The organism is Massilibacteroides vaginae (genome assembly GCF_900178525.1).
GTDB lineage: Bacteria > Bacteroidota > Bacteroidia > Bacteroidales > Tannerellaceae > Massilibacteroides > Massilibacteroides vaginae.
Map to the genome: position 1 here is coordinate 173,015 of NZ_FXDJ01000007.1, position 57,671 is coordinate 230,685.

General features: G+C 40.3%; 43 protein-coding genes and 1 pseudogene (2 of these 44 running past the window's edge). 20 read left to right on the forward strand and 24 right to left on the reverse strand.

The window, feature by feature from the left end; genetic code table 11:
* A protein-coding gene (locus B9Y81_RS03730; protein WP_217809491.1) for a hypothetical protein crosses the window boundary here: on the reverse strand, positions 1-67 show its beginning. It extends 428 nt beyond the left edge of the window; the window shows 67 of its 495 coding nt (coding positions 1-67); it begins with the start codon at positions 65-67; the stop codon falls past the left edge of the window.
* Between the two features lie 272 nt (positions 68-339).
* Here B9Y81_RS03730 and B9Y81_RS03735 point away from each other — a divergent pair, with 272 nt between their 5' ends.
* Complete coding sequence (locus B9Y81_RS03735; RefSeq protein WP_085535668.1) at positions 340-957, forward strand: type IV toxin-antitoxin system AbiEi family antitoxin domain-containing protein; 618 nt, start codon at positions 340-342, stop codon at positions 955-957.
* Positions 954-1,742: a nucleotidyl transferase AbiEii/AbiGii toxin family protein gene (locus B9Y81_RS03740; RefSeq protein ID WP_085535669.1), complete on the forward strand. Its 789-nt coding sequence runs from the start codon at positions 954-956 to the stop codon at positions 1,740-1,742. Before B9Y81_RS03735 ends, B9Y81_RS03740 begins: the two co-directional genes overlap by 4 nt.
* A 468-nt stretch (positions 1,743-2,210) precedes the next feature.
* Here B9Y81_RS03740 and B9Y81_RS03745 read toward each other — a convergent pair whose 3' ends face one another.
* The 5 genes from B9Y81_RS03745 to B9Y81_RS03765 all read right to left on the reverse strand — a co-directional run bounded on the left by B9Y81_RS03745 (position 2,211) and on the right by B9Y81_RS03765 (position 5,892).
* Positions 2,211-2,570: an iron chaperone gene (locus B9Y81_RS03745; RefSeq protein WP_217809492.1), complete on the reverse strand. Its 360-nt coding sequence runs from the start codon at positions 2,568-2,570 to the stop codon at positions 2,211-2,213.
* Positions 2,571-2,613: 43 nt separating this feature from the next.
* Positions 2,614-3,042, reverse strand: coding sequence for an SRPBCC family protein (locus B9Y81_RS03750; protein ID WP_085535670.1), 429 nt, complete (start codon positions 3,040-3,042; stop codon positions 2,614-2,616).
* A gap of 81 nt (positions 3,043-3,123) precedes the next feature.
* Positions 3,124-4,020, reverse strand: coding sequence for an alpha/beta fold hydrolase (locus B9Y81_RS03755; RefSeq protein ID WP_217809493.1), 897 nt, complete (start codon positions 4,018-4,020; stop codon positions 3,124-3,126).
* A 166-nt stretch (positions 4,021-4,186) separates the two neighbouring features.
* Positions 4,187-5,587: a sulfatase-like hydrolase/transferase gene (locus B9Y81_RS03760; protein ID WP_085535671.1), complete on the reverse strand. Its 1,401-nt coding sequence runs from the start codon at positions 5,585-5,587 to the stop codon at positions 4,187-4,189.
* Positions 5,587-5,892, reverse strand: a complete 306-nt coding sequence (locus tag B9Y81_RS03765; protein WP_085535672.1) for a winged helix-turn-helix domain-containing protein — start codon at positions 5,890-5,892, stop codon at positions 5,587-5,589. The genes B9Y81_RS03760 and B9Y81_RS03765 overlap by 1 nt, the downstream gene beginning before the upstream one ends.
* 386 nt (positions 5,893-6,278) lie before the next feature.
* On the opposite strand from B9Y81_RS03765, the gene B9Y81_RS03770 reads away from it, so the two are divergent.
* On the forward strand, positions 6,279-7,820 hold the full coding sequence (locus tag B9Y81_RS03770) for an alpha-N-arabinofuranosidase (protein ID WP_085535673.1): 1,542 nt from the start codon (positions 6,279-6,281) through the stop codon (positions 7,818-7,820).
* A 76-nt stretch (positions 7,821-7,896) separates the two neighbouring features.
* On the opposite strand, the gene B9Y81_RS03775 is transcribed toward B9Y81_RS03770, so the two are convergent.
* Entirely contained in the window at positions 7,897-8,772 is an 876-nt protein-coding gene (locus tag B9Y81_RS03775) for a hypothetical protein (RefSeq protein WP_245832390.1), read from the reverse strand.
* A 226-nt stretch (positions 8,773-8,998) separates the two neighbouring features.
* Between B9Y81_RS03775 and lysS the strand changes: the two genes are divergently transcribed.
* From lysS to sucD, 5 genes are all read left to right on the forward strand, one after another.
* Positions 8,999-10,729, forward strand: coding sequence for a lysine--tRNA ligase (gene lysS / locus B9Y81_RS03780; RefSeq protein ID WP_085535674.1), 1,731 nt, complete (start codon positions 8,999-9,001; stop codon positions 10,727-10,729).
* A 10-nt stretch (positions 10,730-10,739) separates the two neighbouring features.
* Positions 10,740-11,735 (forward strand): NAD(P)H-dependent glycerol-3-phosphate dehydrogenase, encoded by a 996-nt coding sequence (locus B9Y81_RS03785; RefSeq protein ID WP_085535675.1) that lies wholly within the window; start codon positions 10,740-10,742, stop codon positions 11,733-11,735.
* Positions 11,736-11,752: 17 nt separating this feature from the next.
* Positions 11,753-13,096, forward strand: coding sequence for a glucose-6-phosphate isomerase (locus tag B9Y81_RS03790; RefSeq protein WP_085535676.1), 1,344 nt, complete (start codon positions 11,753-11,755; stop codon positions 13,094-13,096).
* Between the two features lie 886 nt (positions 13,097-13,982).
* Positions 13,983-15,131, forward strand: coding sequence for an ADP-forming succinate--CoA ligase subunit beta (gene sucC / locus B9Y81_RS03795; protein WP_085535991.1), 1,149 nt, complete (start codon positions 13,983-13,985; stop codon positions 15,129-15,131).
* A 4-nt stretch (positions 15,132-15,135) separates the two neighbouring features.
* Positions 15,136-15,993 carry a succinate--CoA ligase subunit alpha gene (sucD, locus tag B9Y81_RS03800; RefSeq protein ID WP_085535677.1) on the forward strand — a complete coding sequence of 286 codons (858 nt, stop codon included), beginning with the start codon at positions 15,136-15,138 and terminating at the stop codon, positions 15,991-15,993.
* 58 nt (positions 15,994-16,051) lie between these two features.
* Here the strand turns inward: sucD and B9Y81_RS03805 are convergent, their stop codons facing one another.
* Together B9Y81_RS03805 and B9Y81_RS15380 are read right to left on the reverse strand one after the other, a co-directional pair.
* Complete coding sequence (locus tag B9Y81_RS03805; protein WP_085535678.1) at positions 16,052-21,589, reverse strand: alpha-2-macroglobulin; 5,538 nt, start codon at positions 21,587-21,589, stop codon at positions 16,052-16,054.
* 660 nt (positions 21,590-22,249) lie between these two features.
* A pseudogene (locus B9Y81_RS15380) lies at positions 22,250-22,551 on the reverse strand (KilA-N domain-containing protein); the annotation flags it as partial.
* Between the two features lie 245 nt (positions 22,552-22,796).
* On the opposite strand from B9Y81_RS15380, the gene B9Y81_RS03815 reads away from it, so the two are divergent.
* Positions 22,797-23,147 (forward strand): hypothetical protein, encoded by a 351-nt coding sequence (locus B9Y81_RS03815; RefSeq protein WP_085535679.1) that lies wholly within the window; start codon positions 22,797-22,799, stop codon positions 23,145-23,147.
* Positions 23,148-23,234: 87 nt separating this feature from the next.
* Positions 23,235-24,260: a TQO small subunit DoxD gene (locus B9Y81_RS03820; RefSeq protein WP_085535680.1), complete on the forward strand. Its 1,026-nt coding sequence runs from the start codon at positions 23,235-23,237 to the stop codon at positions 24,258-24,260.
* A gap of 113 nt (positions 24,261-24,373) precedes the next feature.
* Here the strand turns inward: B9Y81_RS03820 and B9Y81_RS03825 are convergent, their stop codons facing one another.
* Positions 24,374-25,159 carry a RagB/SusD family nutrient uptake outer membrane protein gene (locus B9Y81_RS03825; protein WP_085535681.1) on the reverse strand — a complete coding sequence of 262 codons (786 nt, stop codon included), beginning with the start codon at positions 25,157-25,159 and terminating at the stop codon, positions 24,374-24,376.
* Between B9Y81_RS03825 and pbpC the strand changes: the two genes are divergently transcribed.
* Entirely contained in the window at positions 25,158-27,530 is a 2,373-nt protein-coding gene (gene pbpC, locus B9Y81_RS03830) for a penicillin-binding protein 1C (protein WP_085535682.1), read from the forward strand. The two genes, B9Y81_RS03825 and pbpC, sit on opposite strands and share 2 nt — an antisense overlap.
* A gap of 5 nt (positions 27,531-27,535) precedes the next feature.
* Here pbpC and B9Y81_RS03835 read toward each other — a convergent pair whose 3' ends face one another.
* The 5 genes from B9Y81_RS03835 to B9Y81_RS03855 form a co-directional block, all read right to left on the reverse strand.
* The gene (locus B9Y81_RS03835; protein WP_085535683.1) at positions 27,536-29,800 is read right to left on the reverse strand and encodes an alpha-L-rhamnosidase-related protein; all 2,265 of its coding nucleotides are present in this window, start codon (positions 29,798-29,800) and stop codon (positions 27,536-27,538) included.
* A gap of 79 nt (positions 29,801-29,879) precedes the next feature.
* Complete coding sequence (locus B9Y81_RS03840; RefSeq protein ID WP_095996243.1) at positions 29,880-31,589, reverse strand: RagB/SusD family nutrient uptake outer membrane protein; 1,710 nt, start codon at positions 31,587-31,589, stop codon at positions 29,880-29,882.
* Between the two features lie 19 nt (positions 31,590-31,608).
* The gene (locus tag B9Y81_RS03845) at positions 31,609-34,902 is read right to left on the reverse strand and encodes a TonB-dependent receptor (RefSeq protein ID WP_085535993.1); all 3,294 of its coding nucleotides are present in this window, start codon (positions 34,900-34,902) and stop codon (positions 31,609-31,611) included.
* Between the two features lie 202 nt (positions 34,903-35,104).
* Positions 35,105-36,115, reverse strand: a complete 1,011-nt coding sequence (locus B9Y81_RS03850; protein ID WP_085535684.1) for a FecR family protein — start codon at positions 36,113-36,115, stop codon at positions 35,105-35,107.
* Positions 36,116-36,223: 108 nt separating this feature from the next.
* Complete coding sequence (locus B9Y81_RS03855) at positions 36,224-36,793, reverse strand: RNA polymerase sigma factor (protein ID WP_085535685.1); 570 nt, start codon at positions 36,791-36,793, stop codon at positions 36,224-36,226.
* Positions 36,794-37,239: 446 nt separating this feature from the next.
* On the opposite strand from B9Y81_RS03855, the gene B9Y81_RS03860 reads away from it, so the two are divergent.
* The 7 genes from B9Y81_RS03860 to B9Y81_RS03890 all read left to right on the forward strand — a co-directional run bounded on the left by B9Y81_RS03860 (position 37,240) and on the right by B9Y81_RS03890 (position 45,687).
* Entirely contained in the window at positions 37,240-37,518 is a 279-nt protein-coding gene (locus tag B9Y81_RS03860) for a hypothetical protein (RefSeq protein WP_139822890.1), read from the forward strand.
* 137 nt (positions 37,519-37,655) lie between these two features.
* Positions 37,656-38,285 (forward strand): nitroreductase family protein, encoded by a 630-nt coding sequence (locus tag B9Y81_RS03865; protein WP_085535687.1) that lies wholly within the window; start codon positions 37,656-37,658, stop codon positions 38,283-38,285.
* Positions 38,286-38,400: 115 nt separating this feature from the next.
* Positions 38,401-39,351 carry a type I pantothenate kinase gene (gene coaA / locus B9Y81_RS03870; protein WP_085535688.1) on the forward strand — a complete coding sequence of 317 codons (951 nt, stop codon included), beginning with the start codon at positions 38,401-38,403 and terminating at the stop codon, positions 39,349-39,351.
* A 125-nt stretch (positions 39,352-39,476) separates the two neighbouring features.
* Complete coding sequence (locus B9Y81_RS03875) at positions 39,477-39,842, forward strand: hypothetical protein (protein WP_139822891.1); 366 nt, start codon at positions 39,477-39,479, stop codon at positions 39,840-39,842.
* 270 nt (positions 39,843-40,112) lie between these two features.
* Positions 40,113-41,378, forward strand: a complete 1,266-nt coding sequence (locus tag B9Y81_RS03880; RefSeq protein ID WP_085535690.1) for an efflux RND transporter periplasmic adaptor subunit — start codon at positions 40,113-40,115, stop codon at positions 41,376-41,378.
* 17 nt (positions 41,379-41,395) lie between these two features.
* Complete coding sequence (locus tag B9Y81_RS03885) at positions 41,396-44,503, forward strand: efflux RND transporter permease subunit (RefSeq protein WP_085535691.1); 3,108 nt, start codon at positions 41,396-41,398, stop codon at positions 44,501-44,503.
* Positions 44,504-44,508: 5 nt separating this feature from the next.
* Positions 44,509-45,687, forward strand: a complete 1,179-nt coding sequence (locus B9Y81_RS03890) for a TolC family protein (protein WP_085535994.1) — start codon at positions 44,509-44,511, stop codon at positions 45,685-45,687.
* Positions 45,688-45,741: 54 nt separating this feature from the next.
* On the opposite strand, the gene B9Y81_RS03895 is transcribed toward B9Y81_RS03890, so the two are convergent.
* Both B9Y81_RS03895 and B9Y81_RS03900 read right to left on the reverse strand, forming a co-directional pair.
* A complete protein-coding gene (locus B9Y81_RS03895; protein WP_085535692.1) occupies positions 45,742-45,936 on the reverse strand; it encodes a heavy-metal-associated domain-containing protein in 195 nt (64 codons plus the stop codon).
* Between the two features lie 12 nt (positions 45,937-45,948).
* Entirely contained in the window at positions 45,949-48,162 is a 2,214-nt protein-coding gene (locus B9Y81_RS03900) for a heavy metal translocating P-type ATPase (protein WP_085535995.1), read from the reverse strand.
* A 181-nt stretch (positions 48,163-48,343) separates the two neighbouring features.
* On the opposite strand from B9Y81_RS03900, the gene B9Y81_RS03905 reads away from it, so the two are divergent.
* Entirely contained in the window at positions 48,344-48,790 is a 447-nt protein-coding gene (locus B9Y81_RS03905; protein WP_085535693.1) for a NanQ anomerase/TabA/YiaL family protein, read from the forward strand.
* 8 nt (positions 48,791-48,798) lie between these two features.
* Here B9Y81_RS03905 and B9Y81_RS03910 read toward each other — a convergent pair whose 3' ends face one another.
* Together B9Y81_RS03910 and hypD are read right to left on the reverse strand one after the other, a co-directional pair.
* Complete coding sequence (locus B9Y81_RS03910; RefSeq protein ID WP_085535694.1) at positions 48,799-49,707, reverse strand: glycyl-radical enzyme activating protein; 909 nt, start codon at positions 49,705-49,707, stop codon at positions 48,799-48,801.
* A gap of 9 nt (positions 49,708-49,716) precedes the next feature.
* On the reverse strand, positions 49,717-52,077 hold the full coding sequence (gene hypD / locus B9Y81_RS03915) for a trans-4-hydroxy-L-proline dehydratase (protein WP_245832405.1): 2,361 nt from the start codon (positions 52,075-52,077) through the stop codon (positions 49,717-49,719).
* Positions 52,078-52,540: 463 nt separating this feature from the next.
* On the opposite strand from hypD, the gene B9Y81_RS03920 reads away from it, so the two are divergent.
* Positions 52,541-53,023, forward strand: coding sequence for a ferritin (locus tag B9Y81_RS03920; RefSeq protein WP_085535696.1), 483 nt, complete (start codon positions 52,541-52,543; stop codon positions 53,021-53,023).
* A 59-nt stretch (positions 53,024-53,082) separates the two neighbouring features.
* Here B9Y81_RS03920 and B9Y81_RS03925 read toward each other — a convergent pair whose 3' ends face one another.
* The 5 genes from B9Y81_RS03925 to thrS all read right to left on the reverse strand — a co-directional run.
* Entirely contained in the window at positions 53,083-54,732 is a 1,650-nt protein-coding gene (locus B9Y81_RS03925) for an IS1182 family transposase (protein WP_085535336.1), read from the reverse strand.
* 170 nt (positions 54,733-54,902) lie between these two features.
* On the reverse strand, positions 54,903-55,247 hold the full coding sequence (rplT, locus tag B9Y81_RS03930) for a 50S ribosomal protein L20 (protein WP_085535697.1): 345 nt from the start codon (positions 55,245-55,247) through the stop codon (positions 54,903-54,905).
* Positions 55,248-55,343: 96 nt separating this feature from the next.
* Positions 55,344-55,541 (reverse strand): 50S ribosomal protein L35, encoded by a 198-nt coding sequence (rpmI, locus tag B9Y81_RS03935; RefSeq protein ID WP_085535698.1) that lies wholly within the window; start codon positions 55,539-55,541, stop codon positions 55,344-55,346.
* A 55-nt stretch (positions 55,542-55,596) separates the two neighbouring features.
* A complete protein-coding gene (gene infC / locus B9Y81_RS03940; RefSeq protein WP_085535699.1) occupies positions 55,597-56,208 on the reverse strand; it encodes a translation initiation factor IF-3 in 612 nt (203 codons plus the stop codon).
* 28 nt (positions 56,209-56,236) lie between these two features.
* Positions 56,237-57,671, reverse strand: the 3' portion of a protein-coding gene (gene thrS, locus B9Y81_RS03945) for a threonine--tRNA ligase (RefSeq protein WP_085535700.1). Its footprint extends 521 nt past the window's final position; 1,435 of the gene's 1,956 nt are visible here — the last part of the coding sequence; the start codon falls outside the window, past its right edge; the stop codon is at positions 56,237-56,239.

Sequence of the window (57,671 nt, forward strand, 5' to 3'; positions counted from 1 at the left end):
GAATGCCTGGTAATAAGTTGTTGAACAAGTTGTAAGATGATATTTTCTCTGATAATGCTTTTATCATAATGTTTTTTACTCTAAATCAAACTGTTATAAAGTGCAAAGATAGTATTTTTTTAACTATTTGTCCTTTAGCTACATTAATAGTTTGCCATAAAATGACATTCTTCAAAATATGTCACTTCTTAAGCAAAGCCCTTTCCGTTTTATCGACAAAACAAAAACAGCCTATTTTTGTCCTATCGACAGAACAAGGGTATCTCAAAACAACCCTAATATTTTGTTTTATTTCTAAAATGCACTATATTTGCAGCATAATAGAAACAAAATAAAGAAATGACCTTTCTGGAATTTAAGAATCAGCTATTCGATTTGGCATGCTTCAATATCCATCAGGTATATGCATGGCAACCCGATTTTGACCGGAATAACCTCACCCGTTGGGTGAAGAAAGGGTATCTTATCCGGTTACGACAGGGCTATTTTGCTTTTTCGGAATATAAGAGCAAGCCGGATTATTCCCTTTATTTCGCCAACCGGATTTACCGTCCGTCCTATATCAGCCTGCACACGGCTTTGTCGTTCTACGGGATGATACCGGAAGCGGTGGTGCAGATTACCAGTGTGACTTCGCTAAAAACAGCATCATTCGCCAATGACTTTGGCGAATACTCTTATAAGAATGTCAAGGAGAACCTAATGTTCGGGTACGATTTGAAGCCAATGGCAGACAACCGCACCATACAGTTTGCCACACCCGAAAAGGCATTGCTTGATTTGCTGTATCTTTATCCGTTCTATGGTAGCGAGCAGGAATTGGAAGAGTTGCGTTTGGATGAAGATTACCTGCAAGATGATTTAAACAAGGATTTACTGATGGAGTACTGCGCCAAGTTTCAAAGCAAGGCTCTTGACCATCGGGTAAAGCTACTTCTTAAAACTTACGATTTATGATACAGATTGAACAGATAAGAAATTATTTTCCGGCTCAAATCCGTGGGAATTCGGGTTTCGATAAGCACATACTAAAAGAGTATTTGCAGTTGATGATTCTGGATTACCTTTCTTCTACGCCATGCATCCAAAAAATGGCTTTTATCGGCGGAACAAATCTGCGTTTGGTAAAAGGGATAGACCGGTTCTCCGAAGACTTGGATTTCGACTGCAAAAACCTGTTGAAAGACGAGTTTATTGAAATGACAAACGGCGTAATCCAGTTTTTGGAGCGTTCAGGGTTGAGGGTGGAAGCAAAAGATAAAGAAAATCCGAAGCTAACAGCCTTCCGGCGCAATATCCATTTCCCTGAACTGCTATTCGATTTGGGATTGAGTGGACATAAGGAGGAACGCTTCTTGATAAAGGTTGAGAGCCAAGACCAAGGAATCGTTTATCCTCCTGTTATCACAAATATCAAAGGGTGCGGATTCTTTTTCCCGTTTCCCGTTCCTGCCGATGGCGTATTGTGCAGCATGAAAATTGCCGCCATGTTAGCCCGTGCTAAAGGACGTGATTTCTATGACCTGATGTTTTTATTAGCACAGTCCAAACCCGATTACGATTTTCTTTCAAAACGCTGTGGAGTACATAATTTGCAGGAGTTCAAACAGGCAACAGCCGAACTACTGAAGACAGTTGATTTGAAGAAGAAGCAAAAGGATTTTGAACATCTGCTTTTCAATAAAGCGAATAGCGAGAAGATTTTGAGGTTTGGGGAATTTATAGATTCGCTTACAGAATAGTTCGATGAGAAATGTGCGTTTCGGAACTGACAGTTTCGAACAATGGAAAGGCAAATTAAACAGCCGTAAATTTTACCGCCATAAAAATTCCCATTCTATTTCCGTTATACACTATTTTTGCTGCATAATAGAAATAAAAAGATTAATTATTCCAATTTTTCAGCCAAACAATAAGTTGATTCAATATTCTTTCCTACCTTTGCACTAACAATCGTGTTAAATCACGGGCAAAACGATGAGAAATAATCGTGTGCTAAATCGTGTGGATTTTCCGATGAAAGAAAAGATAAGTCGGTGATTATCAATGGTGATACGTGAAGCGTTCACTTTCTGGTGGCACCACTTTTAAAAACATAAAAATCCCTGAAGGTAAATTACTTTCAGGGATTTTTGTTTTTAGGGCAACCCCTCGAAAATGGGATCATCCAGCAAATCCGGTTGACAGCTTGGGGAGTTCGTATACTCCGCTCATTTTTTATTGTTTTCTGCCAGTTTGAATTTGATGATCCTCTCAATCAATTCATAGGGTATTGGGTGGTTGAGCGGAAACTGCACAGATCCCTTGCCTTGTTTATAACCTGACAATTCATCTTTAAATTCAGCATGTGCCTCCGGTGTTGCATATAAGCCGATATGGTTTTTGTATGCTCCGAAATAAATCAGCGGCTTTTTATTTGTCTTATAACCGGGCATACCATAAGCCATTTGCTCTTCCGCTTCGGGAGCAAGTTTCTTAATCAGCTCTCTTATTTTTACTAAAATTTCCTGAACTTCATCGGGGAAATTTTGAATATATTTATCTATCTCTGTCATTTCATTTTTTCCCATTTGTATACATATCAAACCATAGTTGTTTTTATTTGTAATTGAATTACTTTGACAGGAAATCCCTTAAGGATATTCCCAATATTTCTTCCCAACCCGACACATAGTTTTCGCGGGAAAAGTTAGCTCCTCCATCAGCAAAGTGTTCCACTCCTATATGCGTAAGTGTTACTTTAGTGCCACGGTCTACCGATTCCAAATCCCAGGTAACGACCGATTCACCTCTACTTTGGGTAGGATGCGTCCATGTGTGTTTGAACCTTTTCATGGGGACTATTTCTTTTATTATACAACGGTGATAATAGATAGTATCTCCTGAAGATACTGTGAAGTTAAATTCCGCACCTACTTTGAGTTCAAAGTCCTCGATATCAAAATACCATTCTTTCATCTGATTTTTATCGGTTATCGCCTTCCATACCTTCAATAAAGATACGTGATAAACCTTTTCTATTATAATAGGAATATTTTTCATAAAGTGATGCTTTAAAATGATACTAAAGTATTTCAACTAAAAACAAAAAAAGAATTGTTGTGTTTACCATAGATTCTCAATTTACGGATAAGGCTCATCGAGAAATCGTTCAATCACTTCTGTAGCGAGAGGTCTTGTTGATTTATCATCTTCACTCGAAATAGATTCTTCCGCAATTATATATGCACCGTGTATTCCCGGAAAAAAGGCAAGTCTGCTATGTGGAATCAGGCGATACATTTCTACTGTGCTTTCAGGACTGCTTGCATCCTTGTCGGCACTAATAATCAACGCTGGTGCTTTTATTGATTTTAATTGCTCGTCTGTCCATCCTTTAAAAGCCTTCATTCTTTTAACGTCTTTATTAAAGGAGTTTTGCAATGCTACTGTATCATTCCCATTTACATCCAATTGTGCCTTTTGTAATACTTGCGGCATATCCTTCAGTAATACATGGTTAAATCCTTCCCAAAATTCTGGAGAAATAGCATTCCGCTTGTGAAATGCCGAAGCTATAATCAATTTGTTAACTATATCAGGATAATGAATGCCTATTTCGATTGCAGTTTGCCCTCCATTACTGAATCCGAAAATATCCGCTTTTGAAATATTGAGGTTATTTAATAGTATAACTACATCAGCTGCATCTTGTTCAAATGATAAATCTGCATTTCGGTCTGCCGTTCTACCATGTGCTTGTAATTCCACAGCTATTAGTTGTCTATGTTTGGCAAGATATGGAATAATTCGCCCAAAAGAGGATTGGATGGTTGATCCTCCACCGTGGATAAGCACTAAGGGAAAACCTTCTCCATAGATTTCATAATACATTTTGATGCCGTTCACGTCAGCGTATCCGTTTTTAAAACGCAGACTGTCTGTTGCTGCTTGTTTATTATCAGTCACAGTATCTTTCTTTCCATCATATGCTATCAATAACAAAGAAAAATAAATACTCAATATTATTATTTTTTTCACACCAAACTCTCCATTAAAGCATTGACTGTCAGTTCATAAAACAATTTTATAATACGGAAAGTTTTGTAAAAAATAATACTCTGTTATTTCATTTTCCCGATAAATTCTCCGGCAACACCAAATGCCTCTCTGAAATTTTCAATAAATACTTTGACTTCCATTTGTTTTATTTGTTTTGCTTTTCACGGAAACCTTTTTGTTTTTCCTGCTCTATTATTTTTCTTAATGCGTCAACTTTTTCAGGGTGCTGTTTTGCAATATTTTGCTTTTCGCCTATATCTTCACGAAGATTATATAGTTGGTCTTCTTGCGAATTACCTAATTCGGTATTTGTTAAGCGATTGAATGCAGGACCATGATTCGGTGTTATGTATTTCCATTCGCCGTCACTAATTGATAGCGCGCCGGATGATTCTATTATGTATTCACGCCCATTGTTGTCTTTACCTGTAAGAGAAGCCAAATAATCATTACTGTCGATTCCGGCTTCCTGCCCCATATCCTGACCGGTCAATTTTTCCATCGAACCAAATAAATCTATATGCGAGAACAAGGCATCCGAAACTCCCGGTTTTATTTCTATAGGCCAATGTACGATAAACGGCACACGAGTACCGGCTTCAAAATTGCTGTATTTTCCTCCCCGGAGAGTTCCCCACGGACGATGATCACCCAGCAGTTCAACTGCCCGATCTGCATAGCCATCATCTACAACCGGTCCGTTGTCGCTTGTTATAACGATCATCGTGTTTTCCAGAATACCGGCTTTTTCTAAAGTGCTCAATATTTCACCGACTGTCCAATCAAACTGCAAGATAGCGTCGCCCCTATACCCCATTCCACTTTTATCTCTGAAACGTTCATGCGGATAGCGGGGCACATGGATATCATTCGTGCCTACATAAAGGAAAAATGGTTCATTTTTATGATGTTCGATAAACTGAACAGCTTTTACTGCAATGGTGTCGGCTATATTTTCATCTTCCCATAGTGCATCTCCCCCACCTTTCATATAGCCGATACGCGAAATACCATTCACAATTGCCATATCATGTCCATGATTAAGGGATGGTTTTAACTTTGTCAGCATTTCCGGATGATCCTTACCCAAAGGTTCGCCCGGGAAGGCCTTATCGTAACTAACCGAAATCGGTGCCGAAGGATCATAATTAGCTACCCGTTGATTTTCCATCCACACACAGGGAACCCGATCACCGGTTGCTGCCATCAAATAAGAATAATCGAAACCCAGATCTTGCGGTCCGGGAGTTACAAAACCGTTCCAGTCTTGTGTACCGGTCTTATCACCTAAACCTAAATGCCATTTACCAATCGCCCCTGTCGAATATCCGGCTGCTTTAAAAATATCCGCAATCGTTGTTTGTTCCGGTCTGATCACCATGCCGGCGTCTCCGGTTGCAATACCGGTGTCGTTTCGTCGCCAGCTATAATGTCCCGTAAAAAGGGAATAACGAGAAGGCGTACTTGTCGAAGCTACGGCATGAGCATCAGTAAAACGTAAACATCTTTGGCAACAAGCTCTTATATTTTCAATTTCACTTTGCATTATTCCTTTATCTTCCAATGCCCACTATATCCACTACCCACATAAACCACTTTATCCGCCATCATTTTAAGCCTGCGTTTAATGGTACTTACGCTACTATTGGTGATTTCAGCCAATTCTTCTCTTGTGACTTTATTGTTAGTGCGAATGACTTCGAGTATAATTTGTTCCATCGTTTTTCCTTGGGGGTCACCTTGAGGGTCACCTTGAGGGTCACCTTGAGGGTCAATTTCGGAATTTAGCGGATCGAATAGATTCGATTTCTTATATTCCTCTATTTCTTTGCTCAAATTCTTGTCGATCATATTTGCGCCATTAAGTCAGCTATAAAAAACAAATCTCGACAAAATGTCGGATATTTACAAAGAAACGGTAAACAATTCTTTCATTTATATAGGTATATGTATCGTTGAAAATCACTGTTTTTATCCGAGATCAGAATGCTTTGATTTTCAGACAATTATGGATGCCGAAAAACATAAAGGTTATTTTTAAAAATATATCCTTTATTTTTCGAAAAATATCCTTTATGTTTTTTGAAATATAGTAATGTGTTTTTGAGAGGGTAAATTATGGGTGTTTTTTTACTTTAAGTGTAATACTGACAAAAATATAATGAGGCATTTATTTTTCTTATTCAGAATTTAATTATATTTGGAAAAATGTTTCAACCACACTTAAATTTATTATTATGAGAGTAAAAATGATTTTGGCTTTAACGGCCACCTTGGGCATGTTGTCTGCACTGCATGCACAAGAAAACAAAGTGTATTTTAATGTAGATCAGGGAGACCAAACAATCAGCAAACACATTTACGGTCATTTTTCCGAACATCTCGGTCATTGTATTTATGGTGGCTTCTGGGTTGGTGAGGATTCTCCAATCCCAAACACGCGCGGTATTCGGAATGATGTTGTTAAGGCACTGAAAGACATCAGCATTCCTAATCTTCGTTGGCCGGGAGGCTGCTTTGCCGATGAGTACCACTGGATGGATGGAATTGGTCCCAGAAGCGAACGTCCTAAAATGGTTAACACTCACTGGGGAGGTGTTGTTGAGGATAACTCCTTCGGAACACATGAGTTTCTCGATCTTTGCGAACAGCTTAGTTGCGAACCTTATATCTGTGGTAATGTGGGCAGCGGTTCGGTTGAAGAAATGTCTAAATGGGTAGAATACATCACGTTCGACGGTGAGAGTCCGATGGCTAATCTACGCAAGAAAAACGGTAGGGAAAAACCATGGAAAGTAAAATTCTGGGGAGTAGGAAATGAAAACTGGGGATGTGGCGGCAACATGAATGCCGATTATTATTCGGACTTATACCGCAGGTATGCTACATACTGCCGTAACTACGGAGATAATCGCTTGTATAAGATAGCGGGCGGACCAAACGTTGATGATTATTACTGGACAGAAACGTTGATGAAGAAAGTAGGCGGTCAGATGCAGGGGTTATCTTTACATTATTATACTGTTCCGGGCACATGGAGTAAAAAGGGATCGGCCACTCAATTTGACGAACAAGAATATTTCACAACTATCGGGAAAGCATTCCACATGGGAGAACTCGTGGCAAAACATTCTACCATCATGGACAAATACGATCCTCAAAAGAGAATAGCCCTTATTCCGGACGAATGGGGAACATGGTTTGATGTAGAGCCGGGAACTAATCCGGGATTCTTATTTCAACAAAACACCATGCGGGATGCCATTGTAGCCGGTCTGACGTTAAACATGTTCAACAACCACTGCGACCGTGTAAAAATGGCGAATATCGCGCAAACCATCAATGTTCTTCAGGCCGTTATCCTGACTAAGGATGAGAAAATAGTGCTTACCCCTACATACTGGGTATATTACTTATATAAAAACCATCAGGATGCGACGTTGATTCCGGTTAAGTTTAACGCGAACAAGATTAAATATCAAGGAGGCGAAATGGATGCCATCAGTGTTTCCGCGTCACGCAATGCAGAGGGCAAAATAAATATAACCTTAGTCAATATAGATCCGAACAAAGCGCAATCTATAGCAGGTGTATTAAATGGAGTAAATGCGAAAAAAGTATCCGGAAAAATCCTATCCTCTTCCAAAGTAAGCAACTACAATACTTTTGAAACACCAAACGCGGTTACCGTAAAAGAATTCAACGGAGCAAAAGTAAACGGAGGACAATTATCAGTCAGTTTGCCGGCAGGATCAATCGTACAACTTGAGATTCAATAACAATCTTATCTCAATAAACCATACGGGGGTGTGCCAAAACCAAGCGTTTGCCACACCCCTGTACATTTAATCCGGATTATTCTTTCCAATCATACATATTCACCTTTTTATGACGACTCACCTGTTCTTTTACTTCAGGAAAAAAGCGAGCGATGATAGCATATAACCCCGGATCATAGCGTTTCATTTCTTCACGGGTATTAATTTTATTATGCTTCCCGTCTCCGTCATCATAATCCACTTCGGCATTAACATTAAACCAGTTTTGGACTCCTTCCGCCCAATATTCCGCTACATTTGTCGCGGCATAAACATTTTTCCAACGTCCTTTGGCTAACGCCGCATCCAAAGAGGCCTGCAATTCATTATTAAAATTCGGATCGACAGCCAAAATACCTGCACCATGAATAGTATGAGCAAATTCATGAATCAAAATATCTTCCGCATGATATTTATCAATCTGATAAGCAAGAATATTTTCTTCAGCGCAAGTAGAGAAAGGGTTATTTCTTGACCCACCCAAGCCACGCGCACGCACATCCCAGTTCAAGGTAGTGTCATTAACAAGAAAAGCATGTTCGGGAATATCCGTTGTTCCTTCATAGCGCGCCATAATACCAATACGCGTATTTTTGGCAATCAACGTATCCATCACCTCATTATTCAAGGCATCCGTCATAGCCTTTATCGTGATATAAGCAGCATAAAAACAAGAATCGGGCACACGCCATGAACTGGCCACATGAATTCCGTTTACATTCATATACTTTTTATAAAAGGGATCGAGCTTTAATTCCGCAGGAGGAACAGCAATCTGAGGCGTATCAACCAAAACAGCCACAGAAGCCTCTTCACCATCCGTTATTTCAACCATTGCAGCAGTCGGTTTATTACACGCCGACACCACCACTAACACCAATACAACCAAAAATGATTTTTCAAAACGTTCCATGATCTTTCATTCAGTATTTATTTACAAAACTAAAACAAAAGAGCAAAAAAAGATAACAAACCCGTACAAGAGAATGCAAATAACGTTTGATGGAAGAATCTTCTTGTTTACAGCATGAAATAAAGACTGTTCTTCTTCAATCCGAAGAAACGGAAGCGAACTTATATATATCAGATGTTCAAAAAGTTTTGTACTTTTGCTACGTTATATACAAATTAGTAATAGAATGAACCTATTAGAACTTAGTGAACAGGAAATAATCAGACGCGGCAGTTTGGAACAACTCCGCCAACTCGGCATAGATCCCTATCCCGCAGCAGAGTACCCAACCAACGCATATTCAACTGAGATAAAGTCCTCGTTTAAGGATGAAGACGCACCTCGTTCTGTTTGTATAGCCGGTCGCATCATGAGCCGTCGCATCATGGGTAAAGCCTCTTTCGTTGAGCTACAGGATACGGAAGGAAGAATTCAGGTATATATTACCCGTGATGACATCTGCCCTGATGAGGACAAGGAACTATATAATACGGTATTCAAGAAATTAACGGATATCGGTGATTTTGTCGGCATCAAAGGTTTTGTGTTTCGTACACAAATGGGAGAAATCTCGGTTCACGCCCAAGAATTCACAATTCTGGCGAAATCAATCAAACCATTACCTGTTGTAAAAGTAAAAGACGGCGTTACGTATGACGGTCTGACTGATGCGGAAACGCGTTATCGTCAACGTTATGTTGACCTGGTTGTTAACGATCATGTAAAAGATATATTTATTAAGCGTACGAAGATATTCAACTCTATGCGTGAATTCTTCAATAGCCGCGGCTATCTGGAAGTAGATACGCCCGTATTGCAAGGGATTCCGGGTGGTGCTGCTGCGCGCCCTTTCATCACCCATCACAATGCGTTGGATATTCCATTGTACCTACGTATAGCCAATGAACTTTATTTGAAACGCCTGATTGTTGGTGGTTTTGAAGGAGTTTATGAGTTTAGCCGTAACTTCCGTAATGAAGGTATGGACCGTACGCATAATCCGGAATTTACTTGTATGGAAATTTATGTAGCCTACAAAGATTACAACTGGATGATGAGTATGACGGAACAAATGCTCGAAAAGATATGTCTTGACGTACTTGGAACAACTAAGGTTAAGGTTGGCAATAACGAAATTGATTTGAAAGCTCCATACAAACGTGTCACGATGATTGAGTCTATCAAAGAATTTACCGGTATTGACATTACAGGTATGGATGAAAATCAATTGCGCGAGGTTTGCATAAAATTACATATTGAGCAAGATGAAACAATGGGTAAGGGCAAACTGATTGATGAGATATTCGGTGAAAAATGTGAAGGCAACTATATTCAACCCACATTTATCACAGACTATCCGATTGAAATGTCTCCGTTGACGAAAAAACATCGTAACGATCCCGGACTTACCGAACGTTTTGAGCTAATGGTTAATGGTAAAGAAATTGCCAACGCTTATTCCGAATTGAATGATCCGATTGATCAGCGTGCCCGTTTCGAAGATCAGCTGAAATTAAGTGAGAAAGGAGATGACGAAGCGATGTTTATCGACAATGATTTCCTTCGTGCGCTGGAATACGGTATGCCACCAACAAGTGGTATGGGTATTGGTATGGATCGCTTGGTAATGCTTCTTACAGAACAGGAAAGTATTCAGGAAGTGTTATTCTTCCCGCAAATGCGTCCGGAGAAAACAATTAAAAAAGATACTGTAGATAAATACGCAGCTATCGGCATTGATGCTGAATGGGTTCCGGCACTTCAAAAAGCAGGTTATATAACTGTAGACTTGTTTAAGGATGTAAATCCCAACAAGCTAAGACAAGAGGTCTGCGAATTAAACAAAAAACATAAGTTAGGGTTACAAAATCCGGCTATTGAAACTGTAGAAGCGTGGATTGCAAACGCTGCTAAATAAAAGTAACGAAATGAGCTTTCCCGGGAAAATAGCGATTATGGGTGGTGGTAGTTGGGCCACGGCTTTAGCTAAAATCGTATTGTCTAATCAGGATACCATCAACTGGTACATGAGAAGAACTGAGCAAATCGATGATTTTATACGAATGCGGCACAACCCATCCTACCTGACCAGCGTATACTTCGACACGGATAAAATACATTTTTATTCCGATATAAATGAAGTGATTCGTGAATCAGACACACTGATTTTCGCGACTCCTTCTCCATTTTTAAAGCAGCATTTGGCAAAGGTTTCAACACAGTTGGATGATAAGTTTATCATTTCAGCGATTAAGGGAATAGTTCCGGATGAAAATATGCTGATCGCTGATTATTTTTCGGAATATTACAAAGTCCCGGCAAATAACATCGCGATTATAGGAGGACCATGTCATGCGGAAGAAATATCGTTTGAGCGCCTCTCCTACCTCACATTAGCATGCAGGGATATTGAAAAGGCGAAAACGCTGTCCGGAATCTTCAACAACTCCTATCTGAAGAGTTCTTGTAGCGAAGATGTGGAAGGTATTGAGTACGCTTCGGTTTTGAAGAACGTGTATTCCATCGTTGCCGGTATATGTCATGGCATGAAGTACGGAGATAATTTTCAAGCCGTATTTATTTCGAACGCGATTGAAGAGATGCGTAATTTCGTTCATGCCGTACACGGACTTGCGAGAGACATTACCGACTCGGCTTATTTAGGGGATCTGTTGGTTACAGCTTATTCCCGATTCAGTCGAAACCGGACTTTTGGTACGATGATTGGCAAAGGATACTCTGTTAGCACCGCTCAATTAGAGATGGAGATGATAGCAGAAGGTTATTACGGAACCAAGTGTATTCATGAAATCAACGAAAGATATCAGGTCAACATGCCTATACTGGATGCCTTGTATGCCATTCTTTATGAGCGTAAATCACCGGTTGCCGTAATTAAGCAATTGACTGAAACATTTAAATAATCAGACAGAAATTATATATGAAAAACATTGGTTTAAACATTGACAAAGCCCTTGGTAAAATAACCAAAGAGCAAGTATATGCGCAGGAGAATAAGGCAAACGCTGCTAATTCTATGCTGCACAAAGGTACAGGAGAAGGCAATGATTTCTTAGGTTGGCTTAATCTGCCTTCGTCTATCACTGAAGCTGAATTGGCTGATATTGAAAACACAGCAGCCAAACTACGTTCAAAATGTGAAATCGTAGTAGCTATCGGTATCGGTGGCAGTTACCTGGGAACAAAAGCGGTGGTTGAAGCATTAAACAGCAGCTTCGACTGGCTACAAACAGAGCGCAAGAACCCAGTATTGGTTTATGCCGGACATAATATCGGTGAAGATTATCTGTACGAACTTACCGAACTGTTGAAAGGTAAACAATTCGGCTTGATTAACATTTCCAAATCAGGTACAACAACCGAACCTGCTTTAGCTTTCCGTATTCTGAAAAAACAATTGGAAGATGCTGTAGGTAAAACTGAAGCAAAAGAACGTATCGTTGCTATTACGGATGAGAAGAAAGGAGCACTGCGTACATTGGCAAATCAGGAAGGATACAAAACATTCATTATTCCGGATAATGTAGGTGGACGTTTTTCTGTGCTTACTCCGGTAGGTTTACTTCCTATCGCAGTTGCCGGTATTAGTATTCGTGAATTGGTAAGTGGTGCGGTTGTTATGGAAAAAGCAACTGCCGACACGGTTCCTTTCGCTGATAACATCGCGACGATCTACGCTGCCATTCGTAACGAACTATACAAAGACGGAAAGAAGATTGAAATTTTAGCAAACTTCCATCCGAAATTGCATTATATCGCTGAGTGGTGGAAACAACTATACGGAGAAAGTGAAGGCAAAGACAACAAGGGTATCTTCCCGGCGTCTGTTGACTTGACCACAGATTTACACTCTATGGGACAATGGATCCAGGAAGGCGAACGTTCGATATTCGAAACCGTTATCTCTGTTGAAAACGCTGACAGAACTGTTCTTGTTCCTTCAGACGAAGCTGATCTGGACGGACTTAACTTCCTTGCCGGAAAACGTGTGGATGAAGTGAACAAAATGGCGGAGCTGGGTACACAATTAGCTCATGTAGATGGTGGTGTTCCTAATATTAAAATCACTTTGCCACAAGTAAATGCTTATTATATCGGTCAATTGTTCTACTTCTTTGAAAAAGCATGTGGCATCAGCGGTTATATGTTAGAAGTAAACCCATTCAATCAGCCGGGAGTAGAAGCCTACAAGAAAAACATGTTCGCTCTGTTGAACAAACCGGGATATGAAAAAGAAACCACGGAAATCAAATCTCGTTTGTAATTTCCACGGTTTACACTAAAATAGTAGATATTTCTATTTTTATAGGCTATTCCCGAAAAAAGGATAGCCTATATTTTTATTCCGTTCTGTACTTACAGCATGAAGGTAAATTGTGATACACACTATCCGATGCGCGATGATGTTCCATTTCGGATCAAAAGGAATATCCGGTTGGGAGTAATTTTTTCCTTGTTTTAACGTTAAAACCGGGGTTCAATTGTTGTTTTTTTGACGATTTCTATATGGCTGATAATCAGCAATATGTATCCCCTGAAAAACATAAAGGTTATTTTTCGAAAAATAAAGGTTATTTTTAAAAAAATAAAGGATATGTTTTTATTCATATAGTAATGCAAAAAAACACCACTACCAATCGGATAAATAATTTAATCTTTTTAATTAAATCCGATAGATACAGATAAAGGGAAGAGAAACATCGTCTGCCATCACTACACCGGGCGGTGCGGTATAAGCAGATATTTGTTTGAATACCGGTTGTTCAACAAGTGAGGTAAACAAAGCCAATGTTTCTTCTTTTGCAAATATAGTTAATCCGATGAGTCAAAGTCAAAGCGTACAATAAAAAAATCGATCTATTGAATAGATGAAGTAATTATTCTTATAAGTCAGCATTTTTTTTATTCGCAATCAAAAAGTTATTTATTCCCTCAAATTCCTGTTCTTTTAATTACATATTCCATTTTTTACTATATCGATGTTCGCCATAAGAAAAAAATCAAATAATTAGATTCATTTTTTGTATAAACAACAAGGAAGGTTAAGGCCCGTGTCGAAAACATTACAAACATTTAAACTGTTCTTTTTACGACATAAGGTATATATTAATACTATAACCCCCTTGATTCTATATATCAAAAATTATCAAATGAAAATACACGAATATCAAGCTAAAAAGTTTTTTTCGGACTATAAGATACCTGTAGAAAGGTATAAACTTTGTGTAAACGCGGCAGAAGCCGCCACGGCATGGTCTGAAATCGGAACAGAGAAAGTAGTAGTGAAAGCACAGGTACTAACCGGAGGACGCGGAAAAGCCGGCGGCGTAAAGCTCGCTAAAAATGAAGCGGAAACACAAGCACATGCCAAAACTATTCTGGGAATGGACATTAAAGGATTCACGGTAGAGAAGGTTATCGTTAGCGAAGCCGTCCATATCGAATCCGAATATTATGTCAGCTTTGTAATAGACCGCAATACCAAATCCGTTTTACTCATGATGAGCCCCGACGGTGGTATGGATATTGAAGCTGTAGCAAAAGATACACCTGATAGAATTTACAAGTACAGTATCGATCCGTTAATTGGGTTACCGGATTATCTGGCACGTAAATACGCCTTCAGATTATTTACCGAAATCGGTCAGGTAAATCAGATGGCAGCCATTCTTCAGAATCTTTATCGTCTTTTTATCGAAAAAGATGCTTCCCTAACCGAAATTAATCCGTTAGTGCGAACAGCCGAAGGTTATCTGATGGCTATCGACGCAAAGATGACCTTTGACGATAACGCGCTTTTCCGACACCCGGATGTAGTCGCGCTGTTTGAACCGACACCCGAAGAGAAAATAGAAACACAAGCCAAAGAAAAAGGATTCAGTTATGTGCATTTAGACGGTGAAATCGGCTGTATGGTCAATGGTGCCGGACTGGCGATGGCTACGATGGATATGATCAAACTTTATGGCGGACATCCGGCAAATTTTCTTGATATCGGAGGAAGCTCAAATCCTCAAAAAGTGATCGACGCAATGAAGTTACTGCTAAACGACAAGCAGGTAAAGGTCGTACTTATTAATATTTTCGGGGGCATTACCCGATGTGATGATGTGGCTCGCGGACTAATTACCGCCTTTGAAGAGATCAACACAACCATTCCTGTCGTAGTACGACTAACAGGAACCAACGAAAAAGAGGGCAGGGAGTTACTTAAAGATACCCTCCTCATCTCGGCCGATACCATGAGCGAAGCCACACGCATGGCAGTAAAAGTAACCGGTTCAACCCTTAAACAATAAAACGATGAGTATACTAATCAATCAAGATACACGTGTGATCGTGCAAGGAATCACCGGAAGAGACGGTGGTTTCCACACCGAAAAAATGAAAGCATACGGAACAAAGGTAGTAGGCGGAACATCGCCCGGAAAAGGCGGATCTACCGTAAACGGACTTCCTGTTTTTAATACGGTAGAAGAAGCCGTAGCGACAACTGCTGCAAATACCTCTATCATTTTTGTACCCGCGCGTTTTGCTGCCGATTCTATAATGGAGGCTGCCGATGCCGGTATAAAACTTATTATCTGTATTACCGAAGGCATACCTACTGTCGACGTTATCAAAGCGCATCGTTTCGTACAGGAACGAGGTGCTACACTGATCGGCCCGAACTGTCCCGGATTAGTTACGCCGGACGAAAGTCTTGTAGGTATACTTCCCGGACATATCTTTAAGAAAGGAAATATCGGCGTGTTAAGCCGTAGCGGCACACTGACTTACGAAGTGGTTTATCATCTTTCGGCCGCAGGCATGGGACAATCCACGGCTGTGGGCATGGGTGGTGATCCTGTTGTGGGACTTTATTTCCGTGATTTACTGGAGCGTTTTGAAAAAGATCCCGACACGCACGCCATCGTTATGATCGGTGAAATCGGAGGAAACGCGGAAGAACTGGCTGCCGAATACATTCGCCACCATGTAACCAAACCCGTAGTCGCTTTCATTGCCGGACAGTCTGCTCCTCCGGGTAAACAAATGGGGCATGCCGGTGCCATTATCTCCAGCGGATCAGGTACAGCCGCCGAAAAAATAGCCGCCTTAGAAGCAGCCGGTGTTCGTGTAGCCAAAGAGCCCGGAGAAATTCCCGGACTATTGAAATAATATTTTCTTATCTGATATAGCAGAGGCGCGCGGATTGTACGCCTCTGCTTTTTTTATATCATTTCACTTCAACCATTCTACCTTCCGTGTTCGCGCGGGTTAAGTTATCATACATCGCCTCACAATAAACCGGTGGTAAATAGAAACGCCCCGGATACACAGCACACAAATTAATCCGCACTGTAACCTGACGACCGGCAGGCAGGTAGTCAATATGACTGTACGTACGATCATCACGAATATCCTGATAATTCACCATGCTTTGCAGATCACTTGCCTGTGCATCATCATGCAAGAAGCGCGTATTCAGTATTTCCCACCCGGCAGGGAATATCTCCGTAAGCACCACATTTCTAATCCCGCGTGAGGATGGATTACGAACAGTTACAACAGCTGTAAAATTCGTTCCCTGCTCTAAATTATCCACATTCACCGCTCTTCCGGCTGCATCCGTGTAAGACACCGCAAGGGCCATGCCATTATTGTAAGCAACTTCCTCGCCTTGTTCGGGAATACCTTCCGTTATAACCCGTACGAAGAGAGTAGATTTTCCCGTATTACTTAATTCGGCAGTAGTGGTCTTAGCAGCGTTATTCAGTAAGTCTTCGCTCCAAATATTCTTACCGCTTTGCACCTTATCCGATTTTCCACCCACCGCATACGAAAACGCCATGGCATCTCCTGTTGTATATTTCTTCAGATAAGAAGAGACTCCCATTAAGGCGTATGCCGTGGATTGCGTACTCAACCAGTCGTTCGTGCTGAGTTTAGTGGAGATAGCCTTTGCCAGTACAGAAGCATCTTGCGCTTTATCCAGCAAGCAAAGTGTTTGTAAACGCATTGCCTGATCACGGAGGTCACTTCCGAAAGTCAGGTCAAATTCATCATAGCGTGTGGCCACTTCGGCTGTTTTTGTAATTAACTCGGTAGCTACATCCTGTCTGCCGGCTAAAGCATAAGCCGTGGCAAGCATAGATACAGAAGCCGAACTCCGCGGACTTCTTTCCTTCAGCCGGTTCATGGCTCCGATCTCCGGCGAATTAGCCAAAGCAAGCACCAGCAAACGGTATGCCTGTGTAAGCTCTTCGGAAGAAGAATAAAAAGAAGGAGCAGTAGCCGGTTGCCATTTACGAGCCACTAATTTAAGATTGTTCAGCACCGTTTGCTTCAGTGAAGAAGGTACCAGATAACCTTTCGACTCAGCTTCGATCAGGAAGTGAGCCACATAAACTGTTCCCCAACTGTTAGTAGATGTGCCACCCGGCCAATAGGCAAATGCACCCTCGGCGGTTTGATAAGAACGCACACGGGAAATCACTTGCTTAACCGCTACATCAGCAGATGCTGATTGGGCTTCACTAAGCGAAACCAACTCCTTCAGATAAAGTTGTGGAAAAGCCTTGGAAGTGATCTGTTCCAGACATCCATGCGGATAGCCCAACAGGTATTTTAAACGCATCGACAAGTTAAGCGGAGGAATATCCGATACTTCAAGTGTCAGTTTATTTGTTCCGTCCGCACCGGGCATCGCTACCGTTTCTTTCCAAGTTTTCCCACCTTCAAGCGTAGCCGGAAGCACCTTTGTCTGAGCTCGTCTAACGGAACGTATTTCTATATCGGTTTCATACACCGTTTGCTCACCTTTTCCTGTAGCGACTAATTTAATATGTCCGGCTCCGGGTTTTTCTTTCACACGGATACGGAAGGTAGCCTGCTTATCGGTCATCTCATCAAAATTCAGTTCGCCCGTTGAATTACCTACTATTTCCATATTATTGGAACATTGGATTGATACTTTTACAAGGCCTACACCTTTCTCTGTGGCAAATACAGTGGCCGGAACCACCATCTCCTCTCCCACACCAATTACGCGTGGCAATGTTCCAAGCAGCATTACGGGTTTACGAACAAGTACACTTTTATCGGTATGTCCATAGGCCATGCCGTCTCCGGCTACAACCATCATGCGTACACGCCCGTTGTAGTTCGGCATCGCATACGTATGACGTTTTTTCTCACCTTTCTTCAAAAGGAACGGACCTTCGAATTGCACCACCGGCTTAAAGCGGTTTACAATTGCTTTCGGACCTTTATTCAGGGCATCGTCTCCACCAATACTGAATAATTGTTCGATGCGCCCTCCGTAAGCACCTACCACGAAATTATACATATCCCAGGTGCTTACACCTAATGCTTCACGGGCGTTGAATACTTTCCACGGGTCAGGTGTGGCAAAGCGGGTAAGATCCAACAAGCCTTCATCCACTATTGCCAGCGTATAAGCCATCGGGCGTCCGTTCTTTTCAGAAACAGTGATATCGTATGCTTGATCCGGTTTCAGTTCATCGGCCGTATGAAGCATAGGGTACAGGTAACTCTGCGGTGAAGTAACCGTTACCGGAACAACTCCGTAAAGACGGATCGGCAGGTCATTTAGCGTCTCGCCGTGCGGTTGTAACAGCGTGATGTACACGTACGAGTTCGGCTGCATATCTTCCGTTACTTTAAGCTTCACGGTTGTTTCTTTTGCCTTGCAGTCGAAATGATTTACGGAGAGTACTTTTGTACCGTTTTCGATTGTAAGTATCGCTTTACTTGTTTCGGTTGACGGGAAAGTTATCACCATCTGATCGCCTACAGCATAGCTTTCTTTATCCGTTTTGAACGCAAGCGTATGAGGAGACTTCCCACCATCGGCATCCCGTCGGCCTTCGTTATAAGGCCAATCGAAATAGCTCATTACGCCGGTAGAATGTTTGCCCGAACGGTCTTTCACACGTATAAAATAAGTTCCCCACTCTTCGTTAGTAAAGGAGACGTCAAACTTCGCCTTTCCGTTTGCATCGGTACGGACAGCGAATTCTTTTATCGGCTTGTTATACGAGTCAGACACGTAACTTGCCAAGCGACTTGCGTCCGAACTCCACCACCAGTACCAATAGACTTTGTAAATCGTAACATCTACGTCTTGATCACTCAAAGAAGTGCCGTCGTAATTCAGCATGGCCACATCATACGTATAGTTTTGTCCGGTATTTAACTGCTCTTTTCCGGACTGCGGAGAACGAAGTCCTACGTAACGACGATACGGCGAATAAAACATCCGCGCACCGTCAATACTGAAATCACCGGATTCTTCATATACATGGGTTACTAAATTAGCCAGCAACATACCGGGCGCATGACTACCCAGGTCAAAACGCAATTTCACAAGCGCATCTCCCTTTTCATCAGTCGTGCCGGTTATCAGTTTACTTTCTTCACTGTTAAATGTCTTTGCCGGATCATCAAACACAAAATCATTGTAGCCCTTAAAAGACGTAGCCGTAGGAATGAAAGTTCCCTTAATATCGTATTTCAGATTACGGGCTGTAGCACCCTGCAACCATTCCACGTGCATATTCACATCGAAGTTTTCGCCAATCAACAAAGGTTTTTCAGGGATGGGCAAATTAATTTTCAGCCGATTAGGCTTGATCGCCTCCACACGGACGCGCTTATCAAAAGTTAAGCCGCCAACATGTACTGTCGCGGTCCATGCCCCTGTCGGTACATCCGGATCAGTTGGCAAACTAAAAGAATAAAGTCCCATTTCACCGCGAACTTGTGTTTTGCGCAGATAAACCTGCCCTAACGGATTGCGCAATTCCATAACCACCGGATGTTCTTCCGGCAGATTTTTCTCACGGTCGTTCAGCATAAAAGCCAGATGCAACGTATCGCCCGGACGCCATACTCCGCGTTCACCATAAATAAACCCTTTAATACCCTTCTGCACTACCTCGCCGTCAATATCAAATGTACTTAACGACAACGCCAGTCCGGCATCGACTCGTAAATAAGAACGCTGACTACCTTGTGTTGCGATCAGGTAATGTGGTTTACGATTATTCAGCGCAAGGCGAATAAATCCGTTATCATCGGTCACCCCTTTAGTCAGCTCCTGATGCTGGTAATTATAAACAGCAACCTCCACCCCCTTCTGAGGTAATGCGTTGAGCAGATTATTGACCATCACAATCATTTCATTACCTTCTCCTCCCTTTGCTATAACGCCTAAGTTTGAAGCCAGCACATTCTTGCCGATACGTTTGTTGTAATAATAGCTGCTTGAACAAGGATTGTCGATTTCATCGTAATCATAGTCATACCAGTTAAAGTTTTCATTATAATAACTGTACCAACCCTTATCGAAACGACCTGTTTCTTCGCGCAGCTCGATCGCGTCAAGAGCAAGGAGTTCCTCTTTAGACAACACGGCGGTAGGTTCATCACAAGGATAAGCCGACAAATTACGGTCAAAAGATAGTTCCACCCGGTAGATTGCACCCGGTTCCGGTTGAATCAGTTCTTTCAAATCAATGGCAAACGTGTTCCATTGACTCAGGTCGAGACCTTCTTCGTCTAAAAATATCGTTTTACGTGCCACGATGCGACCAACACGCACCAGTTCGTAAGTACCCGAAAGGTCATTGTTTTGCAGAAACTGTCCGATATTTTGTTCATTGATACGAATCACACGCGCCACCACACCACGAAGATAAATCGCCTCGAAAGGAACTGTCAGCTCCGTAGACTGTGGAATAACAACTCCCTCACCAATAAAGCGAACCATTGGTGCCGCTTCCGAAAGGGCAATCTGTCTGACTACAGATTCTCCCAACTGAAGCCCACTTTTCGAACGGATCCCACTATTTAAATGTACATTCGTATTTCCCTTACGCCCGGCATCCGGATAAAGGCGTATTTTATTACCCGATATACTCACCACGGCAGAATTATTACCCTCCACGTAAGCCAAACCGTCCATTGTTTGATTCTCATCCAGCAACTTTGTAAAAGTAACCTCTATAAAACGTTCCGGATCGGTCTTCAACGCCACGTTATAAACGGAAAAATCGTTCATGCCCGGAATAGGAACCGACAACAAGTCTTTCTCCTCCACCCTTTCTTTATTCGCGCCAACAGACACAACCAGATTACGCTCCGCATCCGGTCCAGCCGGTACGTTCGAAAGCAACAACTCGTGCTTCTTACCATCCGCGCTTTGTTGCCATACGGTTGTAACCTTCTCAGAGATACGAAGCAAAGGTTCGATTGTTGCCCGCTCCTCCCTGTCGGGTGTAAAAAGCGTTATAGCCACATCATAGCCATTTTCATTGTCCTTATTGATGTCGAAAGTGTTCACACTTCCCCGCAAAGCCAAACCATACGTAGAAAAAGAAAAAGCGAACTCACGTTCTTCCGGATTTACCTCAAACAAACCACTCATATCCACCTTGACACGATACTCCGTATCACGCTTAAATTCCTTAGCGGGACGAAACACGATCGTACGATTGTTTTCAAATGCGAACGCACCCTCCGTTTCCGGCGTAATTTTAAGATGCTTTTTCAACACCTCAGCTGTCAGGCGAGTAAAATCCACGTCACGATTCAGTAATAAATAAACCGGAGAAAAACGAGAAACCTTCCCACTCGTAAAAGCCTCAATATTGGAATTGTAGGGAATCGCATTATCTGTTTTTATTTTTGGTCCACACCCCATTAATACACATAGCAATAAAAAAGGTGCTAAAAAACTTAGCTTAGTCATAATATGATGTTCTTTTTGTTTAAACTTCAAAACCCTTGTTTAGAAACAAATATACAAATAGTTAGACAACGGCTCATAAACTTTAGCATATTTATGCGAACAGAAACACAGAAGGCACATCTCTTTTATCGGAAGAACTCATTTTTTAACATTACAAAACACATAATATCATTTTAAAACACACAATAAAAGCCACAAAACAAATAAATTGATCAGAAAACGCCAGATAATAACAACAAATGTTAAAAACACACCTTTTTTTCGCCCATTATCAATAAAAAAATCAATCAACTCTCCAAAAAAACAATAGTATATGTTTTGAAAAATATCCTTTATTTATAAAAAAATATCCTTTATCCACAAAAAAAGATAGTAATATGCTTTTTGGAAATAAGAAGCTATCCAACAAATACGTTTTTAAATTAGATTTAAGAGATTTGGAGTTAAAATGAACCCGCAGTTCATCCGAAGTGTTAAAAAAGGCTGAGAAGCAATCTTTTCAGCACGCGATTTATTAACTAAATTTTATACAACAAAACAATTTTATTCGGGGAAGACGGGTTTTATATAGAAAATGAAGGTTCTTTGGTTTGCTCCTACCGGGTTGCTTGAGTACGGATATGGGGATAAGCTCAAGTAGCCACTTTCGGCAGACATAACCCCTTGAATGAAAATAATACCTATTGCATTTGTTGATTCAATCCATTTTTGAGGAGAGAGAGTAAAAGCATTTAATCCCGCTTCTTTTCTAAACCTATCGAATTCGATAGGTTTAAAATTCGGATTATACAAACTTTCCCAAATTCCCAGATACTCAATTATATTTCGATTGCGCATCCAGTTTGCAACTACAATAAATGGTTCTTCTGACTTAATTTTGCAATATCCGTCAGAGAGATATAATCGGCATTATTGATATTAACTACTGTGACTTCTGTTTCCTGTACTTTTATTTTTGCCATATTTACTTCTGTTTTTCATTGTGTTAAATCTACCACATTTCGGTTCTGCAAATTTAGCTTAATTTATTGAAATTCATTGTATGTAATAAAAAGCATAAACCTTGTTATATCCTCGTTTCTAACGAACTTTCCTATACAATCTACTTAAAAACGTATTTAACTGTTTAAAATAACAAAAAGAAGTTCCTTTGTTTGCTTGTATATCTTTTTAAAGATTATCTTGGCACACAATTTAGAGAATTATTATGCGTAGACGTGTTACTACTTTTTTAATTTTACTGCCATTGGCACTACTCACAAGCTTGCCTTGCTCAATAAAGCAAGACCTCAAGCAGCTATTGGGTATTTCTGTCAACACATCGGCACAAATAGAAAAGAGTAAGGTCAGCAATAGCATATGTGCTTATACTTCTTTTCAGAAAAAGAAAAGCAACAAACAGCAACAGCTTAACATCAAGCAGAAGCAAAGCGTTGCGCACTTCCTTATTCAGCCTTTAGTGCCAACTGGTAGTTTGCTTTATCAAAGCTCTGGGTCTGACCCCGGTACATCATCTACAATCCCCCTATTTCTGGCTTACAGAAAATTAATCATTTGATTTAGACTATATATTATTGCAGGTAAGATAACATTTATTTTACCCGGGTTTTAGTGTATTCAATTTTAAATAATTAATTATCTGTTTATGAAAAATAATCAAGAATTACAGCAAACATATCTTTTAGCAGGAACCTTCACATTAGCCTTACGTTTAGTGGTAGGCTGGACCTATTTTTCTGCTTTTTGGAGAAGATTGATTCTCGAAAACAAACTGATTCAGGATGAAGTCGGATATATAGGAGAAAAATTCAATCATTTCCTACCTAACGCATTAGGAATAAAACCGATGATCGAATATTTAGTTTCTAACCCCGAAGTGTTATGGTGGGCCATGGTAATATTTACGATCATCGAAGCTATAGTAGGATTGTTTATAATGCTGGGGTTATTCACTCGATTGATGAGTGTGGGGGTATTGGGGCTTGCAACCGGAATCTTATTGGGTTCGGGATGGTTAGGAACTACCTGTTTGGATGAATGGCAAATCGGTATATTAGGAATGGCTACAGGGTTTGCAATTTTCTTTACGGGTGGAGGTAAATATTCTCTTGATAATTACTTTCAGGAAAAAAGTCTATTCCAACGATTCAAATACGCGTCCATAGTTATGTCCGGTCCATTGCCCTTTAGTAATAAGTTGATGAAGAAAATCCTCTTATCGGGCACGTTTATTATCTTCTTTATGACCCTGTTTACCAATCAATATTTCCATAATGGAGTATGGGGGAAATTGCATAACAAGTCCGTAAAGCCGGTTGTGGAAATTTCGGACACAAAACTATCTAACGGGAAACTGTCATTTACTGTCTTCAGGGTAGAAGGAGCCGATGTATACGGGTCATTCCTGATTGGTATTCAACTTAAAGATCAAAATGGCAATCTACTTATTGATGAAGATGGAGATTCACTATCTCAGTTTTCAAAATCAAATATTGACAACGCTTATGTTGCAAAGGTTGTCCCGGGCAAGCATAGCCTCATCATCCCTTTAGGAAGCAAAGCTACCTTAACGCTTGAAGATGTGAATTTACGAAACATACCCCGTGGAGTTTATGAGCTAACGCTTGTTGATATTAGCGGTATTACCTGGACTCAGGAAGTTAATTATTAACGGATTGATATGAAAAATGTCCGGATCCATGTTAGAAACACGTGATCCGGACATTATTTAATTACTTCAGCACCGAGCTGCCGACAAATTGATTTCTGCCGGGATCGTACGCTTTACCATCCCGGATTTTGACCGAGTTTGGGGTTCTTTACGTAATCGACAGCAGGAATCGGATAGAAATATAATTTTTCGTTCCAGGTTCTTTTCTGGTCTTTCATAAAGACTAATGTATGCCCATCTTCATCCAACTGGAAATTATTGGTCGCTCCGTTCTCCAATTTCTCCCCAACATACAGGTAATATACACCGGGCACTTTCTCAGGGTTTAACTGCTTAGTGAAACATACGTCGAGCGTACCGTCATTATTCATATCGTAAGGAACGTCGAGCTCCGGAATATAAATGCCATCCCATACTTTCGTAGCCATATCTCCGATCTTCCAGCGACAAATATCCGACCATTCAAAGCCTTCGAAAGAAAGCTCAATCGACCGTTCACGACGGATTTCTAATAGTTCGGGACTACTAATAGATGGGAAAAAGCGGTTTTGCAGATAAGTATCGATCTGAACCGGTTTACTGTTCAACCCACCGGTAATGCCGGCACGAGCGCGAAGAACTCCGATTGTTTTACTCCAATCGTCATCCGTAAGGGTGCCCAGTTCTGCTTTTGCCTCCGCATAATTCAGAAGCACTTCAGCAAACCGGAAGAAAATCGTATTATTGTCACAAATATCCACATTATCATACTGAGTAAAATAATTGTCTCCAACCGGATTTTCCGGTTGATCCGAAAAAAACAAGTAGCTTTGTAAGCGCCTGTTTAAATTTTGCTCGTTGTTGTTTTGAGAATTCTTTTGGAGTTCTATTTTTATTTTATTCTTTGTGAGGTTTTCCATGAGCAAACGAAATTACATAAAAGTTGGTGGAATAATCCTTTTGATATTCCTTGTAAGCTGGGTGATTCTTTTTATAGCAATTCCACGGCAATTGTTTCGTGTGCCTTATTCTACGCTTTTGTACTCGGTCGAAGGGGAGCTTCTGGGCGCGAGAATAGCCAGTGATGGACAATGGCGGTTTCCGCAAGCGGATTCATTGCCTGATAAATTCATTTCCTGCCTGACTACTTATGAGGATAAACGCTTCTTTTATCATCCCGGTGTAGATCCTGTGGCATTGGTTCGTGCGATAAAGAGTAATCTTCGTTCCAAACAGATCGTTAGTGGAGGAAGTACGCTAACCATGCAGTTAGCGAGGCAAGCCAGAGGTAATCAGGACAGGAATATATATGAAAAAGGGATCGAAGCATTGTGGGCGCTTTTTCTGGAAACTACCTACAGTAAACAGGAGATATTAAAGCTGTATGCTTCGCATGCTCCGTTTGGAGGAAATGTGATCGGCATGGAAACGGCAGCCTGGAGGTATTTCGGCAGAAGCGCGTTTCATTTATCTTGGGCAGAAAGCGCTACGTTGGCCGTTCTTCCCAATGCACCGGCACTAATCCATCCCGGACGTAACAGAACGGCTCTGAAGAAAAAACGAGACAAACTACTTCTCTCTTTAAAGAACCAACGGATCATTTCCGCCGAGGAATACGACCTGAGTTGTATGGAACCGCTGCCTGAAGCTCCGCTGCCCTTGCCCGACGAAGCTCCGCATTTATTAGCCCGTATGAGTTTGGAAACTGGTCAAAGCAGACTAAAAACCGCTGTTAAGCAGGAGTTGCAAAAACAGGTTCAACGAATCACAGACAGTTACGCACGGCAATACAGCAGTAACCATATTTATAATCTCGCAGTTCTTGTAGCCGATGTAAAAACAGGAGAAACGCTTGCTTACGCCGGGAATGTAAGCTTCAAGGGCGATGAAAAAAGAGGTAATCAGGTAGATATTATTACTTCGCCTCGCAGCACAGGTAGTATTCTAAAACCATTTTTATACGCCGGCATGTTGCACGACGGACTTTTCCTCCCCGCTACGTTAATATCCGATGTACCACTTAATATTAATGGATTTACACCACAAAATTACAATAAGACATTCTTCGGCGCGGTACCCGCTCATCAAGCGATAGAACGTTCGTTGAATGTTCCACTTGTGCGCATGTTGTCGCAATACAACACAGGGCGATTCATGTCTTTATTAAAATCCCTCGGAATGACCACCTTGCGTTTTAACGAAGAACATTATGGGGCATCACTCATTTTAGGAGGTAGTGAAGGAACGCTTTGGGATCTTTGTGGTATGTATGCCTCATTATCTCGTGTACTCGGACATTACAGAACATACAACGGGCGATATAATCCGGCAGATATACATCCGCTTGCACTTGCACCCACAGAAAAAGAGGTTCCGATAACAAATATTACTGATAAAAGACTCACAGATAAGCCGCTGTTATCTGCCGCTTCCCTTTGGTTTATGACCGAAGCCATGTCTGCCTTAAACCGCCCCGAAGAGGAAGCCGACTGGCAACAATTCTCTTCTATGAAACAAGTAGCCTGGAAGACAGGAACAAGTTATGGGGGACGAGACGCCTGGGCAATCGGATTCACACCGGGTCATGTTGTGGGAGTCTGGGTAGGTAATGCTTCGGGAGAGGGTCGTCCGGGATTAACCGGAGTAGGCAACGCGGCGCCGGTACTGTTCGATGTTTTCTCGCTCCTTCCCTCATCCGGTTGGTTTGATATTCCGTATGATGATTTGGCAGAAACGCCTATTTGCCGTCACAGCGGACATAAAGCTTCTGCTATGTGCGAACAAACGGATACGGTTTATATCCCGATCTCCGGCAACAAGACAACGATTTGCCCTTACCACCGTTGGATTCATTTATCTGCGGATGAACGTTTTCGGGTAAATAGCTCTTGTGAAGCTACGGAAAATATGGTTACACGCTCCTGGTTTGTATTGCCTCCGGCTCAGGAATATTATTATAGAAATTACCATATTGACTATCGCCCACTCCCACCCTTTAAACCCGGATGCGACGGCACGCAAAGTAAACAGATCGACCTGATCTACCCCGAACATAACGCTGTACTTTATCTTCCGAAAGGCTTCTCGGGCGAACAGGAAAGTTTTGTTTTCAAAGCCGCTCACGGACGTGACGACGCTACTTTATATTGGCATCTGGACGATTCGTTTCTGGGAGAAACGAACGGGCAGCATCAAATAAGTTGCCGCCCGTTGTCCGGTAAACATCTGCTTACCCTTATCGATTCATGGGGTAACCAGCGTAAAATTTCTTTTGAAGTAAAAAGCCGGTAAAAGTATTAACGCGCTGTCAGTTCCAACGTGTACGTTCCGGCGTTAAACTGTCCGGCATAAAGGAAAGGTTCATCTTTCACCTTGGTTATTTTGCTCTTCTCTCCATTTTTCGTAAAACTATACCTTGAGTCAGGCACAGGCAGATAAACCTCTGCTTTCATATTTGACGGAACCACAAGGCGCAGCACATACTTTCCTGAACGGTTCTCTATTTCCATCTTAACCTCACCACGAATAGTCGGGATAACCGCCTTTGCCCAGTCCAGCGATGCCACCTGAGGCTTCACACGTATTACACCAAAGCCCGGCGTTACAGGCTCTACTCCCATTAGTTTACGGGGTATAATATTCGCGGGAACAGCACCCCAGGCATGATTCCAGTCCTGATTAGGCTTGTACTTATCATCCCACGCCTCAAGACTGATAGTAGAACCTACCCTTATCATATTATACCAACTACGGTCGTCGGTCTTAGTCAACATTTTAAGTCCGTAATCAGAATCAGCAGCGTTATAAATAGCATCCATCAGGAACTGTGAGCCGTAAACACTACAAGCCATTCCCCGTGAGCGCATAAAATCGAGTACCTTTTCTTTATTTTTTTCCGGCACCAGCCCAAAAGCCAAAGGAAACATATTCGCATGAAGGGAAGAATGATCTGTAGCTTCACCATCTACATAATATCCCTTTTCCCTACTCAGGAAAGTTTTATTAAATACATCCTTGACCCGTGCTGTTTCCTTTGTAAAAAACGCAGCATCATCAGTCTTTCCCAACAAATTGGCAATAACAGCCATTAGTTTCAAAGCTTCATAATGAAAAGCATTCACAACCGTATTATAATTAGTAAATACGTAGCCATCAGCCTCTCCACCCTCCTGTTTGTTCAGTCCAAGGATTCCCGTATGCGGCCAGTCCACAATATCCTTTATTTCCCCTTTAAAGCGAATTGAAGACTGAAAGTCGGGAGTCTGTAGTCCTGTTTTTGTACTAATCAGCCCGTTTTCACCCTTTAAAGCCAATAAAGAACGTGATTTAAGTATATCGTAATTCGCAAGCAACGACCTACTATCTCCCGTATACATATAATCCTGCCAGGCAATCAATACCGCCTGTAATATCCACTCAGTAGGCCAGGTTGGACGCTCCAACAGATACTCATGCGAACGTCTTGCCATTGAATACTCCCGGTCAACTCCATAATGACAAAGCTGGTTGATCAGCGCATCCGCTTCGTAAGGAATACGCTCTCTGTCACCATCCACATAAATCCCAAGAAATGAAGTCGCCTTAATAGAATACTTACACATTTCCCATATCTGATTCAACGTATCATTGCTACATGAGAAGGCAGAAGCTGTTTCGTCAAACGGATAATTCACACTTTCACGCCCTACGCTAACCGAGTTTAATACATCAGCACTTCCTTCCACCTCACAATATCTAAAAGGCAAAACCTCCCCAATATAATCTGGCATCAATACCGCTGCCGAACCTGTATTACGTTTATCTCTGGCAATATTCACCCGATAAGTTGCCGTCCCCTTGATAAGAGGCAAATTATAAACCTGATACCTGATTGTTCCTCCCGGAGCACGATTAATACGTCCGTTATCGACCCGTTCGCCAAGGTGCACACGCAACGAATCCCCCTCTTTTTGCGAAGTAACGGTCAGCACCAATTGTCCGAAAGCAGCCTTCGACAAATCATAAAAACGGGTATTCGCATCCACCTGCCGTGAAACTGCTACAGTTTCTATATTTTTAGCCAACGGATAGCCAGCCGCCTTATATGCACTCAATACATCAGCAGTCTTAAACGCTTTATCGTCCGACCATTCACTCTCAGTTCCATCAACAGCAAGCACCCGAACCTTCCAAGCATAAACTGTGCCCGGCTTTAAGTCCGGTCCATCATACAGCACACCAACCGACTGATCAGAATAAGTCCAATCACTATCCCAAACAAGACTCTTATCCTTTGCGTCAAGCACGTTTATCTGATAAGCCTTTTGCATCACCCCATCTTCAAAGAACGGAACAACCCACGCAAAGACAGGTTTAGCAGAGCCAATCTCAACATATTGAATCTGATTAAAAGTCTCATGGATCTGCTCCAAAGGAAGACTGGATAAAAATCCATTTTCATATACCCGGTCGGTATGTTCGATAAGATCAGTCATCAAACCTGTAGGTTTCTTATTATTGAAAGCATTAACAGATACAATAAAAGCAAGCGTAAAAAACAATGTAAAAACAGGCTTATTCATATTAAATAAAGTATAGTTTGTTATGCAAATATAACAATCCGGAGGCAATGAACAGAAAACATTACCTCCGAAAGTAAAATTATCTCCAACCAGGATTTTGTTCCATCGGTATGTCTTTATTACGATCTATGATCTGTTGAGGGATAGGCCATAAATTATAGGTAAAGTTAAGTGTTGCTTTAACTGTTTCTTTCCAGTAAGCGTATTTCTTTATTCGATCTACAGCAACTGTACCTCCCATTCTCAACAAAGTATTCCAACGATGTTCTTCACCATATAATTCTCTGGTTCTTTCATCCAGAATGAGATCAATAGTTACATCTCCTGCAGAAACCAAAAACTCACATTCAGCCCGCTCTCTCAGTTTATTAATATCTGCCGCCGCGTCTTGCGTACGTCCTAAACGCAAATAAGCTTCCGCACGCAACAAGATCGTTTCAGCCAATCGTATAACATAATCATCCCTGAATAAATTACTCATATTCTCACCTTGCTCCAAACCAACGAACCTATCTGTTGTTAATTTAAAAAAGATGGGATAGGCAATTGTTTTAGCTTTATCATCCATATTTAAAATATTAGCAGGAATAGGTTTTCCATACAAATCAGGTAAGTCCGGATTGTTACAATAGAATGTACGAATAATATTATGAGAGGAATTACGCATATCGTTTCCAAACTTTCCTTCCCAAATAATATCACGCGTATAATATGTAGGAGTCACAACAGAAATACCTCTACCTCCTCCATCTTCATAAGCATTAAGAAATGGGCGATACGTAGTTCCGTCCGCATTTAACCCGGTTAAGTCTCTCAACACAGGACTGAATACACGAGCATATGGTAGTCTGGAATCTTTGTCTTCTGCTAAATAGGATTCAAAGTCAACTTGAATAGCCCAAATTGATTCCATATTACCTTGTTGGTAATCAATATTTCCATCTCTGAATAAATCCCAATAAACACTTTTATCCGGTTCATCTGCGCGAGCACCAAAACGGGTTGTCATTAGTCTGTAAGTTCCTCCATCAATTACTTTAGAAGCATATTCCACAGATTTGGCATATGATTCTGTAGCATTACCTGTTCCACTTTGCTCTTGTTCAACACCTTTAGCCAGATATAATTCCGAAAGAAAATGTTGAGCAGCACCTTTTACAAGACGACCTGCGGCAGGTGTTTTTTCCGGTAAGTCAGCCAGAATCTCTTCAAAGTCTTTTATTGCAAAATCATATGTCTCAAGTCGTGTTGACCGTCTAAAATCAAATCGAGGTTCTGTGATTAATTCATCAATAATAGGAACTCCACCAAAAAGTTCTCCTAAATTGAGGTATGCGTAAGCTCTGAAAAAACGAGCCTGAGCAATCGCATAATTCTTTTCAGCCTCAGTGGTCCAGGTTATATGAGAAAGACTCGCACCATACAATGCAGTTTGTGCCTTTGCTATCAATTGATACCAATGAGAGTAATTTGTATAAATAACTCCATTTTCCGCATTCAGTTTTGTATAATCTGATAATGCACTTGCAATACGTATTGTTGGTACATCCATGACATCAGTACCGTTTCCACGCAAAAGAGTAAGACTACTTTCGTCAACAAATCCCATATTTCTAACATGGGAATATAAAGAAGTTACTGCTGATTTTACTTGTTCTGAAGTTGAAAAGACATTATCCAAAGTGTAGAATGTCTCCGGAGTTTCTTTTAGGAAAACGCTGTCAGAGTCGCATCCGGAAAAAGAAACTAAGGTTAATAAAGCGCCGCTTATAATATGATTTATTTTCATAATTCAATCTTTAATTCGTTTAAAAACTCACATTTAGTCCTAGAGTATATGTGGTAGGTACAGGGTAAGTACTACCTAAAGTCTGACCTAATTCAGGGTCACCGCCGTCCCATCCGGTTATATAAAACAGGTTTTTACCGGCAACAAAAACTTTCATTGATTCAAACTTCATTTTTCTCAGGAAATCCTGTTTAAATGTATATGAGAGCGTTACATCCTGAAGACGCACAAAACTTCTTTTCTGCAATCCTAAAAACTTGCTGTCATTATAAGTAGCAGAAGGATAAACATTGCTCTTGTTCTCTGCAGTCCACCAAGGATGATCAAGAATATTGTTGCCCACTTTATCGCTAGATACTAGGTAAGCAGGTTTATTTGAACTCATATAATACCCATTACCTCCAAATACACCCGTAAATAACACATAAAGTTCAACATTCTTATAACGTACAGTATTCCCTAGATTCAATTTGAAATTTTCTTTATTATAACCTAAAATTTCTCTATCTGCAGACGAAATAATACCATCACCATCTAAATCTTTAAACTTTGCATCACCTGGCTTAACCCCATTCTTTGAGATATATTCTGTATCACTTTCTTGTACAATGCCATCTTGTCTATATCCATAGATAGCACCTAATGATTTGCCAATAAAAAGATTATTTGATATATCGTCATCTTCTCTTCCATCTCCATCCATGTCATCACCATAGAGTTTATCTAATACATTTCTGTTTGACCAGAATGTGAGATGCGAATCCCACTCGAAGTCCTGTCTTACAATGTTTGAAGTCCTTAAATTAATTTCGATCCCTTTATTATTAACCTGCCCCATACTTGCCAAAATAGTCTTAAAACCTGTCATTACAGGAATCTGACGTTCAAAAAGCTGATCAATAGTACGTGAGAAATAGAAGTCTACATCCAAATTAATTCTGTTATTCAAAAAAGCACTTTCAATACCACCATTAAATGAAGATGTCTTTTCCCATCCTAGTAATGAGTTTCCAAGAGTATTTATTTTTATACCATATAATATATCAGACATATTATTAAACTCATAGCGTATGCCACCACTTGAACCACTTACTACTTGAGATAATGTTCCGTATGGACTAATTCCCTGATTACCATTCACACCCCACGATGTTTTTACTTTCAAATGGTTAAGAAGATTATTACCTTTTAAAAAATTCTCATTTGAAGTAGTCCATGCAACACCAACAGCCGGAAAGTTTCCCCATTTATTATTCACACCAAAGACAGACGAGCCATCCCTGCGATAAGAAGCAGTAAAATGATATCTATCATCAAAAGAATAATTTAGACGAGCTAAATATCCTATATTCCTTTTTTCAACATTATCCTGATCCATCTTTTGAACTCCTGCTTTTGGTAATCCATCTATACCTAATGCTGTATTTCCGTTTGCTGAGAAATCTGTACCAGTAGAGATTGTTCTCTTTGAATGATATGAATCACGAGTATAAACCAGAGTAGCATCAACATTATGTTTATCAAATGTTTGTTTATAGTTTAATATGTGATCGAACACATAACTATTTATATTTGTATGGGCTTTTGAACCATTAGCGGTAGCCAATAATTTCTGCAATGCTTCAGATGAATATCTCTCCGGATTATTCCCTTCCTGTATATAATGATTTTCATAGTAGAACTGATCACGATAAATAAAGTCACCTGTTTGCATATAATTAAAACGATAACTCAATCCTTCTAACCAGGGACACTTGATTAATGCATGAGACACGATTCTGAAATTATTATAGGTATCCAAATCATATCGCGTATTTTCTGTTCCCCAAAGAGGGTTTTCTGTTGATTGGTAATCAGGCCAACGTTCAAGCTTCTTATTCTCGGCATCCCAATATTTTTTTCCATAAGGATTCATTGTCATCGCATTATAGACGTTTGCTCCAACTCCGCTATAATCGCTATAGTTATAGCTACCATTCATTCCTATTTGCAACCAATCAGTAATATCTGTATTTATCTTTGCAGATAGAGACATTCTGCTATAATCATCTCCAATAATAACACCTTGTTGATCCGTATAAGATGTTGAAAGATAATAAGTCATCTTCTCAGAACCTCCGGCTATTGCAACCTGATAATTTTGCATCAAACCATTCCGACTTATCTCATCAAGCCAATTAACGCTTTCTCCCTTCTGATAATTCTCTGCAGGAGAAGCATTCAACCAACCCATTGGATCAGCATCCTCAGCCAATCCCTGACGAACATTTACACTTCTTACATATGTTTCCGCATTGGCAAGGTTTGGTTTCTGCTGCCAGCGTTGTGTTCCAACAGAAGTATTAAAGGAGATAACAGGTTTACCTATTTTCCCTTTTTTTGTAGTAATGATAATAACGCCATTTGCCGCTCTTGAACCATAAGCTGCTGCTGAAGTAGCATCCTTAAGTACATCATAGCTAGCAATCGTATTCGGGTCTATATCACGAAGAGAACCTAAAAAAACAATTCCATCCAAAACGATCAAAGGATCATTAGAACCTTTAATTGATTTCTGACCGCGAATCTGCATACTTGGAGTTCCTCCCGCGGAATTACTTGCACCAATATCTAAACCTGTAGTTGTACCTTTCAATGCTTCTAATGCATTTGTATTGGGGGACAGAGCAATAGGGCTATTTTCCAGCTTAAGACTACTTACAGAGCCTGTAAAATCCTTCCTTTTCTGTGTGCCATACCCAACAACAACAATTTCATCAAGTGTTTGTTTATCCTCTTGTAGTTTTATAGTGCCGGGAATCTGGTTTGCCGGAATATTCATACTTAAATATCCAACATAAGAAATATTTAGTTTTGCATCGTCACTCACTTCCAGAGTAAACTTTCCGTCCATATCTGTGATCGTCCCGTTTGTTGTTCCTCCTTCAACGACATTTGCACCGATAACAGGTTCGCTATATTCATCAAGGATCAATCCGGACACAAATTTACGTTTCTGGGTCTTTGGTTGAACAACTGTTATTGAAATCATGCGACCATTAATTTCATATTGAAGACTTCGTTGAGGCAAAACCTTCGACAAGATTGATTCAACAGGTTCATTTATAACATTAAGTGTTATGTCTTTTTTATTATCAAGAACAACATCGCGATATGAAAAACGAAGAGCGCTTTGCTTTTCTATGGCTTCAAAGAATTGTTGAAGGGTTATGTTTTTTACTGATAATGAAAGATTCTCTGTTTGCGCAAATGTTAAAACTGGGTTCAATAATAAAAATAACAAACAGAAAGAAGTGAATAATCCTCGATTCATTCTATATTTAGATGATTTTTTCGTTTGATTTTTCTTGTAATTTAACATATTATAATTTTTACAGGTTAATACTATTTTATTTTACTCACGGTGGGGATCGTGTAATAAAATCTGGTATTGACTTTTTACCGGAGAATTAGTTTTCTCCGGTATTTTTTCTAACTGGTATTTATCATGGTTCTTTCTAATTTTAAGGTTTATATTATTCCATTTGCGTGTAAATACTTACACTTTCTCCTCTTATTTTGTATTCTATTGAATAGTGTCTTTTCAATACATTCATTACTTCTTCTATTTCTTCACAGTCAAAACTTCCGGTAAAAAGATCATCAGTATCCCATTTACCGTACACATTAAATTGAATTCCGTACTTACGCCCTAATTTCTCCAGGACATCTCTAATTGGCTCGGAGCGGAACACAAGTTCACCTCTTAACCAGGCAGTCTCAAACTGAGTGTCTGTTTTATGTAAATTCAACAAGCCTGTTTTCTTATCGAAAGAAATCTTTTCATTGGGTTTAACTATCATCTTTACTCCCGGATTATTCAGAACCTGCACCAGTACCTGTCCGGAAATTAAAGCCATCTCTACTACACGATCATCATCATAAGCATAAACATTAAAACTTGTTCCTAACACTTCAATCTTCAGATACTCTGTAAAAACATGGAACTTATTCGACAATCCTTTTTTAACTTCAAAAAAGCCTTCTCCCTTTAGATTCACATCCCGGTCCTTGTACCCGAAATTTTGTTTATAGCTTAATAGTGATTCCGCATTCAAATAAACAACAGAGCTATCCGGCAAAATAACTTTACCTTTTTGGCCTCTTTCTATTGAGACTATCACATCTTTATTTCCTAGATCTCTCAATTGACTCCAATCCTGAAAAAGAAATCCGAAGGCACTTATCAATAAGGGTATAGTTATAAACGCAGCTACTCTCAGCAAACGTCTGATAAACAAAGTTCTTTTTTGCTTTGTAATTGTGCTTCCTATCTCTTTTAAAGCCTCATCAAGTTCTTTCTTCCCAGCCTGCGTGCTATTTTCTGTAAAACTATCATTCCAAAGGGTCTCTAAAGCATGATTAAGAATCTTGTCCTCACTCGTAGAAATTAAAAGTTTCAACTCCTCAAAATCGTCTTTCGTAATTGATCTTGAAATATATTTTTTTAAAAGTATATATGCTCTGCTATTTATATTTACGCCCATATCTATTGTTGTATATATGTATTACACAGATGTCACGGTTTTATAACAGGTAAGTTTTTATGTTATAAAACACAATCCATTAGTCTTAATTAGGAAGATTGTTTACTGTCAGGAAAAAAACAAGACAAAAAGAATAAAATACTTCTTCATTTCCGCACGAAGAATCCGGAGAGCAGCAGATAGATGGTTTCGAACTACTTGTTCGGAGATAGATAATTCTTCTGCTATCTCTTTAATAGGTATTCCTCCTTCTTTATTTAGTTCAAATATTTGTCTCTGACGAAGGGTGAGTTTTTGTTTGGTCTCTTGTAAGTGTTTATTAAAGTTATCAAAATCAATTTTACTTTCAACTCCACTGTCTACTTCTTCATCATATAAAGCAACCTCAATATAATCTGTAAACAGAGGATTTCTTACTTGATCTCTTATTTCATTAAGTAAGCGATTTTTGGCTATGGTAAATAGATACGATCTGAATGAGAGAGTCTCGTTTATTTCGTCTCGTTTCTCCCAGACTTTCAAAAAGGTTTCCTGAACAATATCTTTTGAGCGGGATTTTGAATGAGTAAGATTAAACACAAATGAATATAGCTGAGGCGCAAAATGCTCATATATAACAGTAAAAGATTTGTATGAACCTCTCACCAATTGACTAATATGTACCTCTAGTTTTTCCATTTTTCTAAGCCGATGGCAAAATTAACCAAAAAGCTTAAAAAGCAATCATCCGAACAAGGTAACGGTTAATTCTTCTAAAACCTACAGCAAAAGAATTTTCTCAACACAACTTTCCAATGGTCATATTATTACTTTAATGTAATAATATAAGCCTATTATCTTATAAAATCACACTATAAGCTTTTTCGCTTATAAATAGAGATTATAAGTTTTAATACTTTTTTTTGTAAAAAACAGTAGTAGTTATGAAAATAGCGACAATTTCAGCAGATGTTGTTTACTGATCAGCTTTTACATTTTGTTGTAATATATGGTGCGGTTACAATATACTGGACAAATAACTATTCTACACCGCTTATTTGGAGTTTTTTACAATTAAGCATTTATTAATTTTGACAGGATTCCTTTTATGTGTGAAACCGGCTAATATTATAATAAGAAACTGTTTGTCTACGTTAAATTTGTTCGTTACGGAGGATAATAAAAATGATATTGAAAGAGCCGGGCGATGGATAGGAACTCTTGAGCGTATTATGGCGATGGGATTCGTTTTGTTACAACAATATACTGCTATTGGATTTATAATAACAGCCAAATCTGTATTAAGGTACAACGATAGAGAAACCGGAAAAACTGAATATGTATTAATAGGTACTCTTTTGAGTTTTGGAAGCGCGCTTCTTATTGGCAAAGGTATAAAGAAAAAATCTTTGAATCATTCCTAAAATTCATTTCTTTTAGCTGTTAATTACAAAAAAATATTTCCAGACATACGGTTAATTCTTGTGAAACCTACAACAAAACGATGTGGCCGGGCGTTATTTATTCGTAATTATAACTTAAAATATTTATTACTCAAAATATGGGATTATTGGAATCATCGGCATGGAGATATGCCACTAAGAAATTTGACCCTTCAAAAAAAGTTACACAAGAACAAGTTGATAAAATAATAGAAGCTGTTAAGCTGGCTCCTACTTCTTCGGGGCTTCAGCCTTTTCAGGTATTAGTCATTACGGACCAAAAGATTAAGGAGCAAATGGTGCCTATGTCAATGGGGCAACGTCAGGTGGCTGATTGTTCTCATTTGCTTGTTTTCGCGGCTTGGGATAATTATACTGCCGAACGTATCGATAATATGTATCAGGTGATATGTGAGGTCAGAGGGCAGGCTCCAGATACGTATAAATCTTACACGGATAGATTAAAGGCTAATTATCTGAACAAACCGGCTAAGGAGAATTTCGAACATACGGCACGTCAGGCTTATATTGCTTTTGCTTATGCTATCGCGATGACTGCCGAACTTAAGATTGATGCTACACCTATGGAGGGTTTCATCAATGAGGAAGTTGATAATTTACTTAACCTCAGCGATAAAGGATTAAAGAGTGTGCTTTTGCTTCCGATCGGTCATCATGCTGAAGACGATTGGCTCGTTAATTTAAAGAAAGCAAGACGTCCGCAGTCGGAATTGGCTACATATATTTAATTTCGATCATTTCAACAAATCCGGACATTGCCTGTTGGCGTAACGATAAAAAAAAGAAGCTGCCTCATTTTGAGACAGTTTCTTTTCATTATATCTTTACCGCAAAAATTGTGCAATGAACAAAGCCTACGAGGTAACCTTTTCCCCCTTTCGTGCATTCACACGTGAGGAGTGGAGTAAACTGGAGGAACATCCTATGTTTCCGGTTTCCGATATCGATCTGTCTCAACTGCAAGCGCTCAACGAACCTCTTACGCTTAAAGAGGTGGAAGATATTTACATTCCTCTTATACGGTTGCTACAGATACATCTTACCCACTACCGCAATCTGCACAATGAGCGTGATCAGTTTTTTTCCAATAAAAGCAAGCCTATTCCTTATATAATCGGTATTGCCGGAAGTGTTGCCGTAGGGAAAAGCACAACCGCAAGGGTATTGAAGAAGTTACTTTCCATGACTCCCGAGCAGCCGAAAGTGGAATTAATTACCACCGACGGTTTCTTATATCCCAACGATGAGTTGGAGAAACGGGGCATCTTAAACAAAAAAGGATTTCCCGAAAGCTACGACACCAAGCAGTTGTTAGCATTTCTTGCCAGCATTAAATCCGGACGGGATTCGCTTGAGGTACCTGTCTATTCTCATCTTTACTATGATGTAATTGAGGGAGAGATACAAACCATTGATCAACCGGATATCCTTATTGTTGAGGGTATTAACGTACTGCAAGTTTCGGCAGGCAGAAGAACACGCAGAAAAGTCTTTGTTTCCGATTTCTTTGATTTCTCCATTTATGTGGATGCCAGTGATAAAGATATACGGAAATGGTATATTGAGCGGTTTATAAAACTACAACAAACTGCTTTTCAGAATCCCGACTCCTATTTTCACCGATACGCTTCCTATTCGGAAGAGAAACTGCTGAAGTTTGCCGGCGAGGTATGGGATGAAATTAACCAACCCAATTTAACACAGAATATTCTTCCTACCCGTTTTCGGTCTGATCTTATCTTTGAGAAAGGAAATAGTCATTTTGTGAGAGGAGTTCGCATCAGGAAAATATAACCATTGCTTCTATCGCGATATAGTATTATAATAGGAAACAAAACTTTTACTATATTTGCGTATATTATCCTGATAATATGAATCTTCGTCAATGGATCATATATTGTTGTTGTATGTTTGCGGGCATGATTTTGCTTGTTCACTTGTTTGTGCCACATATACATCACCATGGAACGGTTAGTTTTATTACAGAAAATAGTTGCCATACATCTACCTGTAGCCATGATCATGAACATCAACACGGACCTTTAGGCGATTGTAAATTGGGTGACCTTCAAATTCGTCCGGAAATAAACGAAAGTATTACCCCGGATCTTTCCGATCAGTTTTCGCTCACTTATTTTACGTTATTTTATTCCTCCGATTTTTCATTCAGACAAGATTTTATTGGTTTTAAATGGCAGCCAAAGCCTTATTTAATTTTATATACTTCTGTTATAGCAAACACTATAGATAGTTTGCGCGCCCCTCCTCATTGCTTATTCCTTTAATTTTTTCTTTTCATAGGTATTAAACGCTTCCAATAAAGTATATTTTTCTTTTTCTATATCTGTGGAAAAACAGTTCGACAATTGTCGAAAAACTTTTCTATATCTGTAGAAAGCTTTTTCTATATATATGGAAAAAGGAAAATATAGGTTATCCGAAAAGAAAGACAGTATTAAATTGGAAAACTAAAGTATGCAAGTAAGTTGCATTTCCTGCTCGTTACTTTTGCAACAGTTATAATCAAACCTGAATAATATTTAAAACATATAAATATGAAATTATATTTAATCTACGGGCTATGCCTGTTAACATTTAGTTGGGGATGTAATTCCGCCGGCAAACAAGCCAATGCGCATGCTCACAATCCTGAACATACACACGAAGGGCATGACCACGATCACGAGGGGCACGATCACGACCACGAAGGACATGATCACGATCACGAGGGGCACGATCACGACCACGAAGGACATGACCACGATCATGAGGGGCACAATCACGACCATGGTGAAGCTTTTGAAAATGAGATTATTTTCACTGAAGCACAAGCTAAAGCCAGTGGGTTAGAAATAATAACGGTTAGTCCTGCCGAGTTTGGACAGGTTATCAAAACAACCGGTCAGATTCTATCAGCTACAGGTGATGAAACTACCGTTCCTGCCACAACGAACGGTATGGTCTCTTTTTATAAAGCAGGAATAAACGCCGGACTTGCCGTACGTTCCGGGGATGCGTTAGTGGCTATTTCATCTCAGAAAATGCTGGAAGGTGATCCCCTGCAAAAAGCGCAAACAGCTTTTCAAATCGCTGAAAAAGAATTTGAACGCGCCGAAGCACTGATTAAAGACAAACTGATCTCACAAAAGGAGTACAACGAAACAAAGCTGACTTTTGAAAACGCGCGTATCGCCTATCAAGCGTCTGCCGGTAAACAATCGGCCAAGGGGATGAATGTAACAGCTCCGATCTCCGGGTTTATTAAAAACAAATTGGTAAGCGAAGGCGAATACGTGGAAGCCGGACAACCGTTGTTTACAATCACTCAGAACCGTAAACTACAACTACGGGCGGATATATCGGAAAGTCACTATAAGAACCTCAAATCCATTTCATCAGCCAATTTCAAAACACCTTACGAAGCTAATGTTTACAAATTAAGCGAACTAAACGGTCGTTTAGTTTCTTATGGTAAATCGGCCGGAGAATCATTCTTTATCCCGGTTTATTTTGAATTTGATAATATTGGAGATATGTTGCCCGGAGCCTATACCGAAGTATATTTACTCGGACAAACACAGAAGGAAGCTATAACCGTTCCTGTTACCGCGCTTACTGAAGAGCAAGGTATTTATTTTGTTTATGTGCAATTGGATGCGGAAGGTTATGAGAAACGGGAAGTAAAAACCGGTGTTTCAGACGGTGAAAGGATAGAGATTCTGTCGGGTCTCGCGACCGGCGAAAAGGTGGTTAGTAAAGGGGCATACCACATAAAGATATCTTCCGCTTCAGCGTCAATTCCTCACGGTCATGAACATTAAATCCGGAGGAGAAAATTATGCTGAATAAAATAATACACTTTGCATTAAATAACCGGATCGTTATACTTGTAGCTGCTTTTTTACTTATTTTCGGAGGATTCTATGTAGCCCGGAATATGGAGATTGATGTGTTTCCCGACCTCAACGCTCCAACGGTTGTTGTAATGACAGAAGCAAATGGTATGGCTTCGGAAGAAATAGAAAGGCTTGTTACCTTCCCTATTGAAACCGCGGTTAACGGGGCCACCGATGTAAGACGGGTGCGCTCTTCTTCTATTACCGGGTTTTCAATTGTTTGGGTAGAATTCGATTGGGGAACGGATATTTATAAAGCAAGACAGATTGTTACCGAAAAGCTTGCTGCTCTTGGCGACGCATTGCCGGAGAATATTGGGCAACCCACTTTAGGGCCTCAATCCTCTATCATGGGCGAAGTGTTAACAATCGGGCTTAGTTCGGACACAACTTCTTTGCAGGATTTGCGAACAATTGCAGACTGGACCATCCGCCCACGTCTGTTGTCTACCGGAGGAGTCGCACAGGTGACAGTTATCGGTGGAGACATCAAAGAGTACCAGATTTTACTTGATCCGGGACGTATGAGGCATTACGGCGTCAGCTTAGACGAAACCCTTGCTTCCATTCGTGATATGAACCGGAATGCGTCCGGTGGCATTGTTTATGAGTATGGTAATGAATACATTATTCGCGGACTTTTACAAAGTAATGAAGTGGACGATATCGGCAAGGCAGTGATTAGTATCAAAGGTGATTATCCGGTACTGATACGTGACATTGCCGATATACGGATCGGAGATAAACAACCCCGGTTGGGAGTTGCTTCGGAGAAAGCTAAACCGGCGGTATTGCTCACCGTAACCAAACAACCAAACACCAATACACTGGAACTTACGGAAAAACTGGATGCTTCCATTCTCGATCTGCAAAAGAGTCTTCCTTCAGATATTCGCGTTTCCACCGATATATTCAGACAGGAAAGGTTTATCAAAAGCTCTGTATGGAATGTACAAAAGGCACTCTTAGAGGGTTCTGTTTTTGTTATAATCATACTTTTCCTTTTCCTGATGAACGGACGGGCCACATTTATTTCGTTGCTGACGATACCGTTATCCTTGCTGGCCTCTATCCTTTCGCTAAAAATGATGGGACTTACCATTAACACAATGAGTCTCGGCGGTATGGCCATTGCCATCGGTTCGTTAGTTGACGACGCGATTATTGATGTTGAGAATGTATTCAAGCATCTTCGCGAAAACAGACTAAAACCCGAAGGCGAACGAAAGAAGGTGTTGGATGTTGTGTTCGAAGCATCGAAAGAAGTACGTATGCCAATCCTTAATTCAACACTAATCATCATCGCTTGCTTTGTGCCGTTGTTTTTCCTTAGTGGAATGGAAGGGCGCATGCTTGTTCCGTTAGGTATCGCGTTTATCACCGCCTTGTTTGCCTCTACTTTAGTTGCGTTGACTGTTACGCCTGTTCTGTGCAGCTATTTGTTGGGAAGAAGCAAGAACGACAAGAGCGAAAAAGAATCCGGGTTGGTACTTACATTAAAGGGGTGGTATGACAGCAGTTTGCAATGGGCATTAAAGCATCAAAAAGGAGTGATTGGCGCAACCGGTGTTTTATTATTATCGGCGGTTATAACGTTCTTTTTCTTAGGACGAAACTTTCTTCCGCCTTTCAACGAAGGGTCGTTTACGATTACAATTAGCACGTTGCCGGGTATTTCTATCGATGAATCCGACAAAATAGGGCGTCAGGCAGAAGAAGCCTTGTTGTCTATTCCGGAAATACAAACGGTAGGGCGCAAAACCGGACGCGCGGAATTGGATGAGCACTCTTTCGGTGTGAACGTATCCGAGATTGAAGCACCCTTTATGTTGGGGAAACGGTCAAAAGAGAAACTGCAGGAAGAAGTTCGTGAAAAATTAGCCGCCATACCGGGCATAAGTTCTGAAGTTGGTCAACCAATCTCGCACCGGCTTGACCATATGCTTTCGGGCACCAAGGCTAATATAGCGATCAAGCTGTTTGGTCCCGACCTGAACAGATTATATAAGGTTGCCAACGAGATTAAATCGACGGTAGGCGCAATCGACGGTATTGCCGACCTGAATGTAGAACAACAGGTAGAACGCCCTCACCTGACCATCAAACCCAAACGGGAAATGATGGCAAGATACGGCATCACATTGCCGGAATTTGCCGAAGTAGTGAGCACAATGCTATCCGGCGAAGTGGTTTCGCAAGTATACGAAGATGGTAAAACATTCGATCTCACCGTGAAAGTTGATGATAAATTCAAAGACACGGCAGCGAAAATAAAACAACTGACAATTGATGTTGACGGCGGAAAAGTTCCTTTTGAATATGTTGCTGAAATAAGCTCTACAACCGGGCCAAACACCATTAGCAGGGAGAATGTGCAACGAAAGATCGTTGTGTCTGCAAACGTAGCCGGTCGTGATCTGCGTGGCGTTGTTAATGACATACAAGCGAAGATAGACAGCGATATAAAGCTGCCCGAGGGTTACCATATTGAATACGGCGGTCAGTTTGAAAGCGAACAATCTGCATCACGAACATTGCTTGTGACTTCACTTTTTGCCATATTGGTGATATTTCTCCTATTGTACAATCAGTTCAAAAACGCGGTGCAATCGGCAATTATATTATTAAACCTACCGCTTTCATTAATCGGAGGAGTCTATGCCGTTTTGTTTACTTCGGGTGAGATCAGTATTCCGGCAATTATCGGGTTTATATCCTTATTTGGTATCGCCACACGAAACGGTATCTTGCTAATGGCACATTACAATGATCTTCACGCACGTGGCTATGCCATTGAAGAAGCCATCCACCGGGGATCGTTAGATCGTTTAAATCCGATTTTGATGACGGCTCTTTGTTCTGCGCTTGCTTTAATACCATTGGCTGTACAAGGCGATTTGCCGGGTAATGAAATACAAAGTCCAATGGCGAAAGTAATACTGGGTGGGCTCTTCACCTCTACCTTGCTGAATATGTATATCGTTCCGATTATTTATCGAATGATGCATCTCAAGGAATTAAAAAACGAGTCGATAACAACACAAGAATGATAAACATGAAAAAAACAGTATCTATATTTCTGCTTCTCTCCTCTTTCTTTTCTGTTCAGGCTCAGCAGGAAACGGATAGAATATTGGAAAGTATCCGGCAGAACAACACAACGCTGAATGCGCTACGGGAGAAAGCTACTGCCGATAAAATCGGCAATAAAACCGGTATTAACCCGGAAAATCCGGAAGTGGAATTCGGCTATCTATGGGGAAGTCCATCTACAGAGGGCAACAGAAAAGACCTGAGCATTACGCAAACATTCGATTTTCCATTGGCTTATCGCTATAAAAGTCAGCTAAGTAAAGGTCAGAACCGACAGGTAGACCTCGTTTTTGACGCGGAAGAACGAACCATCCTTCAAGAAGCCCGATTGTTGTGCGTAGAGTTGACTTATCGGAATCTGCTTGACAAACAGTTAGCACAACGACTGGCACATGCGCAAGAACTGGCAGAAGGCTATGAGGTTTTGTTTTCTAAAGGAGAAATCAACATCATTGATTACAACAAAACAAAACTGAATTTGCTAACTATCAGAAAAGCGAACGATGTAAATATAGTGGAAAGAAATATTTTGTCAGACAAACTGCAAATCATGAATGGAGGCCTCCCGATTAGTGCCGAACTTCTTTTTGCTTATCCCGAATACCTCCTTCCTTCCGATTTTATTTCTTGGGTAACTGTTGCCGAAGGGATGAATCCGGAACTAAAAGCTGTAGAACAAAACATCACGCTAAGCCGCAAACAGGAACAGCTTACCCGTGCGTTAAATTTACCGAAGCTAAGCGCAGGCTATGTAAGCGAACGTGTACCCGGCTCTACGCAACAGGGTGTAAGCGTAGGTGTATCCATTCCTTTATGGGAAGGCAAAAACACAGTCAGACATCAGAAAGCACAGACAATTGCCATGCAAGCGCAACATGAGGATGCTCGCTTACAGTTTCAGAACGAAGTGAAAAGCAGTTACGAAAAAGCACGAAAACTTCAAAACGTATTACAAGAATATGATCAGCTATTGAAGACTTCTAACAACGAAGAATTGCTGAAAAAAGCATTCGCACAAGGTGAGTTGTCACTCATTAATTACCTGTTGGAGTTGTCTGCTTATTACGAAGCTATAGATCAGTTTTTGGAAACTGAACGAGACTATCAGCTTGCCGCAGCAGAACTAAGGCAGTGGGAATAATGTCTATAAACAGCAAGAGACACACGGTGGTGCGTCTCTTGCTGTTTATTCATATCAATCAATCTGCTCCGCTTTAAATCCGGCAACGGAAACCGCTTGTACTATTTTTTCCGATGGCACATCTGCCTTAACTTCCAGTATTTTAGTAGTAAGATCAATCGACCATTCTTCTGCCTTAATAATTTCATTGAGTTTTGCTCCGATCGCGGAAACACAACCTCCACATTTTGCATTCGTTTTAAACTTCATTATTTCCTTGTTTTAATTCGTATATTTTAATCTTAAACTATTCAACACAACCGACACAGAACTGAATGCCATTGCAGCACTTGCAATCATCGGATCTAAAAGCATGCCATTCACAGGATAAAGCGCACCTGCGGCCAATGGTATTCCAATCATATTGAAGATAAAAGCCCAGAATAAGTTCTGCCGGATATGTCGTACAGTCTGCTTGGACAAACGAACGGCTTCCGGCAACAATACCAGATCTGAAGTAATCAGTGTTACCATGGCTACATCCATGGCAATATCCGTACCTTTTCCCATAGCGATACTTACATCTGCACGGGCAAGTGCCTGCGAATCATTTATGCCGTCACCTACCATTGCTACAACACGCCCTTTCGCTTGCAGTCCTTTTATATAATCTTCTTTTCCGGAAGGTAACACCTCTGCCTGGTAATGCTTAATCCCGGCTCTCTTTGCCATTGCAGCAGCCACCTCTTCACGATCTCCCGTTAGCAAATGTACTTCTATTCCTCTTTTTATAAGCATCTTCACAGCGGTAGGAGATGACGCTTTCAGACTATCCGCAATAGCGATCATCGCCAACAAATTAGAATCACAGCCATAATAGATAATCGTGTTTGCCTTCTTCTGCCAATCTTTCACAACCACCTTAGCTTCATCCGAAAGCCTAACCTGAAAACTATCTTTAAAAGCTCTGTTTCCAACCCAATACACGGATCCTCCTACTTTCATTTTGATTCCTCTGCCTGTGCAGCTTTCAAATTCATCGGCATCAATACTTGATGCGCCGGATTCGTCTAACCACTCCAGAATAGCTAAAGCTAACGGATGTTCAGATTTCTTTTCTGCTGTATATAACACATCAAGATAGAGTTTCTTGGATTCGGAAAACCAGTATGAGTCTACCACTGACGGTCTTCCTTCGGTTAGGGTACCAGTCTTGTCCAAAACAACCGTATCCACCTTGCACATATTCTCCAACGCGTATGCGTCTTTAATCAGGATATGGCGGTTTGCCGCCTTCCCCATTCCAACCATCAAAGCTGTAGGAGTAGCCAGTCCCAACGCACAAGGACACGCAATTACCAAAACGGAAACCGCCGACATAAGCGCGTGCGAGAAGTAGGGCTCCCCTCCTATCAACAACCAGATAATAAAAGTCAATACCGATATAATCATTACAACAGGCACAAAAACACTGCTTATTTTATCTACAATCCGTTGTACAGGTGCTTTACTTCCTTGTGCCTCTTGCACCATCCGAACGATTTGTGCCAACAAGGTTGTCTCGCCTACTCCGGTGGCCTCCATCACAAACGATCCTTGTTGATTAATTGTTCCGGCCATCGCCTTACTACCAGCTTGTTTTGTTACAGGAATAACCTCTCCACTCAGCATACTCTCATCAACCGATGAATTACCTTCCGTAAGTACACCATCTACCGGAATCCTCTCTCCCGGATGCACACGAATCAGATCGCCGGTCAGTAATTGAGAAATTAGTACTTCTTGTTCCTCGCCTTCCGGTGATAAACGATAGGCTGTTTTTGGCTGTAACCCCATCAATCCCTTAATGGCAGAAGTAGTATTCCGCTTGGCTCTTTCCTCCAATAATTTTCCTAAAAGTACAAAAGCAATAATAACTCCGGAAGCCTCAAAATAGACATGAGGTTCCAATCCACGGGAATACCAGAATTGTGGATAAAACGTATTAAATAAACTGAAGATAAATGCGATTAACGTACTAAGTGAAACCAGCGTGTCCATATTAGCACTTCCTTTGCGGGCATGCTTAAATCCATTGACATAGAAATCCCGCCCAAACAGGAACATAATAGCCGTTGCCAATATCATCATTATCCAATTAGCATAGGGTGCGTGCATGAAGAACATGCCCCATATTGCTAAAGGAATCGCAAGGCTCCAGGCTCCAATCGTGTTCCTTAATAATCTGTTATACTTTTTTTGGGCCAGTTCTTCCTGAAGTTCCGAAGAATCCTCTTTTTCAACTACCAGATCGTAACCGGCTGCCTGTACTGCTTTTTGTATTTCAGACAATTCGATAATTGTCTTATCATAAGTAACAGTTAGCGTATTGGTAGCAAAATTAACTGCCGCTTTTTTAATCCCTTTTAATTCTAGCACCGCATGTTCCACATTTCCGGCACACACGGCACAACTCATTTCCAGAACAGGAACTGTTTTGGTCATTTCTTTATTCATTACCATCCTTTCATCTCTAATTATAGATACAACAAAACAGACCGTGAAAGAGTTACAATTGTACACAAAATAGTTTTATTTTCTACTTTATTTTTATAGATTTATTCATGAAAAAGCCGATAATTTAACAACAATAAGTGCGACATTTGTCATTATATTTCAAACTCAAACAAAAAGTATCATGATACACGACTCATTAAAGAATTCATCTGCCATTGAAAAGCTTCATCCTAAGTTTAAACAAGCGTTTGATTACCTGAAAAACACAGACTTCTCTACTCTCGAAGACGGAAAAATCGAATTGGATGGAGACAAATTATATCTAAGTATCGCAAGCATAAAGGGAAAAGAAAAAGCAGATGCTCCTATTGAAACTCACAAAAACTATATCGACATACAAGTTCCATTATTAGGTGTGGAAAAAATTGGCTGGAAAGCCGGTTGTGATCTACAGGAAGTATCTAAACCTTATAGTTCGGAAAAAGACATCACTTTTTTCATAGATCGTCCTACAGCTTATACAAAAATATATCCGGGAGAGTTTGTTGTTTATTTCCCTGAAGACGGGCATGCTCCGGGCATCGGTGAAGGATTGATTCGCAAAGTAGTGGTTAAAGTCGCGATATAAACACGACGCTAACCTCCAATAACAGCTTCAATACCGTATTCTTTAAACAGGGCGATTGTTTGCTGCTGCACTTCTTCTGAAGGTGGCGTCATAGTTATATTCCCCCGGTTATAGATTGTTCTTAGTTTTTCATGTTTGTTCTTTCCGATATCATGGTAAGGAAGAAGATTTACAATCTTTCGTTGCCAGGATATTGAGGATAAGAACTCCGCCGAACGTCTGATATTTTCTTCATCCGCATTCACTCCTACAATCAGAGGGATGCGGATAAAGAAGTCAGCCCCCGCTTCGGAGATCATTTTCAGATTTGATAATATACGTTCATTGGGGATTCCGCAATAATAGCGATGTTTCTCAGAATCCATGTGTTTCAGATCTACCAAAAATAGCTCACTATTTGCCATTACTTTATTAACCGTTTCCGGTTTTGCGTAGAGTGTTGTATCTACCACACGGTGAATACCTTCTTCTCCACATCGTTGAAGTAATTCTAACAACATCTCGGGATGCATAAGCGGTTCGCCTCCACAAAAAGTAACCCCGCCTGAAGACTGATCCATAAAGGCTGTTTCTTTTAATATCTCCCCCATCAGATAATCTACAGTATACTCCGTTCCGGACATCTCCAGTGCTTTTGTAGGGCAAACCTCTACACATTTTCCACAAAGTTTACAGAGATTTTCATCGCAAACAATGCCATCCGGCGTCAGTTTCAGCGCATTCTCCGGACAGGCCTCTACACAACTCTGACAACCAATACATTTTTTCTTAGTGTATAGTTTTTCTTTGCGAACGCTAATTCCTTCCGGATTATGACACCAGACACAGGACAGCGGGCATCCTTTCATAAAAATAGTGATCCGGATGCCCGGCCCGTCATTTATGGCGTAGCGTTTAATATCAAAAACAAGACTCATTTTATCTTATTAGAAAGAATCATTTTCAGTTCTTGAAATCACCTCATTCTGCAAATCAGCGTTCATATCGTTGAAGTAATCGCTGTAACCGGCCATACGCACAAGCAAGTCTTTATAATCTTCCGGACATTCTTGAGCAGCATAAAGCGTGGCCGTATCAACAATGTTAAACTGAACATGATGACCTCCCAAGGCGAAATAAGAACGAATCAAATGAGCCAATTTGGAAATATCTTCTTCACGCTTAAGCAGACTCGGCAAGAAACGAAGGTTCAACAATGTTCCCCCGCTTTTTATTTGATCCAGCTTACTCAATGATTTAATAACGGCAGACGGTCCATGTGTATCAGCACCGTGAGACGGTGAAGTTCCGTCGGAAATGGATCTTCCGGCTAAACGTCCGTTCGGAGTAGCCCCCATCACCTTTCCAAAATAAACATGACAGGTAGTAGATAGCATATTCAGACGGAATGTTTCACCCTTCGTGTTTGGTTTACCATCTATGGTATCGACCAAATCATCATAAATGCGAACAGCCAATTCATCAGTTTCCTTTATATCATTACCAAAGAATGGTGTTTTATTCAGAACAAACTGACGTAATTTTTCCTCTCCTTCAAAGTTACGTTTCACAGCATCCAGAATTGTTTCCATAGAGAACGTCTTCTTTTCAAACACATGTGTTCTCAACACAGAAAGGCTATCTGTCGTTGTTCCCAGTCCTGTACATTGTATATAAGTTGTATTGTAGCGCGGACCACAATTATAATAATCTTTACCACGGGCAATACAATCATCGATAAACAAAGAAAGAAACGTAGCCGGAGCATACTTCGCAAACATGCGATCGATGTAGTTGCTTACTTTCATCTTTTGATTAACCACGTAACGTAACTGCGTTAGGAAAGCCTGATAAACCTCTTCAAAGCTTTTGAATGCGCGCGGATCACCCGTCTGGATGCTTACCAACTTTCCTGTAACCGGATCATAACCATTATTCAAGGTTACTTCCAGAATTTTAGGAACATTCAGGTAACCAGTCAGCAAATAAGCCTCTTTTCCAAAGGCACCGACTTCAATACAACCGCTACATCCTCCTTCACGTGCATCCTGAAGAGATTTCCCCTGACGCAACATTTCCTGAATATACACATCCGGGTTAAATACAGAAGGATAACCATGACCCTGACGAATAACCTTACATCCGGCACGAAGAAATTTATCCGGTGTACGTGAACTTATATGAATAGAGCTGCCCGGTTGAAGAATATGCAATTCCTCTATAATCTCAAGCATGATATACGACACTTCACTTACCCCATCAGAACCATCAGCTCTCACTCCGCCGATATTGATATTTGTGAAGTCATTGTATGTTCCACTCTCTTTTGCGGTAATACCTACTTTAGGAGGTGCGGTATGGTTATTTACTTTAACCCAAAAACAAGACAGTAATTCTTTTGCGTCATCACGGGTCAACTCGCCATCAGCTACACCCTTTTCGAAGAAAGATTGCAAATGCTGATCAAAGTGTCCGGGATTCATAGCGTCCCAACCATTCAATTCGGTAATTGTTCCCAAATGAACAAACCAATACATCTGGATAGCTTCCCAAAAATTACGGGGAGCATGCGCCGGAACCCAACGACACACTTCAGCAATTTTACGTAATTCGGCGGCACGTTTCAGATCTTTTTCCGTCGATGCCATTTCTTCCGCCATATCCGCATGGCGTTCGGCCAAAAGAATAGCCGCATCACACGAAATAGACATAGCCATCAACTCCTCTTGCTTGTCTGTCGCTTCTACATCATTCATAAAGTCGAGTTTTTCCAACTCTCCGGCAATACGCTTTTTCAGATCAAGCAAGCCTGTTTTATAAATCTTCCCGTCCAAAGCCGTATGACCCGGCGCACGCTGCTCCATAAACTCCGTAAATAGTCCGGCTTCATATAACAAACGCCATTCCTGCGGTACATGTCCAAAAATACGCTCCCGTTGCGTACGCCCTTTCCAATACGGGATCACTTCTTTTTCATACGTATCAATATCTTCCTGTGATATAGCATAACGCTGCAAGTCTCTTGTATTAAGGACGTGCAAGTCTTCCACACTGTGGCAGGTAAGCTCAGGAAACGTAGGTACAGATTTAGGTTTAGGTCCTCTTTCGCCTACAATAAGCTCATCAGCACCAATATAAATGGTTTTATGTTTACATATTTCTAAGAAATTCATTGCCCGAAGAACCGGGATAGGATATTTCCCGTAGTTCTCCTTGTAAAACTGGGTTTCTATCAAGGCGCGCTCAATTGACAAAGAAGGTTCTGCCTCAAAAGACAGTTTACGTAACCGTTTAATCCGGTCATTCATCCCACACTGATTGGCTTCTTTCGTGGGTTCAAAATTTGATGCACGCTGAGGTGCACGCTGTGCAACAGTATCTTTCATACAGAAAAGTATTAATGCGTAAGAATATCATTAAAACAAGACTACAAAATCAAGCTAAATCTCTAAATTAAAACACAAATGAAGAAAAGACCGGTTTACGAAAAAAACCGGAGGGAAAGAATTGTCTAATTATAAAACATCAAACAATTGTATAGTCGTCTGTAAGACTTATTAATCATAATGTCAACGATACGTGAACAAATACTATCACAAATGTAGAAATTATTCCAAAAATAACAAATTTATGAAAGTTAAAAATGCACGTTAAATAACACGGTAAATCAATTGATATTATATCAATCTTTTTCTGTACATTTGAAAGAACAAATTGCTATTCAAATTGTTTAGTATATAGATTATAGCGATTTTTTAAATTAATAGAATTATGAATTTAAGTAAGAAATTATCTGATGCCCTGAACCAGCAAATCAATGAAGAAATCTGGTCTTCAAATCTTTATTTATCCATGTCAATATACTTTGACAAAAAAGGGCTTTCAGGGTGCGCCCATTGGATGAAAAAACAATCTCAGGAAGAATTAGGACATGCTTACCAGATGATTGACTGGTGCATCAAGCGTGGTGGAAATCCGGAAGTAGGACAAATCAACGTAGTTCCTACAGGCTGGGGATCAGTGCTTGAAGTATTCGAACACGTTTACGAGCATGAAGTTCGCGTATCTGAGTTTATCGACAAATTAGTTGATGTCGCTGCAGGTGAAAAAGACAAAGCTACACAAGATTTCCTTTGGGGATTCGTTCGTGAGCAAGTTGAAGAAGAAGAGACAGCTCAAAAAATAGTTGACAGACTCAAATTATTAGGCGAAAAGAACATTGCCTTTTTTGATATGGAATTAGGAAAAAGATAATAAATTCTATGTATCCATTAAAAAGAGGGTGTCCCACAAGGGCACTCTCTTTTATCTTTTTATGCTGCGTTCTTTTGTTGATTTAGCTTTGTCAGATTTATAATCTGAGTTTTTCTCTCTTCGTGGTGTTGATAGACTCTAAAAAGTTCTACATTCTTGTTTTTTACCGTTCTTTTTTGAGCAAAAACTGCCTTTTTCTGCTTTCGATATAGTTTGAGCAGGTTAAAGGCTATAGCAAAGACAGCAAAATCCATTGCCACTTTCTCTTTTGATTGATGGCGGAACCGATTGTAAGCTTTATTGTATTTGATTTGACCGAAAACAGCTTCGGGTTCTATGGGGCGTCGCTTTCGCATTCGTAGACCTTCTTCCGAGGTAAGCCTTTCACGGGCTTTCCGTTTATACTCCCTTAGCTTATGATTAACCTGTATTTGTCTGTCGTTTTCTGACTTATGGCATAAACTCCTGAGCGGACAACCTTGACAACGGCTGGCTTTGTAAACACTTATCTCTGAAACAAAGCCACTTTGAGTTTTACGATTTGTCGTATAAATCTTTTTCATTTGTTGCCCCATCGGACAGATGAAATAGTCTTTCTCCTTATTGTAATAGAGGTTGTCCTGTAGAAATGCATTGTTTTTAAAGGAACGTTTCTCTTCTTTGTGAAAATAATTGTATTTTACATAAGCCTCGATTTCTTTCTTTTCCAGGTAAGTATAATTCTCTTCACTTCCATAACCCGAGTCGGCACAAAGCTGTTCAGGACGTATCTTGTAGTTGCTTTCAAATCCATTCATAAAAGGGATAAGAGTCAATGTGTCTGTTGGATTAGGAAAGAGATCATAGTGTGTTATAAATTGGTTTTCTGTACCTATTTGAAGATTATACGCGGGCTTTAACTGTCCGTTTCTCATATGGTCCTCTTTCATGCGCATAAAAGTTGAATCCGTATCGGTTTTGCCAAAGCTATTACGCTCCCCCAGAGTATCCAACTTTTCTTCGTACTCCTGAAGTTTTGGCAAATGTTTATCTTCCAGCGTTTTGATTTGTTTAAGTTCTTCTTTACTACGGTTCTCCCGGTTTATCTGCTGTATCCTTTCTTTCAATTCCCGACTGTTGATGGGGGTAGGAGGCTCATCATCGGGAGCATTGTCTTGAGTAATACCGTCTTCTATCTGAGAGAGAATACCATGTATTTTAGATTCCAGCTTAGCCTTATTTCTTTCAACGCTTTTGCGCCATACAAAAGTGTATCGGTTAGCACGGCTCTCCAACTTAGTGCCATCTACATAGAGTTCTTTCAAACTGATGTAGCCCATATCTACCAGAATGAAGACGATCTGAACAAATAGCTTATGGATACTCTGCTTTAGACGAAGCGAACGGAAGTTGTTTATTGTCCTGAAATTAGGCTGTTGATCGCCAGAGAGCCAGATGTAATAAATGTTTTGTTCTAATTGAGCGGCTATTTTTCGACAGGAATAGACATTGTTCAGATAGGCGTAAAAAAGAATCTTTAGCAACATCCGGGGGTGGTAACTACTATTGCCTCCTCCTTTATATCCAAAATCAATGTCGGATAAGTCAAGCTCGTCAACAATATGATTGACTAAACGAACGGGGTGATCTTCAGGTATCTTACTGTCTATACTTACCGGAAAAAGAACACCTTGCCCCTGATTGTAGGGTTTCCATGATATTTTGGCCATAAAGCAATGATTGTCTTTGTTTTATGACTTAAATATAATAAAAAAAGAGCAATAAAAAAAGGATGTCCAAAACTTTTTGGACACCCTCTTTTATTTTACCCAACAACAAAAAATATCCAGACCTGTCAATAAGACAAATCTGGACATACTATTTTCTTCTTAAGATAAGCTTACTTTACTTTCTCTACAATTGCTTTGAAAGCTTCCGGATGATTCACTGCTAAGTCGGCAAGAACCTTACGGTTAATTTCAATACCTGCAGCATGTAAAGCTCCCATCAAACGAGAATAAGACAATCCTTCCAAACGTGCAGCAGCGTTAATACGTTGAATCCACAATGCACGGAAAGTACGTTTCTTATTACGACGGTCACGGAAAGCATACGTTAAACCTTTTTCCCAAGTATTCTTTGCTACAGTCCACACATTTTTACGTGCACCATAGTAACCACGGGTAAGTTTTAAAATCCGTTTTCTTTTTGCTCTTGAAGCAACATGATTTACTGATCTAGGCATAATACTAATCTGTTTTTGAACGTTAGCGCCATCTTTCGATGAACTTTATTGCTAAAACATTCGGTTAATAAAAATCTAAAAAAACAACTAATAAAATTACTTTAAAGCAAGTAACAGTTTAACGTTATTCACATCTGTAGAGTGAACCAAACCTGTATGCGTAAGGTTTCTCTTTTGCTTCTTAGTCTTTTTAGTCAAGATATGACTTTTATAAGCATGTTTTCTTTTGATTTTACCTGTTCCGGTAAGGGCAAACCTCTTTTTGGCACCGGAATTAGTCTTCATCTTAGGCATTTTCCAATTATATTTAATTATTATACATATATATATTAACCCTCTCAGGTTAATTTTATTCTTTAGTTATATTTTGCTCTTCAACTTTTTTTTCAGGAGAAGGAGAAGCAACAATCTTCTTTACGGGTTTTGGCGCAGCAGCAGGAGCTTTTTTAGGAGATAACATTATAATCATCCTTTTCCCTTCCAACACAGGCAATTGTTCTACCTTTCCGTAATCTTCCAAATCATTGGCAAAGCGCAATAACAACACCTCACCCTGTTCTTTGAATAAAATAGAACGTCCTTTAAAGAACACATAAGCTTTAACTTTCGCTCCTTCTTCCAGAAAACCTTTCGCATGCTTTAATTTAAAATTATAATCATGGTCATCGGTCTGCGGTCCGAAACGAATTTCTTTAACAATTACCTTAACAGATTTGGCTTTTTGCTCTTTCTGTCTTTTCCTCTGTTGGTAAACAAATTTCTGATAATCGGTTACTTTACAAACAGGGGGGGCAGCATTAGGTGAAATCTCAACTAAATCCAAGTCTAAGTCTTCGGCTATTCTTAATGCTTGAGAAATTGGAAAAACTCCATTTTCTACATTGTCTCCAACCAAGCGGACTTCCCGAACTTTTATCCGTTCGTTTATTCTGTACTGATCTTTTAAGCTGTCATTCTTCATTCAAAAAGCTTTATCTCCTCTATTTAATTTAATTTGTAATTTGCCAACGATTCATCATACTTTCTACTTCTTCGCACAAAAGAGTTGCAAAGGTAGTAATTTCCATCGAACCTTTATCACCTTCGCCCTGTTTTCTTACTGAGACCTCACCTTTTTCGGCTTCTTTTTCTCCTACAATCAACATATAAGGGATTCTTTTCAGTTCATTGTCGCGTATTTTTCGTCCTACTTTTTCATTTCGGTCATCTACAAGCACACGAATATCCTGGTTTTCTAATGTTTTGGCAACCTCCCAAGCGTAGTCATTGAACTTTTCACTGACAGGCAGAATACAAACTTGGTCAGGGGTCAGCCACAACGGGAATTTACCTCCCGTATGTTCTATTAGTACTGCAACAAAACGCTCCATTGATCCGAATGGTGCTCTATGAATCATTACAGGACGGTGTTTTTTATTGTCTTCTCCGGTATATTCCAGCTCGAAACGTTCCGGCAGATTATAGTCTACCTGTATTGTTCCCAATTGCCATCTTCTACCAAGCGCGTCTTTCACCATAAAGTCCAACTTCGGACCGTAGAATGCCGCTTCACCTAATTCAATTCGGGCTTTCAAACCTTTTTCCTGGCAAGCTTCAACGATAGCCCGTTCAGCCTTATCCCAATTATCGTCCGAACCGATATATTTTTCTTTGTTTTCCGGATCACGCAATGAAATCTGCGCTTCAAAATTTTCAAAATCAAGTGCCTTGAATATAATAAATATAATATCCATTACTTTAAGGAACTCATTCTTTAATTGATCCGGGCGACAGAATAAATGCGCGTCATCCTGAGTAAAGCCACGTACCCGGGTAAGCCCATGCAATTCGCCACTCTGCTCATAGCGGTAAACAGTACCAAACTCGGCAAAACGAACCGGCAGATCTTTATAAGAACGCGGAAACGCTTTATATATCTCACAATGGTGGGGGCAGTTCATCGGCTTAAGCAAAAACTCCTCACCTTCTTGTGGCGTATGAATTGGTTGGAAAGAATCCTTTCCGTATTTAGCATAGTGACCGGAAGTCACGTATAATTGTTTTGAACCGATATGCGGAGTAATGACTTGTTGATAGCCATATTTCTTCTGGATTCTTTTCAGAAAATCTTCCAGTTTAAGTCTTAGCTGTGTACCACGAGGCAGCCACAAAGGCAGACCTGCACCAACGGATGTTGAAAAAGTAAACAATTCCAGTTCTTTCCCGATTTTGCGGTGATCTCTTTTCTTCGCCTCTTCCAACAACACCAGATACTCGTCCAGCATTTTCTTTTTAGGGAAAGTAATACCGTAAAGACGAACCAACTGTTTTCTTTTTTCATCTCCACGCCAGTATGCTCCGGCCACGCTCAACACCTTAACAGCTTTCAGATAAGATGTATTAGGCAAGTGAGGACCACGACATAGATCAGTAAATTCTCCTTGC

Coding starts and splice junctions, on each gene's coding strand:
- B9Y81_RS03750 (WP_085535670.1), bottom strand. CDS start 3,042: ATGAAAAATATTCCTATTATAATAGAAAAGGTTTATCACGTATCTTTA.
- B9Y81_RS03895 (WP_085535692.1), bottom strand. CDS start 45,936: ATGAAGTTTAAAACGAATGCAAAATGTGGAGGTTGTGTTTCCGCGATC.
- B9Y81_RS03920 (WP_085535696.1), top strand. CDS start 52,541: ATGAATTTAAGTAAGAAATTATCTGATGCCCTGAACCAGCAAATCAAT.
- B9Y81_RS03785 (WP_085535675.1), top strand. CDS start 10,740: ATGAGCTTTCCCGGGAAAATAGCGATTATGGGTGGTGGTAGTTGGGCC.
- B9Y81_RS03880 (WP_085535690.1), top strand. CDS start 40,113: ATGAAATTATATTTAATCTACGGGCTATGCCTGTTAACATTTAGTTGG.
- lysS (WP_085535674.1), top strand. CDS start 8,999: ATGAACCTATTAGAACTTAGTGAACAGGAAATAATCAGACGCGGCAGT.
- B9Y81_RS03910 (WP_085535694.1), bottom strand. CDS start 49,707: ATGAGTCTTGTTTTTGATATTAAACGCTACGCCATAAATGACGGGCCG.
- B9Y81_RS03890 (WP_085535994.1), top strand. CDS start 44,509: ATGAAAAAAACAGTATCTATATTTCTGCTTCTCTCCTCTTTCTTTTCT.
- coaA (WP_085535688.1), top strand. CDS start 38,401: ATGAACAAAGCCTACGAGGTAACCTTTTCCCCCTTTCGTGCATTCACA.
- B9Y81_RS03760 (WP_085535671.1), bottom strand. CDS start 5,587: ATGCAAAGTGAAATTGAAAATATAAGAGCTTGTTGCCAAAGATGTTTA.
- pbpC (WP_085535682.1), top strand. CDS start 25,158: ATGAGCAAACGAAATTACATAAAAGTTGGTGGAATAATCCTTTTGATA.
- B9Y81_RS03865 (WP_085535687.1), top strand. CDS start 37,656: ATGGGATTATTGGAATCATCGGCATGGAGATATGCCACTAAGAAATTT.
- sucD (WP_085535677.1), top strand. CDS start 15,136: ATGAGTATACTAATCAATCAAGATACACGTGTGATCGTGCAAGGAATC.
- B9Y81_RS03900 (WP_085535995.1), bottom strand. CDS start 48,162: ATGAATAAAGAAATGACCAAAACAGTTCCTGTTCTGGAAATGAGTTGT.
- B9Y81_RS03745 (WP_217809492.1), bottom strand. CDS start 2,570: ATGGGAAAAAATGAAATGACAGAGATAGATAAATATATTCAAAATTTC.
- B9Y81_RS03850 (WP_085535684.1), bottom strand. CDS start 36,115: ATGGGCGTAAATATAAATAGCAGAGCATATATACTTTTAAAAAAATAT.
- B9Y81_RS03855 (WP_085535685.1), bottom strand. CDS start 36,793: ATGGAAAAACTAGAGGTACATATTAGTCAATTGGTGAGAGGTTCATAC.
- B9Y81_RS03835 (WP_085535683.1), bottom strand. CDS start 29,800: ATGAATAAGCCTGTTTTTACATTGTTTTTTACGCTTGCTTTTATTGTA.
- hypD (WP_245832405.1), bottom strand. CDS start 52,077: ATGAATGACCGGATTAAACGGTTACGTAAACTGTCTTTTGAGGCAGAA.
- B9Y81_RS03815 (WP_085535679.1), top strand. CDS start 22,797: ATGCGTAGACGTGTTACTACTTTTTTAATTTTACTGCCATTGGCACTA.
- B9Y81_RS03735 (WP_085535668.1), top strand. CDS start 340: ATGACCTTTCTGGAATTTAAGAATCAGCTATTCGATTTGGCATGCTTC.
- sucC (WP_085535991.1), top strand. CDS start 13,983: ATGAAAATACACGAATATCAAGCTAAAAAGTTTTTTTCGGACTATAAG.
- rpmI (WP_085535698.1), bottom strand. CDS start 55,541: ATGCCTAAGATGAAGACTAATTCCGGTGCCAAAAAGAGGTTTGCCCTT.
- B9Y81_RS03925 (WP_085535336.1), bottom strand. CDS start 54,732: ATGGCCAAAATATCATGGAAACCCTACAATCAGGGGCAAGGTGTTCTT.
- B9Y81_RS03790 (WP_085535676.1), top strand. CDS start 11,753: ATGAAAAACATTGGTTTAAACATTGACAAAGCCCTTGGTAAAATAACC.
- B9Y81_RS03905 (WP_085535693.1), top strand. CDS start 48,344: ATGATACACGACTCATTAAAGAATTCATCTGCCATTGAAAAGCTTCAT.
- B9Y81_RS03740 (WP_085535669.1), top strand. CDS start 954: ATGATACAGATTGAACAGATAAGAAATTATTTTCCGGCTCAAATCCGT.
- B9Y81_RS03820 (WP_085535680.1), top strand. CDS start 23,235: ATGAAAAATAATCAAGAATTACAGCAAACATATCTTTTAGCAGGAACC.
- rplT (WP_085535697.1), bottom strand. CDS start 55,247: ATGCCTAGATCAGTAAATCATGTTGCTTCAAGAGCAAAAAGAAAACGG.
- B9Y81_RS03805 (WP_085535678.1), bottom strand. CDS start 21,589: ATGACTAAGCTAAGTTTTTTAGCACCTTTTTTATTGCTATGTGTATTA.
- B9Y81_RS03765 (WP_085535672.1), bottom strand. CDS start 5,892: ATGATCGACAAGAATTTGAGCAAAGAAATAGAGGAATATAAGAAATCG.
- B9Y81_RS03885 (WP_085535691.1), top strand. CDS start 41,396: ATGCTGAATAAAATAATACACTTTGCATTAAATAACCGGATCGTTATA.
- B9Y81_RS03775 (WP_245832390.1), bottom strand. CDS start 8,772: ATGGAACGTTTTGAAAAATCATTTTTGGTTGTATTGGTGTTAGTGGTG.
- infC (WP_085535699.1), bottom strand. CDS start 56,208: ATGAAGAATGACAGCTTAAAAGATCAGTACAGAATAAACGAACGGATA.
- B9Y81_RS03770 (WP_085535673.1), top strand. CDS start 6,279: ATGAGAGTAAAAATGATTTTGGCTTTAACGGCCACCTTGGGCATGTTG.
- B9Y81_RS03845 (WP_085535993.1), bottom strand. CDS start 34,902: ATGAATCGAGGATTATTCACTTCTTTCTGTTTGTTATTTTTATTATTG.
- B9Y81_RS03840 (WP_095996243.1), bottom strand. CDS start 31,589: ATGAAAATAAATCATATTATAAGCGGCGCTTTATTAACCTTAGTTTCT.
- B9Y81_RS03825 (WP_085535681.1), bottom strand. CDS start 25,159: ATGGAAAACCTCACAAAGAATAAAATAAAAATAGAACTCCAAAAGAAT.
- B9Y81_RS03875 (WP_139822891.1), top strand. CDS start 39,477: ATGATTTTGCTTGTTCACTTGTTTGTGCCACATATACATCACCATGGA.